General features: G+C 42.5%; 55 protein-coding genes (2 of these 55 only partly in view). 18 read left to right on the top strand and 37 right to left on the bottom strand.

Annotated features, from left to right (window positions below):
* The 15 genes from rpsK to PSH50_RS18480 form a co-directional block, all read right to left on the bottom strand.
* A protein-coding gene (gene rpsK, locus PSH50_RS18550; RefSeq protein ID WP_002959471.1) for a 30S ribosomal protein S11 crosses the window boundary here: on the bottom strand, positions 1-235 show its 5' portion. It extends 152 nt beyond the left edge of the window; the window shows 235 of its 387 coding nt (coding positions 1-235); the start codon lies at positions 233-235; its stop codon lies beyond the left edge, outside the window.
* A gap of 12 nt (positions 236-247) precedes the next feature.
* Positions 248-604 (bottom strand): 30S ribosomal protein S13, encoded by a 357-nt coding sequence (gene rpsM / locus PSH50_RS18545; RefSeq protein WP_004589200.1) that lies wholly within the window; start codon positions 602-604, stop codon positions 248-250.
* A gap of 125 nt (positions 605-729) precedes the next feature.
* Positions 730-843 (bottom strand): 50S ribosomal protein L36, encoded by a 114-nt coding sequence (gene rpmJ, locus PSH50_RS18540; protein WP_002959476.1) that lies wholly within the window; start codon positions 841-843, stop codon positions 730-732.
* A 22-nt stretch (positions 844-865) separates the two neighbouring features.
* Positions 866-2,194: a preprotein translocase subunit SecY gene (gene secY / locus PSH50_RS18535; protein WP_004589201.1), complete on the bottom strand. Its 1,329-nt coding sequence runs from the start codon at positions 2,192-2,194 to the stop codon at positions 866-868.
* A gap of 10 nt (positions 2,195-2,204) precedes the next feature.
* On the bottom strand, positions 2,205-2,639 hold the full coding sequence (rplO, locus tag PSH50_RS18530; RefSeq protein ID WP_004589202.1) for a 50S ribosomal protein L15: 435 nt from the start codon (positions 2,637-2,639) through the stop codon (positions 2,205-2,207).
* 4 nt (positions 2,640-2,643) lie between these two features.
* Positions 2,644-2,826: a 50S ribosomal protein L30 gene (rpmD, locus tag PSH50_RS18525; RefSeq protein WP_004589203.1), complete on the bottom strand. Its 183-nt coding sequence runs from the start codon at positions 2,824-2,826 to the stop codon at positions 2,644-2,646.
* Between the two features lie 2 nt (positions 2,827-2,828).
* Positions 2,829-3,335, bottom strand: coding sequence for a 30S ribosomal protein S5 (gene rpsE, locus PSH50_RS18520; protein ID WP_004589204.1), 507 nt, complete (start codon positions 3,333-3,335; stop codon positions 2,829-2,831).
* Between the two features lie 9 nt (positions 3,336-3,344).
* A complete protein-coding gene (gene rplR / locus PSH50_RS18515) occupies positions 3,345-3,695 on the bottom strand; it encodes a 50S ribosomal protein L18 (protein WP_004589205.1) in 351 nt (116 codons plus the stop codon).
* 9 nt (positions 3,696-3,704) lie between these two features.
* Positions 3,705-4,238, bottom strand: coding sequence for a 50S ribosomal protein L6 (gene rplF, locus PSH50_RS18510; protein WP_004589206.1), 534 nt, complete (start codon positions 4,236-4,238; stop codon positions 3,705-3,707).
* 13 nt (positions 4,239-4,251) lie between these two features.
* Positions 4,252-4,644 carry a 30S ribosomal protein S8 gene (gene rpsH / locus PSH50_RS18505; protein WP_004589207.1) on the bottom strand — a complete coding sequence of 131 codons (393 nt, stop codon included), beginning with the start codon at positions 4,642-4,644 and terminating at the stop codon, positions 4,252-4,254.
* A 21-nt stretch (positions 4,645-4,665) separates the two neighbouring features.
* Positions 4,666-4,971 (bottom strand): 30S ribosomal protein S14, encoded by a 306-nt coding sequence (gene rpsN / locus PSH50_RS18500; RefSeq protein ID WP_004589208.1) that lies wholly within the window; start codon positions 4,969-4,971, stop codon positions 4,666-4,668.
* Between the two features lie 10 nt (positions 4,972-4,981).
* Positions 4,982-5,521, bottom strand: coding sequence for a 50S ribosomal protein L5 (gene rplE, locus PSH50_RS18495; RefSeq protein WP_004589209.1), 540 nt, complete (start codon positions 5,519-5,521; stop codon positions 4,982-4,984).
* 16 nt (positions 5,522-5,537) lie between these two features.
* Entirely contained in the window at positions 5,538-5,852 is a 315-nt protein-coding gene (gene rplX / locus PSH50_RS18490) for a 50S ribosomal protein L24 (protein WP_004589210.1), read from the bottom strand.
* Between the two features lie 10 nt (positions 5,853-5,862).
* A complete protein-coding gene (gene rplN, locus PSH50_RS18485) occupies positions 5,863-6,231 on the bottom strand; it encodes a 50S ribosomal protein L14 (protein ID WP_004589211.1) in 369 nt (122 codons plus the stop codon).
* 276 nt (positions 6,232-6,507) lie between these two features.
* A complete protein-coding gene (locus PSH50_RS18480; RefSeq protein ID WP_248451843.1) occupies positions 6,508-8,478 on the bottom strand; it encodes an AsmA family protein in 1,971 nt (656 codons plus the stop codon).
* 311 nt (positions 8,479-8,789) lie between these two features.
* Here PSH50_RS18480 and PSH50_RS18475 point away from each other — a divergent pair, with 311 nt between their 5' ends.
* Both PSH50_RS18475 and PSH50_RS18470 read left to right on the top strand, forming a co-directional pair.
* On the top strand, positions 8,790-9,953 hold the full coding sequence (locus tag PSH50_RS18475) for a hypothetical protein (RefSeq protein WP_024033871.1): 1,164 nt from the start codon (positions 8,790-8,792) through the stop codon (positions 9,951-9,953).
* A gap of 277 nt (positions 9,954-10,230) precedes the next feature.
* Entirely contained in the window at positions 10,231-10,917 is a 687-nt protein-coding gene (locus tag PSH50_RS18470; RefSeq protein WP_004589216.1) for a TorF family putative porin, read from the top strand.
* Between the two features lie 264 nt (positions 10,918-11,181).
* Here PSH50_RS18470 and PSH50_RS18465 read toward each other — a convergent pair whose 3' ends face one another.
* Together PSH50_RS18465 and PSH50_RS18460 are read right to left on the bottom strand one after the other, a co-directional pair.
* Positions 11,182-14,760, bottom strand: a complete 3,579-nt coding sequence (locus PSH50_RS18465) for a M1 family aminopeptidase (RefSeq protein ID WP_273587856.1) — start codon at positions 14,758-14,760, stop codon at positions 11,182-11,184.
* A gap of 9 nt (positions 14,761-14,769) precedes the next feature.
* A complete protein-coding gene (locus PSH50_RS18460) occupies positions 14,770-15,651 on the bottom strand; it encodes an ABC transporter ATP-binding protein (protein ID WP_029773142.1) in 882 nt (293 codons plus the stop codon).
* Between the two features lie 185 nt (positions 15,652-15,836).
* Here PSH50_RS18460 and PSH50_RS18455 point away from each other — a divergent pair, with 185 nt between their 5' ends.
* Positions 15,837-16,514 (top strand): nitroreductase family protein, encoded by a 678-nt coding sequence (locus PSH50_RS18455; protein ID WP_273587854.1) that lies wholly within the window; start codon positions 15,837-15,839, stop codon positions 16,512-16,514.
* A 6-nt stretch (positions 16,515-16,520) separates the two neighbouring features.
* Here PSH50_RS18455 and PSH50_RS18450 read toward each other — a convergent pair whose 3' ends face one another.
* On the bottom strand, positions 16,521-16,829 hold the full coding sequence (locus PSH50_RS18450) for a helix-turn-helix transcriptional regulator (RefSeq protein ID WP_004589220.1): 309 nt from the start codon (positions 16,827-16,829) through the stop codon (positions 16,521-16,523).
* A 99-nt stretch (positions 16,830-16,928) separates the two neighbouring features.
* Here PSH50_RS18450 and PSH50_RS18445 point away from each other — a divergent pair, with 99 nt between their 5' ends.
* The 3 genes from PSH50_RS18445 (at position 16,929) to PSH50_RS18435 (ending at position 19,306) form a co-directional block, all read left to right on the top strand.
* The gene (locus PSH50_RS18445; protein ID WP_004589221.1) at positions 16,929-17,117 is read left to right on the top strand and encodes a DUF2892 domain-containing protein; all 189 of its coding nucleotides are present in this window, start codon (positions 16,929-16,931) and stop codon (positions 17,115-17,117) included.
* Positions 17,117-17,461 carry a rhodanese-like domain-containing protein gene (locus tag PSH50_RS18440; RefSeq protein ID WP_273587853.1) on the top strand — a complete coding sequence of 115 codons (345 nt, stop codon included), beginning with the start codon at positions 17,117-17,119 and terminating at the stop codon, positions 17,459-17,461. The genes PSH50_RS18445 and PSH50_RS18440 overlap by 1 nt, the downstream gene beginning before the upstream one ends.
* Positions 17,462-17,527: 66 nt before the next feature.
* Positions 17,528-19,306, top strand: coding sequence for an alkaline phosphatase (locus PSH50_RS18435; RefSeq protein WP_273587852.1), 1,779 nt, complete (start codon positions 17,528-17,530; stop codon positions 19,304-19,306).
* Here the strand turns inward: PSH50_RS18435 and PSH50_RS18430 are convergent.
* The gene (locus PSH50_RS18430) at positions 19,303-19,842 is read right to left on the bottom strand and encodes a PH domain-containing protein (RefSeq protein WP_256846399.1); all 540 of its coding nucleotides are present in this window, start codon (positions 19,840-19,842) and stop codon (positions 19,303-19,305) included. The genes PSH50_RS18435 and PSH50_RS18430 overlap by 4 nt on opposite strands.
* A gap of 248 nt (positions 19,843-20,090) precedes the next feature.
* On the opposite strand from PSH50_RS18430, the gene PSH50_RS18425 reads away from it, so the two are divergent.
* The 3 genes from PSH50_RS18425 (at position 20,091) to PSH50_RS18415 (ending at position 23,303) form a co-directional block, all read left to right on the top strand.
* On the top strand, positions 20,091-21,008 hold the full coding sequence (locus PSH50_RS18425; protein WP_273587851.1) for a homocysteine S-methyltransferase family protein: 918 nt from the start codon (positions 20,091-20,093) through the stop codon (positions 21,006-21,008).
* A gap of 32 nt (positions 21,009-21,040) precedes the next feature.
* Complete coding sequence (locus PSH50_RS18420) at positions 21,041-22,366, top strand: basic amino acid/polyamine antiporter (RefSeq protein WP_273587850.1); 1,326 nt, start codon at positions 21,041-21,043, stop codon at positions 22,364-22,366.
* A gap of 187 nt (positions 22,367-22,553) precedes the next feature.
* Complete coding sequence (locus tag PSH50_RS18415; protein WP_273587849.1) at positions 22,554-23,303, top strand: MipA/OmpV family protein; 750 nt, start codon at positions 22,554-22,556, stop codon at positions 23,301-23,303.
* A gap of 86 nt (positions 23,304-23,389) precedes the next feature.
* On the opposite strand, the gene PSH50_RS18410 is transcribed toward PSH50_RS18415, so the two are convergent.
* The 5 genes from PSH50_RS18410 to PSH50_RS18390 all read right to left on the bottom strand — a co-directional run bounded on the left by PSH50_RS18410 (position 23,390) and on the right by PSH50_RS18390 (position 32,136).
* The gene (locus PSH50_RS18410) at positions 23,390-27,694 is read right to left on the bottom strand and encodes an alpha-1,6-glucosidase domain-containing protein (protein ID WP_273587848.1); all 4,305 of its coding nucleotides are present in this window, start codon (positions 27,692-27,694) and stop codon (positions 23,390-23,392) included.
* Positions 27,695-27,716: 22 nt separating this feature from the next.
* Positions 27,717-30,590, bottom strand: a complete 2,874-nt coding sequence (locus PSH50_RS18405; protein WP_273587847.1) for a TonB-dependent receptor — start codon at positions 30,588-30,590, stop codon at positions 27,717-27,719.
* Between the two features lie 166 nt (positions 30,591-30,756).
* Positions 30,757-31,374, bottom strand: coding sequence for a LysE family translocator (locus PSH50_RS18400; RefSeq protein ID WP_004589230.1), 618 nt, complete (start codon positions 31,372-31,374; stop codon positions 30,757-30,759).
* Positions 31,375-31,557 (bottom strand): hypothetical protein, encoded by a 183-nt coding sequence (locus tag PSH50_RS18395; RefSeq protein WP_008168146.1) that lies wholly within the window; start codon positions 31,555-31,557, stop codon positions 31,375-31,377.
* A 180-nt stretch (positions 31,558-31,737) separates the two neighbouring features.
* Positions 31,738-32,136 (bottom strand): DUF3224 domain-containing protein, encoded by a 399-nt coding sequence (locus PSH50_RS18390; RefSeq protein WP_029773150.1) that lies wholly within the window; start codon positions 32,134-32,136, stop codon positions 31,738-31,740.
* Positions 32,137-32,227: 91 nt separating this feature from the next.
* On the opposite strand from PSH50_RS18390, the gene PSH50_RS18385 reads away from it, so the two are divergent.
* Positions 32,228-34,006 carry an ABC transporter transmembrane domain-containing protein gene (locus PSH50_RS18385; protein ID WP_273587846.1) on the top strand — a complete coding sequence of 593 codons (1,779 nt, stop codon included), beginning with the start codon at positions 32,228-32,230 and terminating at the stop codon, positions 34,004-34,006.
* On the opposite strand, the gene PSH50_RS18380 is transcribed toward PSH50_RS18385, so the two are convergent.
* A complete protein-coding gene (locus PSH50_RS18380) occupies positions 34,003-34,635 on the bottom strand; it encodes an OmpA family protein (protein WP_004587548.1) in 633 nt (210 codons plus the stop codon). The two genes, PSH50_RS18385 and PSH50_RS18380, sit on opposite strands and share 4 nt — an antisense overlap.
* A gap of 215 nt (positions 34,636-34,850) precedes the next feature.
* On the opposite strand from PSH50_RS18380, the gene chrA reads away from it, so the two are divergent.
* Complete coding sequence (gene chrA / locus PSH50_RS18375; RefSeq protein ID WP_273587860.1) at positions 34,851-36,005, top strand: chromate efflux transporter; 1,155 nt, start codon at positions 34,851-34,853, stop codon at positions 36,003-36,005.
* Here chrA and PSH50_RS18370 read toward each other — a convergent pair.
* The 4 genes from PSH50_RS18370 to speA all read right to left on the bottom strand — a co-directional run bounded on the left by PSH50_RS18370 (position 35,965) and on the right by speA (position 40,990).
* Entirely contained in the window at positions 35,965-37,221 is a 1,257-nt protein-coding gene (locus PSH50_RS18370) for a mechanosensitive ion channel family protein (protein ID WP_273587845.1), read from the bottom strand. The genes chrA and PSH50_RS18370 overlap by 41 nt on opposite strands.
* Positions 37,218-38,138, bottom strand: coding sequence for an acetyltransferase (locus PSH50_RS18365; RefSeq protein WP_029773671.1), 921 nt, complete (start codon positions 38,136-38,138; stop codon positions 37,218-37,220). Before PSH50_RS18365 ends, PSH50_RS18370 begins: the two co-directional genes overlap by 4 nt.
* A 28-nt stretch (positions 38,139-38,166) precedes the next feature.
* Entirely contained in the window at positions 38,167-39,045 is an 879-nt protein-coding gene (locus PSH50_RS18360) for an acyltransferase (RefSeq protein ID WP_273587844.1), read from the bottom strand.
* Positions 39,046-39,109: 64 nt separating this feature from the next.
* Positions 39,110-40,990 carry a biosynthetic arginine decarboxylase gene (speA, locus tag PSH50_RS18355; RefSeq protein WP_029773672.1) on the bottom strand — a complete coding sequence of 627 codons (1,881 nt, stop codon included), beginning with the start codon at positions 40,988-40,990 and terminating at the stop codon, positions 39,110-39,112.
* 197 nt (positions 40,991-41,187) lie between these two features.
* On the opposite strand from speA, the gene speE reads away from it, so the two are divergent.
* Entirely contained in the window at positions 41,188-42,051 is an 864-nt protein-coding gene (gene speE / locus PSH50_RS18350; protein WP_273587843.1) for a polyamine aminopropyltransferase, read from the top strand.
* 76 nt (positions 42,052-42,127) lie between these two features.
* On the opposite strand, the gene PSH50_RS18345 is transcribed toward speE, so the two are convergent.
* The gene (locus PSH50_RS18345) at positions 42,128-43,354 is read right to left on the bottom strand and encodes a hypothetical protein (protein ID WP_273587842.1); all 1,227 of its coding nucleotides are present in this window, start codon (positions 43,352-43,354) and stop codon (positions 42,128-42,130) included.
* Entirely contained in the window at positions 43,344-43,967 is a 624-nt protein-coding gene (locus PSH50_RS18340) for a methylamine utilization protein (protein ID WP_273587841.1), read from the bottom strand. Before PSH50_RS18340 ends, PSH50_RS18345 begins: the two co-directional genes overlap by 11 nt.
* A 159-nt stretch (positions 43,968-44,126) precedes the next feature.
* On the opposite strand from PSH50_RS18340, the gene PSH50_RS18335 reads away from it, so the two are divergent.
* A complete protein-coding gene (locus PSH50_RS18335) occupies positions 44,127-46,169 on the top strand; it encodes a glycoside hydrolase family 97 protein (RefSeq protein WP_273587840.1) in 2,043 nt (680 codons plus the stop codon).
* Between the two features lie 45 nt (positions 46,170-46,214).
* On the opposite strand, the gene envZ is transcribed toward PSH50_RS18335, so the two are convergent.
* Together envZ and ompR are read right to left on the bottom strand one after the other, a co-directional pair.
* Positions 46,215-47,531 carry a two-component system sensor histidine kinase EnvZ gene (gene envZ / locus PSH50_RS18330; RefSeq protein WP_004587538.1) on the bottom strand — a complete coding sequence of 439 codons (1,317 nt, stop codon included), beginning with the start codon at positions 47,529-47,531 and terminating at the stop codon, positions 46,215-46,217.
* A gap of 5 nt (positions 47,532-47,536) precedes the next feature.
* The gene (ompR, locus tag PSH50_RS18325; protein ID WP_004587537.1) at positions 47,537-48,256 is read right to left on the bottom strand and encodes a two-component system response regulator OmpR; all 720 of its coding nucleotides are present in this window, start codon (positions 48,254-48,256) and stop codon (positions 47,537-47,539) included.
* Positions 48,257-48,440: 184 nt separating this feature from the next.
* On the opposite strand from ompR, the gene greB reads away from it, so the two are divergent.
* The 4 genes from greB (at position 48,441) to PSH50_RS18305 (ending at position 52,529) form a co-directional block, all read left to right on the top strand.
* A complete protein-coding gene (gene greB, locus PSH50_RS18320; RefSeq protein ID WP_004588245.1) occupies positions 48,441-48,914 on the top strand; it encodes a transcription elongation factor GreB in 474 nt (157 codons plus the stop codon).
* Between the two features lie 132 nt (positions 48,915-49,046).
* Positions 49,047-49,358, top strand: coding sequence for a hypothetical protein (locus PSH50_RS18315; RefSeq protein ID WP_064384617.1), 312 nt, complete (start codon positions 49,047-49,049; stop codon positions 49,356-49,358).
* Positions 49,359-49,408: 50 nt separating this feature from the next.
* The gene (locus PSH50_RS18310) at positions 49,409-49,990 is read left to right on the top strand and encodes a CBS domain-containing protein (RefSeq protein ID WP_004588243.1); all 582 of its coding nucleotides are present in this window, start codon (positions 49,409-49,411) and stop codon (positions 49,988-49,990) included.
* Positions 49,991-50,201: 211 nt separating this feature from the next.
* Positions 50,202-52,529, top strand: coding sequence for a Tex family protein (locus PSH50_RS18305; protein WP_273587839.1), 2,328 nt, complete (start codon positions 50,202-50,204; stop codon positions 52,527-52,529).
* Positions 52,530-52,612: 83 nt separating this feature from the next.
* Here PSH50_RS18305 and PSH50_RS18300 read toward each other — a convergent pair whose 3' ends face one another.
* From PSH50_RS18300 to bioH, 3 genes are all read right to left on the bottom strand, one after another.
* The gene (locus tag PSH50_RS18300) at positions 52,613-53,473 is read right to left on the bottom strand and encodes a putative metalloprotease CJM1_0395 family protein (protein WP_154945414.1); all 861 of its coding nucleotides are present in this window, start codon (positions 53,471-53,473) and stop codon (positions 52,613-52,615) included.
* A gap of 5 nt (positions 53,474-53,478) precedes the next feature.
* Complete coding sequence (locus PSH50_RS18295; protein WP_004588240.1) at positions 53,479-53,787, bottom strand: hypothetical protein; 309 nt, start codon at positions 53,785-53,787, stop codon at positions 53,479-53,481.
* Positions 53,788-53,876: 89 nt separating this feature from the next.
* Positions 53,877-54,614 carry a pimeloyl-ACP methyl ester esterase BioH gene (bioH, locus tag PSH50_RS18290; RefSeq protein WP_273587838.1) on the bottom strand — a complete coding sequence of 246 codons (738 nt, stop codon included), beginning with the start codon at positions 54,612-54,614 and terminating at the stop codon, positions 53,877-53,879.
* A gap of 73 nt (positions 54,615-54,687) precedes the next feature.
* Between bioH and PSH50_RS18285 the strand changes: the two genes are divergently transcribed.
* On the top strand, positions 54,688-55,365 hold the full coding sequence (locus tag PSH50_RS18285; RefSeq protein WP_273587837.1) for a ComF family protein: 678 nt from the start codon (positions 54,688-54,690) through the stop codon (positions 55,363-55,365).
* An 8-nt stretch (positions 55,366-55,373) separates the two neighbouring features.
* On the opposite strand, the gene PSH50_RS18280 is transcribed toward PSH50_RS18285, so the two are convergent.
* On the bottom strand, positions 55,374-57,511 hold the 3' portion of the coding sequence (locus PSH50_RS18280; RefSeq protein WP_273587859.1) for a M14 metallopeptidase family protein. 418 nt of this gene lie beyond the right edge of the window; only the last 2,138 of its 2,556 coding nucleotides appear in the window; its start codon lies off the right edge, out of view; it ends in the stop codon at positions 55,374-55,376.

Below are 57,511 nucleotides of genomic sequence, written 5' to 3'. Positions count from 1 at the left end.
TTAAACCGTATTCTTGAGCAGCAGTACCTGCACGCTCTGCAGCAACCTGAGCAGCAAATGGTGTAGATTTACGTGAACCACGGAAACCTGAACCACCGGCAGTAGCCCATGATAGTGCATTACCTTGACGGTCGGTAATTGTTACAATAGTGTTGTTGAAAGACGCATGAACATGAGCCATACCATCAGCAACTTGCTTTTTAACCTTTTTACGACGAATTGGTGTCTTAGCCATAATACTATCCCCTTATCGCTTAATAGGCTTACGAGGACCCTTACGGGTACGCGCGTTAGTCTTTGTTCTTTGACCACGTAGTGGTAAAGAGCGACGGTGACGTAGGCCACGGAAACAACCAAGGTCCATAAGGCGCTTGATATTTAGAGTAACTTCACGACGAAGGTCACCTTCTACAGTGTACTTGCCAACTGCATCACGCAGTACGTCAAGAGTTTCGTCTGAAAGTTCACCGATTTTTGTGGTCTCGGCGATACCAGTCGCTTCTAAGATAGCCTTAGAGCGAGTCTTACCTATGCCATAAATAGCTGTTAAACCAATAACTGCATGTTTATGATCAGGGACGTTAATGCCAGCGATACGGGCCACTAACACATCTCCTATATTTGAATTTGGTAATCAAAAGTTTGAAAAGCCCGTAAGGATACTCAAACGAAGACCAAATCACAACTAAAAACACAGGCCGAGAAATCTCAGCCTGCACGACTGTTTACTTAGCCTTGCCTTTGCTTATGCTTAGGCTCACTGCAAATTACGCGTACTACACCAGCACGTTTAATAACTTTACAGTTACGGCATATTTTCTTAACGGAAGCACGTACTTTCATTGCTCAACTCCGTAAACTGACCTTATCGGCCGTAGCCTTTAAGGTTCGCTTTTTTCAGCACAGAATCATACTGATGTGACATCAGGTGAGTCTGTACTTGTGCCATAAAGTCCATGATTACTACAACGATAATCAAAATTGATGTACCGCCGAAATAGAATGGCGTTTGCCATGCCATAGTCATGAATTCGGGCACCAGACAGATAAAGGTTATATACAAAGCACCTGCCAATGTCAGGCGTGTCATCACTTTATCAATGTATTTAGATGTCTGCTCACCTGGACGAATACCTGGGATAAATGCGCCAGATTTCTTCAGGTTGTCTGCTGTCTCACGCGGGTTAAAAACCAACGCTGTGTAGAAAAAGCAGAAGAAGATGATAGCTGCTGCTAGCACCATCGCATACAAAGGCTGACCTGGAGTCAACGTTGTTGCAATAGCTTGTAGCACATCAGCGACCGGACCTTCACCCTGGCCGAACCAGCTTGCAATTGTACCAGGGAACAGAATTATACTGCTAGCGAAGATTGGTGGAATAACACCCGCCATGTTTACTTTTAGTGGTAAATGCGTGCTTTGAGCAGCAAATACTTGACGACCTTGTTGGCGTTTAGCGTAGTTAACAACGATACGACGTTGTCCACGTTCGAAAAACACTACAAGATAAGTAACAGCGAATACTATAACCGCAACCATCAACAGTACAAAAACATTCAAATCACCTTGGCGCGCCATTTCGGCTGTCGAACCAATAGCAGACGGCAGGTTAGCTACAATACCAACAAATATTAGAACTGAGATACCGTTACCGATACCGCGTTCTGTTATTTGTTCGCCCAACCACATTAGGAACATAGTACCAGTTACTAAACTCACCACTGCGGTGAAATAGAAACCGAGACCCGGGTTAACAACTAACCCTTCCATCATGCCCGGTAAGCTAGTTGCAATACCGATTGATTGGATAGTAGCAAGCACAAGCGTGCCGTAGCGTGTGTACTGGCTAATTTTTTTACGCCCTTGCTCACCTTCTTTCTTAAGCTCTATAAACGGAGGATACATATGCGTTAATAGTTGCGTAATAATCGAAGCCGAGATATACGGCATAATACCCAGTGCTAACACTGAAGCTCGCTCAAGCGCACCACCGCTAAACATGTTGAACATCTCAACAATGGTGCCCTTTTGTTGCTCGAAGAAATCGGCAAGTACAGCGGCGTCAATCCCAGGGATTGGCACAAATGAACCTAGACGGTAAATAATGATAGCACCTAAAACAAATAGTAATCGACGCTTCAATTCCGAAAGTCCACTTTGTGCACTTTGTGTATCTTGACCTGGTTTAGCCATTAGTACTTCCTTAGTCTTCTACCTTGCCTCCGGCAGCTTCAATAGCTTCGCGAGCACCTTTAGAAGCCTTAAGGCCTTTAACGGTAACAGCGCGTGAAACTTCGCCAGATTTAACAACTTTAACGAACAGAACGTTCTTTTTAACTAGACCAGCTGCTTGTAACGCGTTTAGGTCTACCACATCGCCTTCAACTTTAGCGATTTCAAAAAGGTTTACTTCTGCAGATACTAACGATTTGCGTGAAGTGAAACCAAATTTAGGTAGACGACGTTGCATAGGCATTTGACCGCCTTCAAAACCAACGCGTACTTTACCGCCAGAACGTGATTTTTGACCTTTGTGACCACGGCCACCAGTCTTACCAAGACCAGAACCGATACCACGACCAACACGTTTTGGAGCAGTTTTAGAACCTGCAGCAGGTGAAAGTGTATTCAAATGCATGAAATTAACCCTCTACCTTAACCATGTAAGAAACTCGGTTGATCATACCACGTACACATGCTGTGTCTTCTAACTCAACAGTGTGGTTGATACGACGTAAACCAAGACCGCGTAATGTAGCTTTATGCTTCGGTAAACGACCGATAGAGCTCTTTACTTGTGTTACTTTTACAGTTTTATTTGCCATGGTTACCCCAGAATTTCGTCTACGCGCAGACCACGTTTAGCAGCGATTGACTCAGGAGAATTCATGTTCTCTAGAGCTTGAATCGTTGCACGTACTACGTTGATCGGGTTGGTAGAACCGTAACATTTAGAAAGTACGTTCTGCACACCAGTAACTTCTAGTACTGCACGCATAGCACCACCTGCGATGATACCAGTACCTTCAGATGCTGGTTTCATGAACACTTGTGAGCCAGCATGACGTCCTTTAACAGGATGCTGTAATGTGTTGCCATTTAGGTCTACATTGATCATGTTGCGACGTGCTTTTTCCATTGCTTTTTGAATAGCAGCTGGAACTTCACGAGCTTTACCATAACCAAAACCTACTTTACCTGCGCCATCACCAACTACAGTTAGTGCAGTGAAGCTAAAGATACGACCACCTTTAACTACTTTAGACACACGGTTTACCGCGATTAGCTTTTCAGCTAAATCAGGCTGTTGTTGCTTTGCTTCTACGTTAGCCATTGTCTACTCCTAGAATTGCAAACCGGCTTCACGCGCAGCATCAGCTAGCGCCTTCACACGGCCGTGATATTTAAAGCCACTGCGATCAAAAGCAATCTTTTCGATGCCTTTGTCAGCCGCACGTTCTGCAACCGCTTTACCAACTGCTTGTGCAGCTGAAACGTTGCCTGTGCCTTTAACTGTTTCGCTAATAGCTTTCTCAACAGTAGAAGCAGCAGCCAGTACAGTACCCTCAGCATTAACTACTTGAGCGTAAATGTGACGTGGCGTGCGGTGGATAACAAGACGCGTTGTGCCTTGTTCAATATAATTTCTACGAGTGCGTTTAGCACGACGTAGACGAGCTGTTTTTTTATCCATCGTCTTACCTTACTTCTTCTTAGCCTCTTTACGGCGTACATTCTCATCTGAATAACGAACACCTTTACCTTTATAAGGCTCAGGTTTACGGTATGCACGAATGTTAGCAGCTGTTTGACCAACTAACTGCTTATCTACGCCCTTAACTAGAACTTCTGTTTGGCTTGGAGTTTCAATCGTAATTCCCTCAGGAACTTCGAAATTAACTGGGTGCGAGAAACCAAGTGTTAAGTCTAAAACTTTACCCTTAGCTGCAGCACGGTAACCAACACCTACTAACTGAAGTTTCTTCTCGTAACCTTCATGCGTACCAACAACCATGTTGTTGATTAGAGCGCGAGCAGTACCTGCTTGAGCCCATGCATTAGCTACGCCTTCACGAGGTAAAGTTGTAATAACGTTGTCGTTAACTTGTACTTCAACAGCGTTGTTGATAGTACGAGTAAGTTCACCGTTTTTGCCTTTAACTGTGATGTCCTGGCCTTTTAATGTAACTTCTACACCGGCAGGAACATTGATTGGTGCCTTTGCTATGCGAGACATAGTTCCCCTCCGATTAAGCTACAAAGCCAATGATTTCACCACCAACACCAGCACTACGTGCTGCGCGGTCTGTCATTAGGCCTTTAGAAGTTGATACGATAGCGATACCAAGACCACCCATTACCTTCGGTAATTCGTCACGTTTCTTATAGATACGTAGACCAGGGCGGCTAACACGCTGGATATTTTCAATTACAGCTTTGCCTTCGAAGTATTTCAACTCGATAGAAAGCTCAGGTTTCGCTTCGCTGTTTACAGCGAAATCTGCGATGTAACCTTCGTCTTTTAATACTTTAGCTACTGCTACTTTCAGCTTTGAAGTTGGCATCGTTACAGATACTTTCTTCGCTGATTGACCGTTACGGATACGTGTAAACAAATCCGCGATAGGATCTTGCAAGCTCATAGTCTTACTCCCGTGATACTATTACCAGCTAGCCTTTTTAAGGCCAGGAATTTCACCGCGCATAGCTGCTTCGCGAACTTTAATACGGCTCATGCCGAATTTGCGAAGGAAACCATGTGGGCGGCCCGTAATGTTACAACGATTACGTTGACGTGCAGGGCTAGAATCACGTGGTAAAGCTTGAAGCTTAAGTACCGCGTCCCAACGATCATCTTCAGATGCGTTAACATCGCTGATGATAGCTTTTAGTGCTGCACGCTTTTCAGCGTACTGAGCAACTAGTTTAGTGCGCTTTGCTTCGCGCGCTTTCATAGAATTCTTTGCCATAACCCTACCCTTATTTCTTGAATGGGAAGTTAAACGCTTCTAACAACGCACGGCCTTCCTCATCAGATTTCGCAGAAGTTGTGATTGTGATATCCATACCGCGTACACGGTCTACTTTATCGTAATCAATTTCTGGGAAGATGATTTGTTCACGTACGCCCATGCTGTAGTTACCACGTCCATCAAAAGACTTAGCACTCACACCACGGAAGTCACGGATACGTGGGATAGCGATTGATACCAAACGCTCAAAAAAGTCCCACATACGCTCGCCGCGTAAGGTTACTTTACAGCCTATTGGGTAGCCTTCACGCACTTTGAAGCCAGCAACAGATTTGCGTGCTTTAGTGATTAAAGGTTTCTGACCAGCGATAGCTTCTAGATCCGCAACAGCGTTATCTAAAATCTTCTTGTCAGCTAGGGCTTCGCCCACGCCCATATTTAATGTGATCTTTTCGATCTGAGGGACTTGCATGACAGAGCTGAAACCAAACTTCTCTTGAAGCTCAGCAACTACTTTGTCTTTATATACTTCATGCAGTTTCGCCATCATTCTACTCCAACTATTAGATAGTTTTACCAGTAGATTTAAAGATACGTAATTTCTTACCATCTTCAATCTTGAAACCTACACGATCTGCTTTACTCGTTTCCGAGTTGTAGATCGCAACGTTTGATACGTCGATAGACGCTTCTTTCTCAACAATGCCGCCAGCTTGGTTCAATTGTGGAACCGGCTTTTGGTGTTTCTTGATTAAGTTAATGCCTTCGACAAATACTCGACCAGACTCGGTAACAACTGAAAGCACTTTGCCGCGCTTACCTTTGTCTTTACCTGCTAGTACGATTACTTCGTCATCACGACGGATTTTTGCTGCCATGATAGACTCCTTACAGTACTTCTGGGGCTAGTGAAACAATTTTCATGAACTTATCATTACGAAGTTCACGAGTCACAGGGCCGAAGATACGAGTACCAATTGGCTGCAAGTTATCATTTAAGATAACAGCCGCATTGCTATCGAAACGGATCAGAGAACCGTCCGGACGACGAACGCCTTTTTTGGTACGCACAACTACCGCGTTTTTAACATCACCTTTCTTCACTTTACCGCGAGGAATAGCTTCTTTCACAGAAACTTTAATGATATCGCCAACTGCCGCATAGCGACGGTGTGAACCACCAAGGACTTTTATACACTGCACTTTGCGAGCGCCGCTGTTATCAGCAACTTCCAGCTGAGTTTGCATTTGGATCATGTTAATGACCTCCGGTGTAGTAATTACAACTTGCCTTAAATTTGTTTAAAATCAAGGCACTTCGATTAAATCCCACTCAAAAAACAACAGAGTTGTCTCTTAAGGGCGGGCAATTGTACCAGCATTGGCTAGTGAGTGGTAGGTTATTTTTTAATTAATTTAAGGGAAGGACAGATTAAAACTGAGTAAAAACCGCTATGTAGCTATTTTACAAGTGGTTATAAAACAATCAAGGCGCAAATAGCGCCTTAATTATTTATTAGTGGGGTTTAATAGTTAGCCAAATAAACCTTTTAGTTTATCTTTAACTTTGTCCTTGGCTTTTTCTTTTGCTTTCTCTTTGGCGTCATCGAGCTTTTGCTTTGCTTCATCTTTAAGCGCGTTGCTTACATCTAGCTTAAAGCCAACGTCATGAAATGGGCCTTCTATACGCAGTGGGATTTTAAAGCCTGTACTATCATCTGTAGTGCCTTGCCCTTCAATCGAATCAACAATGCCGGTCACTAAGCGATAATCAACATTGGTTTTAGGCAAATCTACATCGCCCTCACCTGTAATACGAATAAGTGGGCTCATCAGCGATAGGTCGTTATTATGGCCCACGCCATTAGTAAAGTTAAAGCTACCGGTGAGCGCAGAAAAATCTGTTTGCTCTGATTCTTCAAAGCCTGTATCAAGCCCTTCACTCACAGCACCAAGATTACCCGTAATAAGCTCTTTGCCTTTGCGAACCATCTCAGCCACGTTTGCGCCTTTAACAGCACCATCGGCAAATTCAAAGCTAACCTTGCCATTTAATGCATTAATGAAGGTTTTTTGACTTTGCCCAGTTGTGGTTAAATTCCAATTTAATGACCCTTTACCCATAAGCTTATCAAAGCCAGCTGCATCAGTGAGTAACGGTTGTGCGTCTATGTCGGCTAAATCAAAATTTGTGCTTATTTTATACGGCGTTTGCTGCGCATTTATGTTGATAACCCCTTTACCAGTGCCCTCATATGCTTTAAAGCTATCTAAGCTTAATTTAGCAACGCTGTTATTTAAATCGACTGTAAATTGATTAGCACCTAGCTCAATATCGTTAGCTTTTAAACCGCTTGAGCGAATAACTACATTAGCATTAAGTGCATTTAATGCGCTTAAATCAATTTTAGTATCGTCCCAAACAATCGGCTGCGCGGCTTTAGGTTCTTCGCTTTGCGGCGCTTGCTGCTTAGCGACTACCTCCGGTAAGTAGGGATTCAAATCAAGCATACCTAGGTCTATATCAGCATTAACCGCTAGTTTATTTCCTAAGTTTACTTCACTTTTTCCTTTAATCTCTAATTCATCTAGGGTAGCAATCAGCTCTTCTAAGTTAAACGTATCATCTATAAGATGCATTTTACCGTTTACACTAAACGCATTAAATGCATTTTCTTTAGCGTTTAAGTCTACCCCTTGCCAAGTTGCTAGCTCCTTAACAGAGTCGCCACTTAGCGCTAACTCGCCTTTTATATCTTTACCTTGGCGAGCAATACTGCCGTTAAAAGTAAGATCGACCAAGCGAGAGTCTACGCTTTGAGTAACCTCAAATGTCGCCCCTTCAATTGCCTTTGCCGGCGTATCAAGTTTTACATCAAGCTCAAAGCGCTCTTGCATATATGTAATGCCGCCTTTGATCTCTAGTGTTTTACGTAGTGAAGGAAGTAAAATAGCTAATTCCAAGTCACTAATTTGTTGTTTAGCGCCTGTTTGCCCATCTAGGTAAGTAAACGTACCACCGTAAATAGCCACTTCACCTAACTCTATATCAAAGTTCTCTGGTAGTTTAACAGCCTCACCTGATTGAGTTTGCTCTTGCGGCTGCTCTGCTACAGCATCAAACAACTGCCAGTTAGCTTTACCGTTTTTATCAGTTTCTAATAAAATATTGGGCTCGTTAATAACAAACTTATCAAGTTTGAATTCGCCGCCAAATAACGATAACCATGGTATATGTACAGCTAATTGCTCCATACTTGCCATGTCGTCGCGCGAGCCTGTCTGCATGTTTGCAAAGTGCACATCGTTAAGCTCTAACTTTAATGCAGGAAATACACTAAGCGTTTTATCACCTTTAATAGTAAGTGTGCGCCCTGTTGTTTTTTCAACCTGCTCAGATACTTTATTAAAAATAGTATCGGTTGGGATTAAAAACGGAGCGGCAATAATTAACGCAATACAAAGTAAGAGTATTACACCAACAATTTTGAGTAAGGTCTTCATGATCATCCTTTCAAACGTGCAAATAATGTTCTTATCATAGCGAGTGTTAGCTTTAAAATCATTGTCGTTGTGACAAAAAACCACTTTATTGTAATTTATTTAATTTGAAATGAATTTATGCTTAAAAGTAAACGTTGCGAAATTGGTGACTAAAAGTAAAGCTCATCAAGTTTAAATCTAACCAAGTATTAAACCCTACAACATTGCATCCCTTGAATTGTTAGGTATGATGCACGGCCCTGTTGCTATTGGCGTATTTGCGCTAAAATAAAGCAGCTAAAAAATGTATCTACTCGGAGACTCTACAAGGCATGAAAAAACTGCTAATTTCACCGTCAAAAATGGCGCTAGGCGAACAAGAAAGTCAAATTTACCAAAACATCTTGAAGCAAGCTTCAGAACTAAGCCTAAACCTAATGGCCGTGAAAGTAGAAAACCACCCAGAGGATTTCTTAGGCTGGTGTTATGAGCTGCTAAGTGCAAGTAAAGACCGTATAAATTACGATTTACTAGAGCCACAACAACTGCCAGTTTTAAAAAAGCTGCACGACCAGCTAACCTCAGCAATTAGCTTTTTACAGCTTAAAACACTACGTGTAGCACCTTGGCCTGTTATTAGTATGTTTGTAGAGCAACATAAAAAACTTATTGCACTGGACGAACAGCTTCGCCTTACCACGTATTTGCACAGCATTCGTGAGCAAGCACTAAAAGATATGATCCCAGAGGATTTACTGGCATTTAGTGGTAAACACACTGCCACGCTCGACCCAAGCACCTATAACTTTGATGTTGAATGGTTCGCATCAACAAAAAGTGCAAAGGGTTTTCATCAAATGCTAGCCGACTTGCCTGGCGCGTTTGACGATGCACTTGCTAACATCCCGCTTGAAGGTGATGTGAGCGAAGCTGATTACCAACAGTTTGTTGTTGCTTATTTACTTGCCTTTAACGGTAGCGATGAAAAACCAACCCTTGCCCCTGCTACACGTTTATTAGCAATGCGCCGCCCAGATGTATTTACGCCAATTAGTAATAGCCGTCTTGATGCATTATGCGCAGCTTTAGGTATTACAAAATTAAACAATCGCGACTTTGAGCGCTACTGGCAAGATATAGTACAAAGCATTCATGCTATGTCGTGGTTTAAAATGGCTAATGGCAGCAATGAACTAGAAGAGCAACTAGTTAGTATAAAAGCATTATTACCATGCTTTTTTTACTATGCAGATGCCAGTACGGCCGACAACTCAAATTATATTAAGCTATTAAATAAACCTAAACGCAGCACAACAAGTGCAGGAAAACCACAGCGTAGAGGTAAAGAGTCAGCCGAAATACTTGTAGACCGTGCACTTGCAGCCGATGACATTCCCGAGCATATTCGTAGCAAACGCGACTCTATTATTAGCGAAGTACAAAAAGGCCGCGGAGTAAACGAAACAATTAGTCTTATGCGCACTATATTTGGCTAAATTTACCTAACCTAACTGTATTTTTCTGGTGCAGTTAGGTTAATTTATGCACCAGCAGTGTGCGTTTTTTAATTAACCTCCTCAATCATTCCCTCTTCTAAAACTTCTCAACATATTGTTTTATAAAAGTAAAAAAACAGTTTTATAGAAATTATTTTAAGCTGGCACATACAGTGCAATTGCATTCCCAGTTAAACAATAAAACACCGCCAGTCAAAGGGTTGCCAATAAGAGAATAAAAGCCTAGGCGATAAAAATCATATAACGGGAAATGGACATGCTAAAACTAAAAAAAACCATCGCAATTAGCGCAATAGCTTTATTAGGTGCTACATCTTTAACATCAACAGCCGTACATGCAGAAGTAACAGCAAACGCAGCGGCTACGTCTAACTACTTATGGCGTGGTCAAGAGCAAACTGGGGGCGATGCTGCTATTTCTGGCGGTATTGATTACGCTGACGAGTCAGGCTTTTATGTAGGTACTTGGGCATCAAATGCTTCATGGGCCGATGAAATGACTTACGAGCTTGATGTTTACGCGGGTTTTGGTGGCGATATTAACGACACATTTAGCTACGATGTAGGTTACATTTATTACGCTTACCCAGATGCAGCTTCTGAGGCAGATGCTGATTTCTCTGAAATTTACGGTAGCATCAGCGCAGAAGGTTTCACCTTTGGCGCTGCAATCCTTGCCACTTCAGCGGCAGATGGCGATGGCACCGACTTTGGCGATTCATTATACCTAAATGCCGATTACAGCTTTGCTGTTGGCAGCAATGGTACTGAGGTTGCGCTACACTTAGGTCACTACTCTGGCGACTTTATAGGCGATGATAATATTATTGATTACGGTATCTCTGTATCAAAAGATGGTTTTACTTTTGGCGTATCTGACACCGACATGGATGAGTCAGATGTTAAAGTTTACGTAGGCTACGCTGTAGACTTTACGCTTTAAAACAAAATGTGTTACTTGCTGCAACACTAAGGGCCTTTTGGCCCTTTTCTCGTTTAGGGCACCTAAATACTCACAGCGCCTTTTAATTTTAGCGACTAAAGCACCTTACTATAAAACCCACTTCAGTTAACCGCCGAGCTCCTCGCTGCTATTACCTCTTATTACCAATATGCTAATTCGCTTTATTAAGCTTTATTGCGCATTGATATTAGTAATTCGCTAAAACAAAAAAGGCCGCATTAAATGCGGCCTTTAAGCTAATCGTTAAAACTTAGCTAGGTTGTTTTTACTGTCTTTATCTACAAGCTTAATGTACGGGTCTACCCCCGCGTACACTGGCTTTTCTTTTACTTTTAGCTCAATAGTATTAGTACCAGAGACTATTTGATGCTTTTGCGAGTAAATCACAAAGTCTTCAGCGAGAAGGTTTTCAGGATCATCGCTAAATAATGCAATATCAATTAGCTCATCGAGTGGTTGCTCGGTTTCTTCACCTTGTCCATCGGCATGCTGCTTAGTTGCTTCAACGCTCAATGTTACGGTGTAAAAACCTTCGCTATCAACATCATCTGTAACCGACACTGCTTTCATTTCAAGCTCATAAAGCGTTATATATTTAAACTGATCATCAATAAAACGTTGCTCCGCTTGCGTTGCGTCTTGTTTTAAATAGCTAAGTAAATCAAGCGTAGTTGGGTATGGGGTTGATTGGTATTTAAACTCATTCAAAAACGCTTTAAGTGCTGCATTTAAGCGCTCTTCCCCTAATCGGTCATAAATCGCCATCATCGCAACTGAGCCTTTATTGTAATGAAGATATTGTTGAGACTGCGTTTTATACAGCGGCATTTCTTCAAAAGCTTCGCCTGTGCGGCCCATTAAGTATCTATCTAACTCGTACTTTAAAAATTTACGTAGCTTCTCGGCGCCAAAGCGTTTTTTTAGCACCATAAGCGCACTGTATTGGGAGAGCGATTCAGAAATAACGGCACTGCCCTCTACATTAGCCCCAGATACTTGATGCCCCCACCATTGGTGTGCAACTTCATGTGCGGTTACATAGTAAGGTAGGTCAACTTTACTCTCATCTCTTAAGTCTGTAATAAAGCCAATACTTTCTGAGTAAGGTACCGTATTGGCAAAACTTTGCGCAAATGAGCGATACTTAGGAAACTCAATAATACGTAACTGCTTATGCTGATATGGCCCAAAGGCTTGCGTGTAGTAATCTATTGAGTCTTGTACCGACTCAATCATACGGTCAACATTCCATGCATGATCTTTGTGGTAGTACACCTCAATATTTACACCGTTGTGCTCAACCTTTTTACTTTCAAGCTCTGCCGAAAGCACAGAATAAAAGTTTAAAATAGGGGCATCCATTTTATAAACAAAAGTACGTCTTCCGTCTTTTACACTTTCACTTTTTAAATAACCGGGTGTAATAGCAAATTGTGACTCATCGGTGGTTACTGTTGCCTTGTAGTTTATAAAGCCATTAGCAGGCCCAAACTCATTTTGCGTATAATAGCGGCTGTCTTCTAGTTTATGTGCACGTTCAAGCTCGGGTAAATCGTGCTTACGGCGCTCATACTTATCCGCAATTTGAAAATACTTTTGATAACCAAAATTTGGTAATAATTCTCTATTATTTACAAATGTACCGTTATGCACGAGTTGAGTATCAGAGCCTCTATCAACAAAACCGTCGTGTTCACGAGAAACTGAAAGCTCACCTTCGCGTACTTCATTAGGCATTAGCGGTTGTTCAAACTCAAACCATACCATGCCAAAATCGGTTAAACGCTCAACTATTTTTCCGCCCGCCATTTTTACATCCCAGCTTTTAGATTGGCTAGGCTCGTTAATTAACACACGGGTTATTGGCTCGTTTGCGGTATTGGTAAACTTAATTTTAGCCACGGCATTTAAAGCACGTTTTTTAGGATAAATATCAATGTGTAAATCAACATCAGTTATTATAGGCAGTGGCAAGTCTTTGTATTGTGAGAACTCTTGCTCATACCTTACTTGTAGCGCTTCGTTATCATCACTTGTTACAAACTCATTGATTACACGGGTGTTGTAATAAATGTTATAACCCGCGCCCACAAATACCAATAAACTTATAACGGCTGCAATCTGGCCTTTTAAAGACATGTTGTAACGCACTAAAGATAAACGCGTACGCAATGTTTGCGATGGACCACGATGCCATAAAGCAAACCCTACAATAGCTAAAAACACACTCAATGCGCCCCAATATAGGGTATACCAATGCGCGCCTTGTAAAAAATGCCCGTAACCGTTTATGTCTGAATACGGTACGCTGCTGCTTTGTGAAAAATGATACATATGATGCTCAAACCCGTAAGCACTCATTACCATTTGAGCAATGTAATACAGAATAAACAAACCCATACCTATGTATTTATTAGGGCTAATTATTTGTAAAAAGAACGCCAAAATAGCCATCATAATTAAAGGCAATAATGTAAGGTAACCCAACCTAAATAAGTACTGGCCAAGCTCTAAGTTAAATTGCCCCTTAAATAGTTGCACCGCAATGGTAAACATCATACCTACTAAATAAAGGCCACAAACCGCAGTGATTAGCGCAATAATTTTAGATACCCAAAATACACTGTTATGCACCGGGTAGCTGTCAACAATATCGCCCATACCACTGTGGCGTTCTCGCCAAACCAGCTCTGCGCTGTAATAAGCAATAATAATAAACATAAATATAGCGGAGGCGTTTTGAATAATGCCCACCATGTTTTGTGTGAGCGGCCAATCTGTTGTGCCATATGCGCCAATAGGCGCAAAAAGTGGTGCGAGTAACGTAATAATACTGACACCCGCTAAAATCATAAAAGGAGCACTTAATATAACCTGCTTAAGCTCAAATAAGCTGCGCATTACTAATTGCGATTGCGTATTGACCCCTTTTGACTTGTAATTTTTAGCGCTGCTAATAAGTGCTGCTTGTTTATTTTTTACAAACGTAGAGACAGCAAATTGCTTTTTCTGTTTTTTAGTGACTACGCGGTTAGCTAACTTTCCGAGGCCAAAAAACATCGCTAAACTTAGTGCTACCCATAAAATACGGTTAATTAAAAAATCGCCCGAAAGCGTTAACACTTCAGTATTTTTATCACTTACAGTCCAGTAACGGGTTAAGTCAATTAATGAACCAGTGCCAAATGGGTCTGCGTAAACAACAATATTTCTAAACGCTAAATCGTCAAAATAGATACTCGCCAATTGGTAACTTATATAGATCACCACGGCCGTTACATATACCGCCATTATGGTTTTAAAATAAACCGCCACACTATTAAAAATAGCACTGAGCACCAATAAGCTTGGCACCGCTAAATATAAAAAAGGTGCAGCGTAATATATAAACTTATTAGGGCCTACTAGCTCACTATCAAGCCAGCCAACCAACAAGCCAAACTGAGACCCCAAAAATACGCCTAGTGGCACAGTTAAAAAAACAACGAGCACAACCAAGTAAGCACCAAAAAAACGCCCTGATTGATAAGCAAGCGGGTTAACGGGCTTACTAAACACCAGCTCATCCATTTTGGTCTCGCTGTTGCGAATCGCTGAGCTTGCAACAAAGTTAACCACTAAAAACATAGCAAGCGTACAAAAGGTAACCGTTAAAACCATAATGGTATAAGGCGAGTTCATATGAACATTAGCCCCACCTAGCGGAAACTTACTACTGGAGCTTATAAAAAACGCCATAAAAAAGAAGATTAATGAGGTCACATAAAACGAAGGCTGGCGCACAAAATAGCGCAGCTCAAACGCGAGCATATTAAAAAACATAGCGCCCCCTTATGCTACTTGGCTGTTACGATGATTAAGCAACGTAGAAAAATACACATCTTCTAGGTTTGCACTGCTGAGCTCAAAACCTTCAGGGGCTTCATTGGCTAATACATGTAATATGGTTTGCCCAGCAAATAAGCGTTTTGAAATAACAGGCAGTTGCGGCTCAAGCTCTAGTGCTTCTTCTTGGCTCATGGCTTTGCGCCAAATTTGGCCTTGGAGTTTATCGGTAAGGGCAATGGGGTTACCCTCTAATAATATTTTTCCGCCTGCCAGTACGGCCATGTTTGGGCACAGCTCTGCCACATCTTCAACAATGTGGGTCGATAATATAACGACTTTTTGCTCGCCTAAGCTTACTAGCAAGTTATGAAAACGATTTCGCTCTTCAGGATCTAACCCTGCTGTTGGTTCATCAACAATTAGTAAATCAGGGTCACCTAGTAAGGCTTGTGCAATACCAAAACGCTGGCGCATACCGCCCGAAAAGCCACTTACCGCTTTTGAGCGATGTTGATATAAATTAGTATGTGCAAGCAAGCCTTCTACCGACTCTTTACGCTCGCCTTTATTATGAATGCCCTTTAAAACAGCCATATGGTCTAGCAAGTCGTAAGCACTAACACGTGGGTATACACCAAAATCTTGCGGTAGGTAACCTAAACGTTGGCGCAGAGCCTGTGGGTCTTTAAAAACATCAATACCATCAAAAGTAATTGAACCCGAATCGGCAGATTGCAACGTAGAAATAGTACGCATTAGTGATGATTTACCCGCCCCATTTGGCCCAAGCAGCCCAAACATTCCTTTTCCTATAGATAAATCAACACCTTGTAGTGCATGTACGCCATTATCGTAGGTTTTAGATAACCCTGTTATTGATAGCATTTTTACTTCCTTGAATTTTAATAGTTTTTTTATTGCGCTTTTTATATCACATTAAAAAAAGGAACATAAGTTACGCAGCGGTTAATTTTGTAACAATAAATAAACACGATAGGTAATAATACTTGCCTCGCATTTATTCAGTCGGTATAAAAACCACACACACACTTTATAAGAAGCGTAAAGCCATGCAAAAACATCAAAGCCAACCACTAAACGACTTTATAGAATACCCTCACGATGAAATGCTAAAACGCGCAACCGAATTTTTACATACCAGCCAGCGCCGCCATAGTATTCGCAGCTTTAGCGACCGACCTGTGCCTAAAAATATAATTGAAGCCTGTATAAAAGCAGCAGGTACCGCGCCAAGTGGAGCGAATCATCAACCGTGGCATTTTGTAGCTATAAACAGTAGCGATGTAAAAAAACAAATAAGAGAGGCCGCTGAAAAACTAGAGCGCTCTTTTTATGAAGGCAGAGCAGGTGAAGAGTGGCTTGATGCGCTAAAACCATTAGGTACCGACGCCAATAAACCCTATTTAGAGCATGCGCCTTGGCTTATTGCAGTGTTTAGCCAAAAAAAAGGCGGTGTGAATACAGATGATAAAAACACCAATTATTATGTGCACGAATCAGTAGGGCTAGCTACTGGGTTTTTAATACAAGCCCTGCACCGCTGTGGCTTAGCTACGCTTACCCATACACCTAAACCAATGAGTTTTTTAACCGACATTTGTAAGCGCAACAAAGACAACGAACGTCCTTACATGTTACTTATTGCGGGCTACCCAAGTGACGATGCAACTGTACCTGCCCATGCACTTGATAAAAAGTCGCTTGATGAGATTGCCACTTTTATTTAAAGCAAATTACTCAGCGGTACTTTGCTTACAAAACCATTCGTATAGTAACGTAATAATCGACTCAACCTTTGGGTCGATTAACGAATAATAAATTGTGTGTCCCTCACGGCGAGTTGCCACTAGCTGGGCGTTACGTAAACTCGCCAAATGCTGAGACAAAGCAGACTGCGCCAACGGAACATTTTGATTTAACTCACCTACACTTTGTTCACCTTGCAATAAACTACATAAAATCATTAAACGGTTTTTATTTGCCATTAATTTTAAAAATTGCTCTGCCTGCTGAGCGTTTTCTGCAAGTTGTTCAATATTCATTGTGATACTTAATTATTTTGCGTGTTTTAATTATAGACTTTTACATTAGTAAGTTCTAATATAATTAACATTAGAAAAAACTAATATTAAGGTCAATTCATGAAAATAAGTGACGCCATACTCTTAATTGGCGGAAGTGCCGTTACAATTTCTGTGCTTTTAAGCTACTTTGTTGATAGTAACTTTCAATTTTTAACGTTATTTATTGGTATTAACTTAGTGCAATCCGCCTACACTAAATGGTGCCCATTAATGACTTTTTTGCGCAAAAGAGGATTTACAGACTAATGCTTACTTCAATTCCTGATTTACTAAAAATTATCACACCTAACCAACGCCGTATTGATGCAGCGCAAGCAAAGCAAGAGCTAGAACAAAATAAAGGTTTACTTATTGATGTACGCGAACCCGCTGAGCATGCCAATGTAGCTGCGGTAGGGGCAATAAATATTCCACGCGGATTACTCGAAATGAAGCTAATGGAAATAGAAAAAGACGCTGCACGCCCTATTTACTTACATTGTGCCAGCGGTGCCCGCGCCACCTTAGGTGCAGAAGCGCTAACCCGCGTAGGGTACGAAAACGTTACCGTTATTACGTGTAATGCAATGCAAGTAAGTGAAGTTTTTTAATTGCTTCACAAAAAAGTAACCTAAATTGCCTACACTTTGCTTTTTACACTTTACAGGTACAAAGCAATGGCATTTACACGGAGAAGTTTTTTAAAAGCATCGGCAGCAGGATTTGGCGCTGCCGTATTATCACTTGGTTTAACAGGTTGTCGTTTTGACGATGATGACGACACACCCGTTAGCTTTGACCACGGCGTTGCCAGCGGCGACCCGCTAAGCGATAGCTTAATTATTTGGACCCGTGTAACCCCACTCGATGTAACAACTAAATCGCTAAAAGTACAATGGCAAGCCGCCACCGACCAAAGCTTTACAAATATTGTTCACGATGGTGAAACACATATCAGTGATACCACCGACTTTACTCTTAAAGTTGATTTACAAGGGCTTGATGCCAACACCGTTTATTACTATCGCTTTAATGCACACGGAAAAACCTCCCCCATCGGACAAGGTAAAACGCTTCCTGTCGGTGCGGTTGATCAGGTGAAATTAGCCGTTGTATCGTGCGCAAATTACCCTGCCGGGTATTTTCATGTGTATGGCGAAATTGCTAAGCAAAGCGATTTAGATGCGGTACTGCACTTAGGTGATTACATATACGAATACAGCAATACGGGTTATGCAACCGAAGACGCCGCACAGTTAGACCGACTGCTACCCTTAGATAACAGCAGCGAAATTATCGCACTGACCGATTATAGAAAACGCTATGCAAATTATCGCCTCGATGCCGACTTACAAGCAGCCCATAGCCACTGTGCATTTATAACAGTGTGGGACGACCACGAAATCACCAACGACACATGGCGCGAAGGCGCAGAAAATCATAACGAAGGTGAAGGCGAATTTAGCCAACGTAAGCTTAATGCGCTACAAGCCTACTTTGAGTGGATGCCAATTCGTAATGTAGCCGACAAAGAACGTATTTACCGACGCTTTGAATTTGGTAATTTAGTCTCTTTATACATGCTAGATACCCGTGTATTAGCGCGTGATGAGCAGCTTAACTATAGTGATTTTGATCTTACCTCCCCTGCCGGGCAAAGCGCATTTGCTGCAGCAATAGGCGCAACAGACCGTGCATTATTAGGCAGCGAACAACTTACCTGGCTTAGCGATGCCATCACTACCTCAAGCACACAGTGGCAAGTGCTAGGGCAACAAGTACTAATGACAAAAATGCACTTACCAGTAGAGGTCATGTTACTACTTGCTAGCTTACAAAGTGCTCAGGCAAACGGAGGCGATCCAAGTGAATTGCTCGCACAGGCCAATGTATTATTTGCAGAGCTGGCGCAAATTAAAGGCCGTGTATTAGCGGGCGACCCAAGTTTAACCGAGGCAGAGCTTGCCCGTGTTCAAACCACCATACCGTATAACCTTGATGCGTGGGATGGCTATGCCTACGAGCGAGAAGTATTATTAGGTACCGCTATTGCAGCACAAAAAAACTTAGTAGTTTTAGCCGGAGATACTCATAACGGCTGGGCGGGACAGCTTAAAACTGATGCCAGTAACCCTATTGCAGCCTCACAAAATGCTGGGGTGGAATTTGCAACGGCATCGGTTTCATCACCTGGGCTTGAAGAATATTTAGCGCTAAACACACAAGATGCGCAAACCGTAGCGCAAATAGAGCAAGTAATTGCCTTATTAGTTGATGACCTTGCTTATAATAATTTAGTAGAGCGCGGCTATTTAACCGTTACATTTACACCTGCAAAAGCCAGTGCTAAGTGGAATTATATAAGCACAATTAAAGCGCGCGAATATCAGGTTGTTGAAAGCCGTACCAAAGAGCTAAGTATGCTGGCAGGTCAGGCTCAATTACAAAACGCTTAACGCTTCGCCTCTAAAGCTGCCAAACGCGTATCTATGCGCTCTACTACCTCAACTAAGCGAGCAAGTAATGCTTGGTTGAGGTGATCTTCAGCAAGCTCCTGTGTTTTAGGGGTTTGCGCAGCTAAGTTATCTTTTTGCTCAAGTATGGCTTCTCTAAACTCACTGGCATTTTCAACACCAAGTAATGACACCAATGCACCATGACCCGACTGCCCTGCAGTTTCAAAGCTTAAGCGGTATAATCCAAAAAAGCGCATAAGCGGCCCTTGGTTGAGCCCCACATCGGTTATTTTTTCAAGTGGTATAGATTTTTCTTCTTTAAATAAAATGCCGCGTTTAACAACCAGCTTTTGCGTGAGTAATTGCGCCGACATAGCAGCCAATATTTTACCTGCCACCAGCCATACAACAAATAACACCACAGGTATAAGTGGAATGGTCACTAATGCAACGGCACTAAAAAAGCATGCCATGGTCATCCAGTATTGCTTCACTTTGGGATCAAAGCTGGCACTTTTTAAAATAGAGTTGCTCATTGGTTTATCCTTAATCTACTCAAACACAGCGCTTTACTGCTAGTAAAATACACTGCTTGTTTAAGTTACGTGATCAATTACTTCAATGCAATTTAACGAGGTTGTTAAGCAATGATAACGCTTAGTTAATACGCCCATTATTTTAATTTATAGGGTTGTTTAACCTAATTGTGTGCTTTATATTCTGGCAACAGCTTTATAGACGTCTAAACATCCAAAGTGAAATTATCTCATACAAAGGGAACATAATGACAACTCATACTCTAACTTTACTCGATGGCGGCATGAGCAGAGAGCTCACTCGTATTGGTGCGCCATTTCAGCAACCTGAGTGGTCAGCATTGGCAGTAATAGAAGCCCCTGACAAAGTAACGCAGGCTCATAGTAACTTTATACAAAGTGGTGCCACTGTTATTACCACAAATAGCTATGCATTAGTGCCTTTTCATATTGGCGAAGAACGCTTTAACCAATCTGCTAAATCACTGGCTGCAACCGCCGGACTAGCGGCTAAAAAAGCGGTCGAGCAACACAATAAAGGCACAAAAATAGCGGCAAGTTTACCTCCTATGTTTGGCTCATATCGCCCAGATTTATACCAAGCAGAGCAACTAACACGTATTGCCACGCCTTTAATAGAAGGCTTAGCACCTTATGCCGACCTGTGGTTAATAGAAACCCAAAGCCTCATTCAAGAAGCGCTCGATATTAAAGTACTAATCAGTAAAGTAAGTGATAGTCAAAAACCTGTGTGGGTTGCCTTTACCCTTGACGATGAAAACCCTAATGAGCAAGCCACGTTACGCTCGGGCGAGTCGGTGCAAGATGCGGTCACTGCAATGCTAAAAGAAAATGTAAAAGGCATTTTATTTAATTGCTGCCAGCCTGAGGTAATAGAGCAAGCTTTAGTTGTAACTCAAAAGGAATTAAAAGCACAAAAAGCAGAGCATGTTCAAGTGGGTGCTTACGCAAATGCATTTGCGCCACAAACTAAAGAAGCCACAGCTAACGAAGGGTTAGATGAAGTTCGCAAAGACTTAACCCCGCTTTCTTACTTGCACTGGGCTAAGCAATGGCAACAACAAGGTGCCAGCATAATTGGTGGCTGCTGCGGCATAGGCCCTGAACACATTGCAACGTTAAATCAGCACTTTGCCTCTTTATAACGCTAATTATTAGCTTACATGTAAGTAGTAAAATGAAAGAAAATAAAATTGGATTAATCGCACTTACCGCGCTGGTATTTAGTGCAATGGTAGGGGCTGGGATATTTAGTCTGCCACAAAATATGGCCGAAGTGGCTGGTGTAAATGCTGTTTTAGTAGGCTGGCTTATCACCGGTGTAGGTATTTTATTACTTGCAGGGTGTTTTTTACAATTATCACGCGCTAAGTCAGAGCTCGACGGCGGCATTTATATTTATGCTAGAGAAGGCTTTGGCGAACTAGCAGGCTTTTTATCTGCATGGGGCTATTGGCTTTGCGCCACCATTGGGGTGGTGGGTTATTTAGTCGTGGCTTTTGCTGCTTTAGGCGCATTTGTAGATACGCCAACATTCACTCTATTTGGCCAGGGTAATACCCTTATGGCGTTTATTTGCGAATCTATTATTTTATGGGCTGTGCATTTAATTATTGTTAAAGGCATTAAACAGGCCTCTTTCATTAACCTGCTTGGCACTATCGCTAAAGTGATCCCGCTGTTGCTATTTATCGGCTTTGCTTATGCTTATTTTGACCCTAACGTATTTAAGGCAAATCAAAGCCATGTGAGTGTGCAAACAGACTTTATTGATCAAGTAAAAAATACCATGCTTATTACTTTATGGGTATTTACCGGTATTGAAGGGGCTGCCGTGCTCTCTGCACGTGCCAAAAACCGTAAAGATATAGGCCTAGCCACGGTGATAGGCGTTGTTGCAGCGCTTATTTTATATATTGCTATTACCATGCTGTCATTTGGAATAATGAACCAAAGCACTATTGCCCAGCTTAGTAACCCTTCAATGGCGGGCATTATGGCCATGATGAGTGGCACTACAGGCAAAGTTATTATAAGTGCGGGGCTTATTGTGTCGGTACTGGCTTCTTACTTAAGTTGGATTATTTACGCCGCCGAAGTGCCTAACAGCGCGGCTAAATACGGCGCATTTCCTAACGTTTTTAAAAAGCAAAATCATAACGGAACCTCTATAGCGTCATTAACTTTAACCAGCCTTACAGTGCAACTTTGCTTAGTGCTTATTTTATTTACTGGCGAGAGTTATAACACCTTAGTGCTTGTATCAACGTCTATGATATTGGTGCCGTACTTTTTAGTTGCCGCCTATATGGTAAAAGTCGCCTTTGCACAAAAGCTCTCAATACCCATTAAGATAATGGGGTTAGGCGCAAGTGTGTATGGTCTATGGCTTGTTTATGCTGCGGGGCTAAACACATTAGCGCTTTCACTTATTTTATATATTCCAGGCACGCTATTATTTATGTATAGCCGTAAACAATTTAAATTAAATCAACACGCTTAAAGCATCCATACTCAGGTTTTATCTTTATTAAAAGCCTGAGTATTAACCCACTTACATTCAGATAAACTTTCATACACTCTCTTACAAACGCCAATCGAAAATATAGCTACACTAAAGCCTAATAGCGTTGCGGCACACTTCACTTATCGCAAACAATTTTCACTTTTTACTTAACACCAAGGCTCCTATGAACACTTATATACAAAACTCACTACGGTTATTAGTTGGCACACTTGCACTTTGCAGTATTACTGCTCAAGCTGAGTCGCAGTTTTCATTAGGGGGCGGTGTCATTTCTACCAGCTCACCTTATGCAGGTACCGACGGTGAAACGCTATTTTTACCTATCATTACTTACGAAGGCGAAAGGCTTAGTTTTAAAGGTTTGTCGCTTGATTATAAGTTAGTGGAGCAGCAAGGTTTTAACTGGTCATTAGTTTTAGAGCCAGGTGATAACTTTGATACCTCAGATTCAGACCTTGCAGCCATAAAAGCCTTAGACGATAGAAAGCTATCACTCTACGCAGGCACGCAGGTTAGCTACACTGCAAGCTTTGGTAAAATAAGCGCCAGTGCTACTCATGATGTAATAGGCCACGGCGATGGCGCTAAATTTAAAACCAATTACAGTTACCCTATTAAGTTATCTAAACAACTAATGCTCGTTCCTTCTGTAGGCGTTGAGCTAAATAGCAGTGATGTATCTAACTATTATTATGGTGTAGCACAGGGCGAATCTACCACCTATGCGCCTTACGAACTTAGTTCTACGGTTAACTACAATGCGGGTTTATTTTTAATGTATTACATTAATAAAAACTGGAACGTAAATGCCATGGTTAACTATAAGCAGCTCGATTCTGATATTGAAGACTCACCCATTATTGATACCGATAACACCACAACTGTGATGATGTCGGTTAACTATCGTTTTTAATGCCCCTTTTGTTAGGCATTAATTAAGCATTAAAAAAGCCGAGCATACAGGGCTATGCTCGGCTTAGGTTTGGGAAAATATAACTGCTACTGCTTGTTGATAAGTATGCTTACATTTTCTCTATCTGGGCCTATTACATTAAACGTGTAGGTACCTTGTTCGGTAATATTCAGTGTTATGTTGGCACCTACCGCTTCAAGTGGTGTTAGTTCATCAATTACCACTACCGGCGTATCGCCTGCTCCACCGTAATCCACTGTGCTCCAATCTTCAGACGCTACTTTAAATTCGTAGTCGCCTACCTCTAATTCAATAGAAGCAGAGTAAATTGCATCACCCTCGTACATAAGTGGGTTATCAGTACTCCAGTCATTTAAGCTACCGCGAATAAACACCGGTGTTTGTGCAAACATTTCGCCGTTGAGCACTTTTAGCGTTACGTTGTTTAAATCACTGGCGTCAAATATAAATTGGTATTCACCTTGCTCAGCAATGTCTATGGTCATATTTGCCCCCGCAACCGACAACTGCTCGGCGGTGCCAACCATTACACTGGCATCTCCCTCAGCCGAGCCATAATCAACCGTGCTCCAATCTTCTGACGCGATTTTAAATTCATAGCTTGCAGCGCTCAGTGTTTTAGTAAAGGTGTAAATGCCTTTACCTTTATAACTTAGCTCATCGGTTACTCCCCAGTCATTAAGCGTACCGCGCACATAAATAGCAGTGCCTACAAATGGCTCTTCGTTGTATAAAGTAAGCGTTGGATTTTCAGGGTTTGAAGCATCAAGCGAAAATACATAGGTTGCGTCAATGGCAGCGCTAAAGGTCATGTTTGCACCTGAGCGCGTTAATGGCTCACTTTGATTTTCAACTACATCTTTATCAGCGTCAGTAAGCGCACCAAAATCAACTGTAGACCAATCTTCTGAGGCAATTTTAAATTCGTAGTCGCCAGCGCTTAGCGCAATTGCTATACGGTATTCTCCCTCGCCAATATATTCAAATGCATCACGTGTGCCCCAGTCGTTTAAAGTTCCGCGTACAAACACAGCGGTGCTGCCATAAGGTACTACATCAGGTGCGCCTACGGTTGCATTTGCACTTAAACCAGTACCTTGGCTCTCACCTTGGTTTTTAGTAAAAACAGCTAACGTATAAGGAGGTACTGTGAATGTGCCTTCGTTATCGCCTTGGGCAAAATTGGCGCTGGCCATGCTTGCATCAACACTGTTTTTTAATACGTCGTGTAATTCAAAACCCGCTGCAGTGGCAATGGTATGGCTAAGAGTTTGCTCGGTTGCGTTAATCACCACTACAAGCGCATCAAATGCTGGGTCTAAGTCTGTGAGTTCTTCACCATCATCAATGCTCATTACAATTAGGCCATGTTGCTGCGCTTTACCTACGTTATGAAAACCCACTCGCTCAATGACATCTTGCTCTGTGGTTAATCTAAATAGTGGGCTGCTGCTACGTATTTGTAAAAACTCGTTAAATACATCGCCCGCATAGGCTATGTCTTGCGGCATTGCCTGTGCATCTGGATTAGCAGAGATAGGCATAATTTCAGACCACTTTTCTTGGTTCTTCTCTGCGTTTGGTAAACCAATGTTCCAGTTATTATTCTCTTTGGTTAAATCAACAGCATTAAACCAATCACCGGCATTATAGCTATCACGATCCATTGACTTTGAACGCAGTAAATCAGCGCCCAATTGCATAAAAGGAATGCCTTGGCTCATAAGTGGTATAGACAATGCCATGTTGTGCGCGCGCACACGTTGCTCAATACTCATGCTTGATGCATGTTTGTATTGCAACTGATCCCACAGTGTTTCGTTATCGTGTTTTGATACGTAATGAATGCTATCCGCTGGGTCTAGTGCATACGCCGTTGGCTGAGTATTCCAAGTAAAGCTATTACCTTTAGATGAATTACCTTTAAAGTCTTTTAAAATGTAATTTTGTAAGTTGCCCGCCAGCGATAACCGCAACGTATCTTGTTCGGCTAGGTTGCCATCTGTCGGGTTATTGCTAAACATTGCACCACCACGCACGGCTTCACGAATACGGTCGTTAAATGTACCCACCTCTGAGCCTGCCATATCAGCCTGTTTAGCTTGTGTGAATAAACGATTGTTAGCTACTTCACCAAAATCCCAGCCTTCACCGTAAAAATAGTTATCAGGGTCAACTGCCTGCACGGCTTCACGCGCAGCTAATATTGATGATTTAGGCATATGCCCCATAACATCAAACCTAAAACTGTCGTAGCCAAATTCACGCGCTAAAATAACCAATGAATCAGTAACAAACTTATCCATCATTACATGCTCTGTAGCTGTATTTTCACAACACGTTGAGCGCTCTATTTCACCACTTACTTCGTTATAGCGATGGTAGTAACCCGGTACTAGCTTATCAAATACCGACTTATCCCAAATACCCGATGATGTTGTGTGGTTATAAACCACATCCAGTACAACACGAAGTCCTACTTCTTGCAGTGATTGCACCATAGCGCGGGTTTCTTTAACGCGGGCAATGCCCTCTGGGCTTGAGGCATACGAGCCTTCAGGCGCTATAAAGTAATGCGGATCGTAACCCCAGTTAAAGCCGTCTAAATCACGCATCGCACTGGCTAATGCTTGTGCATCATCTGAGCCAGGGAGGTAACTTTGCATAATATCGACAATGGTGCTGTTTTTATCTTCGATTTTACATGCATCAGCTTCATCGTTAATACGCTCACATAATTTACCTAAGGTGTCTGTAATTTCCACACGCTGTGAGGCATCCTCTTCAATGGTGCCAATATCAGTCACTGGCAGTAAATGAAAGTGTGTTAAGCCTTTATCTGCTAATTGCTTAAGGTGCTGCATTGGCACGCTTTCAAGTTCAGTGAATGCAAGGTATTTACCGCGGTTTGCTTCGCTTACAGACTGATCACGCACACTAAAATCACGTACGTGGCCTTCATAAATAACCGCATCTTCTGGGTTAGTAATAGTGGGCACGATACGTTCATCCCAGCCTTCTGGTTTAGTGTCATCATCGGCTAAATTAATCAGCTGGCTGTATAAACCATTGGTAGATACATTGAGTGAGTAAGGGTCTGTACTCCAAAGCGACTCTATTTGCTGAGTCAGTGGGTGGTAAACATCAAAATTAAAGCGGTAGTAGTGGCGGTCGTATTGCATATCTAAACTTGCCTGCCAAATACCCGTCTGTGTATTTAATGTCATTGGTATAGAGTGTACTTGTGTTTTTGCATCATCAAACACGTTTAGCACCATGTTATTAGCGGTGGGTGCCCACACAGTTACATCAATCGCGTTATTGCCATAAGTTACGCCAAGTACAGCTTCGTTAGCATCGTCTTCGCCTTGTGTGTAAAGGGCATCGAGTGCTTTAGCGGTTTGCACATAGCTTGCTTCTAGCAGCTTACCTTCACTATCGTAACCGGCAATAACAAGCTGCGATTTTATAAGCGCTTTAGCCGTGTTTGTATCCCAACTTCCTTCGTATGCGTTCCAAGTGGTTAAATGCGGTACTTTTGCCGCTTGCTCATCAGTTAAACTGCTTGATTGCAGCGTAACAGTATCGCCGTTTAAACCAGTATCTATATCCACTTCCAGCTCAGCCGTAGCTGATGAATGCAACTTAATTAGGCTTGTAAGCTCGTTACTTGGTTTATACAAAATAGTATTTAAATCAATCCAATGCGCTGAAGCACCTGCTATAGCAACTGCGCGTTCGCCCAAACTTAAAATAGGATATTCAAACACCGAAGGCTCACCATGAATGGTAAAGTTCATACGTTGAAAGGTTTCATCGTCTTGCATCAGCGGCATAGTTAAATCCACATCACCAAACGCTTTACCTGACCCTTCTGTACCAATATGAATAATAAAATTGGCACATTCGTTATAACCCTCTTTAAGGTTAATTATCCAATACGCACCGTAGTTAGGGTCAATACCATCGTATTCATGGCCGTTAGCCCAATCGCTGGTATCAAATGGCGGTGCATAAGCATCGCATACTTCGTTATTCCACGAATGTAATCGGTAGCCTTCGTAGTTATCATCGGCTAAGCGGTTGTAAAATAAAACCGCCTCTCCTTCCCCTGCAAATACCACAGGGTCTGGCAGGGTTGGGTCGGCGCCAACCACACAGCTTTCGTTATTTTCATCAGGTACTGTCGGTGCAGGGCACGATATAGGTTCAGGATCGACACATTGTGTCCCCGCTTCATTAGGGACTTGTGGCACATTACAGGTAAGTAATGGTTCACCAGATTCAACATCATCTGTTCCACCACACGCTGCTAATAGCATTAAAGCTAACGTTATTAGCAAATATTTAGGCATAGTTATAATTTTCATTTTTAAACGCTCCGTTTGCTAATTAATGACTGTATGTAAAACCAAGGTAGAACTGACGACCAAAGTACTGAGTTGTCCCTGTTCGTTGCTCTGAGCCAAAGTAACTTTGGGTTGGTTCATCGGTTAAGTTATTAACTTGCAAAAGCATTGTTAGCGAGTCGCTAAAGCGATAAGAGGTTTGAAAGTCGACTACGGTTTCGGCATCAAAATTAACTACTTGCTCGTTAATGGCAACCTGCTCCGATACAAACTCATCGCGGTAACGCACATTAAGGCGGGTTTCAAAATCATCCATTGAGTAAAACACTGTGGCATTAAGCACGTTATTAGACAGCCCAGGTAAAGATTGCGCTAATGTATCGCCCCCTAAGCTGGTAATCGATTCAATTTCACTTTCTGTGTATGAGTAACTTGCGTTAGCGCCTAAGCCATTAAATGGCGAAGGTAAAAAGGTAAACACTTGCGTATACGCAAGCTCTAGCCCTCTAATGTAGCCACCTTCACCGTTATTAACTGCCGTGGTGTAAATACCGTTAGTTGTGGCAACTTGCTCGCCACTAACGGGGTCTTCTATAAAATCAGGAACGTTAAAGCCGTTGCCTTTAAAGTCGAAGTTTTCGATTGATAAGGTTTCAACAAACGAGTCTATATTTTTATAAAATAACGCCGCAGCGATAGTGCCGTTACCTTCTTCAAAATAATATTCGTAAGATAAGTCGTATTGGTCGGCATAAAAGGGTTTTAAAAATGGGTTATTAGTACTTGAACCATTAATAATCCCATCATCACTCACATTTGCACTGGCATCGCCCGCTAAGCGGTTAATTGGCGCACGCGACATTACTTTAGCCGCAGCAAAGCGTACAAGTGAATTGTCGTTAAGTTGCAGGTTTAAATTTAATGATGGTAAGTAGTCGGTGTATTTAGTGCCTAATACATTAGGTGCGTATAAATTATTTACAATACCGTTCTCATCAACAATATTTTGCGCACCTAAGCGCACATCGCCTGCTACGTTCTCTAGTACCGTTGCTGATTGGTCGGTTTCAACGCGGCGTACACCCACATTACCCGATAAGTCGAGCCCGGCAATTTGCGTGTTAATGTTTACCATAACGTACGCAGCTAGCACATCTTCAAACACCGAGCCGCTTTGCAGCACTGACCACGAATAGTTAGTTGTGTAACCTTGCGCGTCGTCTACGCCATCGGCATTACCCCATGTTTGAACAGGCTCTGGCGTACCATCTGGAAACCATGCATTAAGTGCTTTGTCTAAATCAATGGCTAAATACGAAGGGAAGTAACTAAACTCACCCTGCCAGTCAACCACTGACGCCATATCGTCGGTTAAACGCAAAGGGGGTTGCGTTGCTGAAAACGCCCCGTCGTTACCGTACTCAAATACCGAGCGTTTACGGCTGTACTCTCTATCTGAGTAGCGCGCACCAAACTCTACTGAGCTAAATATGTCGCTTTCTAGCTCGTATTTAAAGTCGAGCCTAAATGCAGTTACTTCATCTTCTGTTTGATCTGGGTAAATACCGTATTTACTGACCATTACACGGTCTATATCACTAAAGGCGGCAGCCTGATTAAACCCAACGTCAGGTAAATTTAAGCCGTTTAATTGATAGTTAATTGCTACGTTGTTATCAAATACTGGCGTTTCTGCATTGGCATCTTCTGCTACTAAGCTCCACAGTAAGCCATTTCTAAAATTACTTTTTGCGCGAGAAAGCGACACATCGGCATTTACGTTTAGTCTATCGGTTACCTGCCAATCGGCATTAACGCCAAAGCTGTCTACTTCGTCAAAGTCTTGGTTATCGTCGTTCACTATTTCAACACGGGTATAGCTTTGCGAAGTACGGTTAACCGCGGCGCCTATTACGGCATTACCATCGAGCTTAGCGTTAGCATATGCAGCTGTTGGCCCGCCTAATTTAACCCTCAGGCCGCGAGCAAACGACTCTTTATCAAAGCGCGATAAAAACGCATCACCTTTTAATTTAAAGTTATCTACCGGCGCCCACTCTATAGCTGCTAAGTAACCATTACGGGTTTCTTCGCCGCCTAAATGCTGTAGCTCAAAACCTTCGCTAATGTATTCGTTTTCTGGGTTAGCTAAAGGGCCATTGGTATCGTTAGCTGCGCCATCAACGTCTTTTGTGTCGTTGTACGCAAGGCCAATAAACTGCGTTGCTACACTTGGCTGAAACAAACGCGCATAGCCCAGCGCTACGCCTAATGTGTCGTCTAGGTATTTGCCTTGATACGAAAAACTAATTCGGTCGCCAAATTCAGTGGCATCCGATACCTCTGAGGCGCGGTCGTTATACATACCGCGCACATTAGCTACAAATTTATGCGTTTGATCATTATTAAGTGGACTGGCGGTTTCAAGCTCTACCGTACCGGCCACGCCACCTTCAATAAGCGATGCCTTTGGCGATTTGTATACCGCCGCAGAGCTAATTAATTCTGACGGATATTGGTCAAACTCAATACTGCGGCTGCCACTTGTAGATACTTGCTCGCGGCCATTAAGTGTTGAAAATACAAACCCGCCCGACAGCCCGCGTATATTAATTTGCGCCGCTTGCCCACCCGTTCGTACCGCTGAAATACCGGGTAATCGTGTCAGTGCATCGGCCATTGAAATATCAGGCAGTGCCCCTAAATCATCGGCAGAAATTTGTTCTGACACCGTATCGCTAAAACGCTTTTGATTTAAAGATTGAATTAAACTGCGACTAAAGCCTCGCACTTCAATAATTTCTAAATCTTCAGCTTGTGTGCTGGGTGATTGATTTGTTGAGTCTTCGTTTGCAGCCAATGCACTATTAGCGGCAAATAAAGCCAGCATAAGTGCACTTAGTTTAAACTTGTCCATGTGTGTGAACCTTTGAGTTATTGTTGTCAGGTGTTGCTGTGTTGTTTAAAACACAACCAACAAATTGTAACTAAAAGGTAAAATTAATGTGATGAATACGTATGCAGGGCATGAGGGTTAGGCTGCAGGGGCATATAGGCACGCGCCCCTGTATCGGGAACGCAATTTAAAGGCTTAGTACCACTTTTATCGCAAGGGCAATAAATACGACTCCCAGTATTTTATCAAGCCACGGACTTTGCTTGGTAAAACCAAAGCGATTTTTTGAAACCTCTGTCAGCAACGCCACCAGCAAATACCAGCCGGTATCAATTACAAACACGGTTAAACACATAATTATGCCCACGCTTAAAGTAAGTAGCTGAGGATCAATAAACTGCGAGAACAAGGCTAAAAAGAAAATAGCGAGCTTGGGGTTCAAAAAGGCAATAGCAAAGCCATCTTGTAAAGCTTGGCCAGCACTTACTTCACTTTTTTGTACTTCAAGTTCGTTATTGCTCGGTTTTGCTAGCAATATTTTTATACCTAAATACGCCAAATAAGCTGCGCCTAAATACACCAGTATTTGATAAACAGTCGGAAACTGCATCATTAAAGCGCCTAGCCCTAATAACGATGCACCTGCGTATAACCCAACACCAGTACCATGGCTGAGCGCGGCAAGCATTCCGTTTTTCATACTGCCGTTAAGTGAGTGCTTTAAAACCACCGCTAAACTTGGCCCTGGCGACATTGCCCCCATCATACAAATAGCCGCTAGGCTTAACCATACTGTAAATGTCATTTAAAGCTCGTCAATTTCAATAAGTAATGTATAACCGTGCACTTGGCCATAAAAACCTGTCAATGGCACTGCGTTTATTACTTTCCAGCCATCTTGATTTAATTCCTGTATGCGGTCATTCAATGCAGCTATATCTACGCCACCCAAAAAACGGGTCTTTCTAAATTCGATTACTTTTTGCATTTTAATCCTTGTGTATCTTATACCAATTCGCTTATTTAAGTGATCTTTTTTGAGGACGGAAAAACGTGTTGATAGCTAGGCAAAAAATTCGCTATTTAGTTGTTCTAAATTAGAATTTTTTAACGCAGGTAGCGACACGTTTAGGCCCGCAAAATGATTAAGTAATATTGCGGATTGGTATTATAAGGTGTATTCAAAATCATAGTAGTGAATCCCTTGCTCAATACGTATTTTCATACTGCCCGTTAACCCTTCTAGCTCATGAGTGCCTGAATCGGGAATTACATTTAAAATTAGGCTGTCTTGGCCTTTATCCATAGTACCAAAATGCTGTAATACAAAGCTGCCTTGTTTACCTTCAAGCTCGCCTATTACTTGCTCTATGGCAACATAACCGGCACTGCCTTGTGTAGGAGTCATGGCGCTTAGCATTTCGCCTTGGCTGGTGGCATTTAAGCTACCTTTAAATGTTTTATCTATCGACATACGCCCTAAATTAACGCCGTTTTGGCCGCTTGCGTAGCCTTCTATTGGGGCCAAATTTACATTAAATTCTCCACTTACGGTTGCAGTAGTCATAACGTTTCCTTATTGATGCTAATGTTTAAAAGTATTGATTTTTATTATCTTAGTGCCATATCTATACCTTAACCTTTAAAAAGAATCCACTATGTCAAAAACAAGCCCTAAGCCCGAAAAAGCCGCTTTTAGTAGTTTATTACCTATTTTTGCGTTTATTAAACCGTATAAATGGATGGTAGTGGCCGCACTTGGCGCCCTTTTAGTCACCGCTGGTGTTAACTTATCATTAGGCCAAGGGGTTAAGTTTGTCATAGATCATGGCTTTATTGCTGGCTCCCAAGCGCAGCTACAACAAGCTGTATTAGTGCTTATTGGTTTAATTAGTTTATTGGCCGTGGGCACCTTTAGCCGCTTTTATTTAATGTCGTGGATTGGCGAACGAGTCAGTAACGATATTCGCAAAGCGGTGTTTAATCGCATTGTTACCTTGCACCCAAGTTACTTTGAAGAAAACCGCAGTGGCGAGCTTATGTCGCGCTTAACAACCGACACCACCTTGCTGCAATCGATTATTGGCTCTTCCTTTTCTATGGCGCTGCGCAGTGCATTAATGTTAGTGGGTGGCTTGGTAATGCTATTAGTGACTAACTTAAAGCTTACGCTCGTAGTGGTTGCGTGTGTGCCGCTAGTATTAGTGCCGATGATGGTATTTGGCAAAAAGGTTCGCAAACTTGCAAGTTCTAGCCAAGATGCAATAGCCGATATAAGCACCTATGCCGGCGAGATCATTCAAAATATTAAAGTAGTACAAAGCTATAGCCACGAACAGCGTGAACAACACGCCTTTGCACTTGAAACAGAAAAAGCCTTTAACGTTGCCAAAAGCCGTATTAAACAGCGCTCTTTTTTAATTGCTGCGGTAATATTTTTAACCTTTAGTGCGATTAGCGTAATGCTCTGGGTAGGCGGTAGTGATGTACTGGCAGGCACCATGACAGGTGGCGAGCTAGGTGCATTTGTGTTTTACGCCATTATGGTGGCCATGTCGGTGGCTACCGTAGCCGAGGTTTACGGCGAGCTACAACGAGCTGCTGGGGCGGCAGCGCGCCTACTTGAATTACTGGCCGTTAAAAGTGAAATAGAAAACCCTGTCACTCCACAAGACGAAAAGCTATTAATAAAGACTTACAGCCCCGCCATTGCACTTGAAAATATTAGCTTTAATTACCCATCTCTCCCCGATGTAAGCGCACTTAACAAAATAAGTTTAACTATAGAGCAAGGTAAAACAGTGGCTATTGTAGGCCCCTCTGGCGCAGGTAAAACGACGTTATTTGAATTACTACAGCGCTTTTACGACCCTGCTCACGGCGCGATTAAATTTCATGATGTAAATATTAAAGACATATCGCTTACCACCCTGAGGGACAAAATGGGCATGGTGGCACAAAACCCTATTTTATTTAGCTCAGACGTAATGCATAACATTCGTTACGGCAACCCAAACGCCACTGACGAGCAAGTATATACGGCCGCAAAACATGCTCATGCCGATGAATTTATTAAGCAATTACCGCAAGGTTATAACAGCTTTTTAGGTGAGCAAGGCGTAAGGCTATCGGGTGGTCAAAAGCAGCGTATTGTATTGGCACGCGCTATTTTAAAAGACCCAGAAATACTGCTTTTAGATGAAGCCACCAGTGCACTCGATGCGCAAAGTGAGCACCACGTACAAGCCGCGCTTGAGCATTTAATGCAAAATAGAACAACGTTAATTATTGCCCATAGGCTGGCAACGGTTAAACATGCCGATGTGATTGTAGTAATGGAAAATGGGGAAATAAGAGCAACAGGGAGCCACCAGCAATTGCTAGCAAGCTCCCCTTTGTATCAGCGTCTTTGTGAATTGCAGTTCAACAAAAACTAACCTTCTGTGTTTGGCACTATTTGAATTTCTACACGGCGGTTTTGAGCTCGGCCGTTAGCGCTATCGTTAGTGGCTATTGGGCGGGTTTCGCCGTAGCCTGTAGTGCTAATACGTGCAGCCATAATTTGCTGGTTCACTAAGTAATTTTTAACGCTTTGTGCGCGCTCGCGCGACAGGTTCATATTGTAGCTGTCTTTACCTGTGCTATCTGTGTGACCTTCCACGCTTAGGTAGGTTTTTTCGTATTTGTTCATTACTTTAGCAATGGCGTTTAGAGTATCGTTAAAACCTGATGAAATATAAGATTGGTCTGTCGCAAAGGTAATATTAGATGGCATAACTAAACGTAAGTTATCGCCCTCACGTACTACTTCAACCCCTGAGCCTGCTAGTTCATCACGAAACGCTTCTTCTTGCTTATCCATGTAATCACCTACAGCAGCACCAGCTAGTGCGCCAATAGCAGCACCAATAAAGATACGCTTGTCTTTATGATTACCCGTTGCTTTACCTAATACGCCACCTGCGGCTGCACCAATTGCGGCGCCCTTGCCTGTGTTGTTCATTTCGCAACCACTTAGCAATACAGCTACTACGGTTACGCTTAAAAGTGATTTAGTTAAAGTCATGTGATGTCCTATTCATTAAGAATTATAAAGCGAGTATGCAAATACATGTATGAACAAACTATGAAGAGCATGTTAAAAGCAGTTCGCTTTATACCAATCCTCTTAATTAAGTGGATTGGTATTATTTGTAGATTACGAATTAATGTATGCATTTAACAAAAGTGTCATACTCCTTTGTGACAATTTAATGAACTTTAAAAAAGGATATGAGCTCAATGTTAGTCGCTATTTTTAGACAGTTTTTTTTACTTGGCTGCATGAGCTTTGGTGGCCCTGCTGCCCATTTAGGCTATTTTAAACGCCACTTTGTAGACACATTAAACTGGTTGAGCGATACCCGCTACGCGCAGCTCATTAGTTTAAGCCAAGCGCTGCCCGGGCCGGGTTCAAGCCAAGTGGGCTTTGCAATTGGTGTGGAGCGGGCGGGGGTTATTGGTGGCATTACCGCATTTATCGCTTTTACCTTACCGTCTTTTTTAATCATGTTGTTACTAGCGGTAAGCGCGCATCAATTTGATGCTGTTTACTTTGCTATTATTGCAGGCTTAAAGTTGTTTGCGGTTGTTATTGTGGCCGATGCAACACTCACTATGGCAAAAAGCTTTTGTACCAGCGCTGCGCTCAAGCTTATCGCAGTAATGAGTACCTTGGCTTTATTACTATTTCCTTTACTTGGCACGCAAATAGCTATTTTAGTGAGTGCCGCTGCTATAGGCGCAATTTGGCCTCTGTTACAACTCAACACCCATACTGAGCCTAAAGCAGATACTAAAAGCGCGTTTAGGTGGCTCCCTTTAGGCTTATTTGTATTACTACTCGCTATTAGCTTTATACCTTTAGGTGATGACCTTGCTTTGTTTGCTCCTTTTTACCAAGCGGGCGCTATGGTATTTGGGGGCGGGCACGTGGTATTGCCTGTATTGCAAGCTGGCGTACCGGCACTAAGTAACGATCAATTTTTAAGTGCGTATGCCAGTGCTCAAGCTATCCCTGGCCCCATGTTTACAATAGCTACTTACTTAGGCGCGCAACTCACTTCAGAGCAACCCTTAATAGGGGCCATAGCTGCAACCCTACTTATTTTTACACCGGGTTTTTTATTAATGCTGGCGTTTCAAAAAAGCTGGTTAAACCTGGCAAGTAAACCTCGCTTTGCAAGCTCTATTGCGGCGCTTAACGCTGCCGTAGTGGGCTTTTTAGCGGCGGCTTTGTACTCACCTATTTGGACATCGGCCGTTCACAACCTATGGCAGGTTGCACTGGTTATTGCTGTTTTTGCATGGCTAAGAATGAAAAAGCCACCTATTTGGTGGCTATTAGCTTTATTTATTAGTGTGGGTCTTGTTCAGCACTATTTGCCATTACTTTAAAGGTCGGCTTATCGGTTTGCTCTGCATTAGGCGGGCTTAATTGTCCGCTAACACTTTGATACGCTCTAAGGCCAAATACTGGCAACACTGCCAATAAGTGATCCATAATTTCGGCTTGTAAATGCTCGTAAGATATCCAGCGTTTGTCTTCACTAAAGCAATAAAACTCAATCGGTAATCCGTGGTTCATTGGTTGTAGCTCACGCACCATAAGCGTCAGTGAGGTATTTATTCTGTTATGCTGCTTTAAATAGCCCTCAGCGTAGCGGCGAAACAAGCCTAAGTTAGAGACCGGATCAGGCAACGAGGCAACACGTATATATTCATGCAGTGGTATAGCTGCATCTATTTGTTTTCTAAATTCGTCACTTACTAAGCATATGCTGTGCATATCAATATTAAGCGAGCGCTTAATACGTCGGCCGCCAGACTCTTGCATTCCTCGCCAGTTTTTGAACGACCCTGCTACCAGCATATAAGTAGGAATAGTCGTAATGGTGTTATCCCAGTTACGCACTTTTACGGTGTTTAGCCCCAAGTCTATTACTTCACCGTCGGCGCCGTAGTTTTCTACTTGAATCCAATCGCCGTAAGTAACTAATCGGTTTGCCGCAATTTGAATACTGGCTACAAAGCCTAAAATAGTGTCTTTAAAAACCAATAAAGTAACAGCGGCTATCGCACCAAAACCCGACAAAATATAGGTAGGCGATTTTTCAAGCACAATGCTGACTATTAAAATTGCACACACAATAAAGGTGATCAGCTTAACAACTTGTAATAAGCCCTGAATTGGCACTTCGCGGGCAAAATCTAGCTGGTTATAAATAGCGCCGGCAATGCTTACAATGCTGCTAAAAATAAAGCCTACATGAATAATTAATATACCTTGGCCAATGGTTTTTAGTATTTCGGCACTAAGCTCATTAACAGGGTAAACGCTGTCGAAGGTTGCTAAAAAAAGCACGCTACATAACATACCGGCTATGCGCTTATTAAGTTTTGTGAGCAACGGAGAAAGTAACCCTATGCGCTCTGGAGATAACTTAGTCACCACTTTTTGAATGCCTGGCAGCATTAATCGGCGTGTAAATAAATACACTACTAACAACGAAAACACACCAATAGAGGCTGCAGTAATTGCACTTAAAAAATCAGCGTCGGGTACTTTTTCAAACCAAGGAGCGATTAGCTCCTGCAGGTGGGTATTGGTCATAGTGTTTCTATTTCCTTACAAATGGGTGGCTCAGGTAAATCGTGTTGGGCATAAATGCTGGCAAGTTGCGCGTCTTTAGCAACCCATAGCTCATTAACGTACTTTTGAAAGTGGCTTCTAAATGCTTTGTCGTGTTGGTAACTACCTAACATTTGCTGGTTTATAGCAACCACGTCAATAGAAACATAAATTGAATCAAGCTCGCCCTTTAAAATATTACGACAAACATGGCTTGTGCTGCCGCTGTACACCACACTGGTATTTAGCATGGCGTCAAATTGCTCGCCAAGTACCTCAAGTGCAAAAGCAATGCCGCCCGCTTTGGGCTTGAGTAAATGTTTAAACGGGCTTTGCTGGCTTGCATGCTTTGCGTGCGTGTAGCGGGTGCCTTCAACAAAATTAATTATGGTGGTGGGATTATTCCTAAAATTACGACAGCTTTGCTTGGTACGCTCAACATCTAGCCCTTTAAGCTTGGGGTTTTTAGCAAGCTGCGCTTTAGTTACGCGCTTCATAAAAGGCATGCCCATAGCCCATGCGCCAGAGCCAATAAATGGCACATACTTTAATTCGTCTTTTAAAAAAAACTTTGGCGCAGGTAAAACATTAATTGAGCTAAGTACCACAATATCTAACCAGCTCATGTGGTTACAAATTAGTAAGTACCAACTTTTTGAATTTACATCGCCGTTTATGTTTACTTTTATGTTGGCGCAGCCCAGCCACAAGCCAAACCGATTGCCGTTACACCAGCCTCGGTACACGCTATGCAGTATGGTGTTAATTATAGAAAAAGGCAGGGCAAGCTTTATTAACCCTAGCAGTAATACTAAGGTGCCAAAAATGATTACATTTGAAAAAATCACGCAGCCTACAATTAAGCCGCTGAGCCAATTTGGTAACCACTTTTTTAGCATAATTGTAAGCCCATTTTTTATTACCTTATTATTTATGGTTTTGTTCGAGCTGCAAAAGCGTGTGCTCTTTTTCTTCCCATAAACGGTTTAATTCACTTTGAAAGCCGACTCTAAACTCAGAGTCGCCAGTGTAATCACCAATCAACTCCTCGCTTACTGGGCGAATGTCTACATGCACATTAATTTGCTTCACTTTGCCGCCGGCAAAGTCCATAAACGTAGGGATGCCATCGGGGTAATGAATGGTCACATTAACCACTTTAGATATCTGCTCACCCATGGCTTGCATTACAAATGCGATCCCGCCTGCTTTTGGCTTTAATAAATGCGGAAAAGGGCTATTTTGGCGAGCATGTTTTTGTGTTGTAAAACGCGTACCTTCTACAAAGTTAACAATGCTTACTGGCATTTCTTTAAATTTTTCACAGGCTTTGCGGGTTGTTTCTATGTCTTTACCACGTAGCTTTGGGTTCTTTTTTAGCTGCGCTTTGCTGGTGCGGGTCATAAACGGAAAGTCGAGCGCCCACCAGCACAGACCTAAAATTGGCACGTAAATTAGCTCTTTTTTCAAAAAGAAATTTAAAAAAGGTATTTTACGATTAAATACACGTTGCAGTACTAATATATCTACCCAGCTTTGGTGATTAGCAATCACTAAGTACCAGTCTTTTAATTTGGTTTCTTCAAGGCCGGTAACGTTAATTTTGGTTGGCGTGAATAAGCGTTGGTTAATGCTATTAACCGACACCCAAATAGTGGCGCACTGTTTAGCAACCCAGCTTAAAAGCTTTTGCATAGGCTTGATAGGGATTAATTTTGATAGCCCACAAACAAAAATAGGCACAAACCAAATAAGTGTGTTTATTGTATAAAGCATAATACTTAATACACTGCGGATTACTGACATTTATTTACTTTCCTTTAAACAATGTGCGCCAAACAGCGACGCTTTTAATTCTGAGAGTGAACGGTTAATCTTCAAAGTAAGTATAACCTTCAAGCCCGGCATTAAGCTCGGCTAAATACCCTGCTTTACACTGCTCAGACACTGCTAGCTTGTTGACCAATAATTCAAAGTTTTGTGCCAAAATGGCGCTATCATAGTCAACAAACTTTAATACATCCTTAACGCTATCACCTTTAATAGCATTGGTTAATACATAACCGTCGTCGTTAAGCTCTACATGCACTGAGTCGGTGTCGCCAAATAAGTTATGTAAATCACCTAAAATTTCTTGGTAAGCCCCTACCATAAACATGGCTATATGGTATTGCTCGCCATGCTGGTACTCAGGTATAGGTAAACTGGTTTCTATGCCCGCGCCTTCTACGTACTCACGAATTTGTCCATCTGAGTCACAGGTAATATCTTGAATAATAGCGCGCTGGGTAAGCGGTTTATCTAAATTTTCGATAGGCATAACCGGAAACAACTGCTCAATGCCCCATACATCAGGTAGCGACTGAAACAGTGAAAAGTTAACAAATAGCTTATCGGCTAGCTTTTCGTGTAAATCGTCAAGTACCTCACGGTGCGCACGCGCGTTATTGCTAAGTGATGCGCGTACTCGGTGCAAAATAGTAAAATATAATTGCTCTATTTTCGCCCACTCTAGCATGCTTACTAACCCATGCACGTATTGGTCGTGCGCTTCGCTAAATAAGTGCATCGCATCATGGTAAATCTCTAGCGCCATACGCGGGTTTAAACGCTGTAAACACTGCCACATTTCATCAAGCACTAGCGCACTGTTTTTAAGTGGCGGTTCTGGATTTGGATGATTTGGCGCTTTTTCTACGTCTATTACATCGGTAATTAACACCGCGTGGTGCGCTGTTAAAGCACGCCCTGATTCGGTGATAATGGCTGGGTGCGTAAGTTGATGTTGGTCACACACCTCAGCAAAAGCATTAACCACATTACGTGCGTATTCTTCAACGGTATAGTTCATCGAGCAAGCACTGCGTGAGCCTGAGCCTTCGTAGTCAACCCCTAAGCCACCGCCTACATCAACGGTATTAAGCGGCACTCCTAGCTGGGTAAGTTCAGCAAAGTGGCGCGCGCATTCTCGCAGGGCGCGGTGTATGTCGCGTATGTTGGCAATTTGAGAGCCAATATGAAAATGCACCATTTGCATTAAATGTAATTTATTATGCTTTTTAAGCACCTCAACAGCACTAAGTACTTGGCCTGCGGTTAAGCCAAATTTGCCTTTTTCGCCGCCGGTATTTTGCCACTTACCTTTGCCTACTGAGTTTAAGCGAATACGTATACCAATGGCAGGCTCTATGCCTAGGTTATCTATTTCTTCAAGTAAGGTCGTCAGCTCTGAGAGTTTTTCGACGACTATTTTAACGCTGTGCCCCATGGCTTGACCAATACAGGCTAAACGTAAAAATTCACTGTCTTTATAGCCATTGCACACAATAGTAATGGGTTTATCGGCTACCCCTAAAATTGCCATAAGCTCAGGCTTTGAACCGGCCTCTAGGCCAACTAAACCACTTGGGTGCGCCAATAGTTTACTGACCACCGAGCGCTGCTGATTTACTTTTATAGGGTATACACACGTGTACTTGCCTTGGTACTCGCGGCTGCTGCGCGCTAAGGTAAATGCATGGGTGAGTGTATCTACTCTATTTTTTAAAATATCGGTAAAGCGCACCAATACCGGCAATGTTAAACCTTGCTGCTTAAATTGCTCTGTGAGCTGCGTTAAAGAAATCGCATTTTTAGATTGGTCACCATCTGGGTAGGCAACCAGCTCGCCTTGTGCGTTAATATCAAAATAGCCATCGCTCCAATGAGCAACATTATATGTAGCGCGTGCTGTTTCTAAACCCCAAGTCATGGCAACTCTTCTTTAATCAATTAGCTATAAAGGCGCATTTTAATACGTCACTACCCCCTACGCTAACAAAAATTGAACTTTAACTCGATACTGGCTAACTTTATTGGCAAAGCAGTTAAAATTTCATTGAGCAAAACGCGAAGCACTGGCAGAATTGCCCCTTTTTCATACTCAACTTAAAAAGTGTAAAAGCAACTATGGCAAATTTAGATCAAAGTAAGTGGTTTACAGAAATTAGCGACCGCGATGGCAGCGCATTTTCATTACGTATTAACAAAAAGTTGGATGAAAAACAGTCTCCTTTTCAAAAGGTAGAAATGTTCGAAACCACAGACTTTGGTAATTTAATGATCATCGATGGCTGTACTATGGTAACTACCCGCGAAAACTTTTTTTACCATGAGATGATTAGCCACCCTGCACTTTTAGCGCACCCAAATCCTAAAAACGTGGTAATTATTGGCGGCGGCGATTGCGGTACATTACGTGAAGTTTTAAAACACCCAGGTGTAGAAACCGTAACGCAAATAGATATAGACGAAGTAGTCACGCAAATGTCGTTAAAATACTTCCCAGAGCTTTGTGACTCTAACAACGATGCACGCGCAACGGTTATGTTTGATGATGGTATTAAATACATGCGTGACGCTGCGGGCGAGTCTATTGATGTTGTTATTGTTGATGGTACAGACCCAGTAGGCCCAGGCGAGGGATTATTTAACCACGCGTTTTACACTAGCTGCCTAAATGCATTACGCCCTGGTGGTATTTTAGTGCAGCAAAGCGAATCGCCATTAATGCATATGCCACTGCTAGTAGAAATGCGCGAGGCCATGCTAAGTGTGGGCTTTAACGACTTACAAACACTGCCATTTCCACAGCCAATTTACCCAAGCGGTTTATGGTCAGTAACGCTTGCTCGTAAATCACAAGCATTTAATGGCTTTAGAGAAGCCGATGCTGAGCAAGTTGCACAGCAAAGCGAATACTACAACAGCGGTATTCATCACGGCGCACTTGCTACACCAAACTTTATGAAACGCGCATTTGATAAAAAATAATTCACACTTTTTTTGAAACTAAAAGGGAGCTTTAAAAGCTCCCTTTTTTAAAATCTATTTTTTTAAAGCACCACAGTTAAAAGCGCCATTGTGCGTTAGCCATAAGCTGCTGCTGCGATATTCGCTGAGCAAACCCACTACCCGGCCTATTTTGTACAAAGCTATGCAGCGCCGAGCCTTCAACACCTATTTGTAGCGTATCGGTTAATTGGTAACGCCACGTAGCTGTTAAGCCTTCGCCATGGCTAGCGTTAGGGTCAAATGCGGTGGTGTCATCGTCATCTACTTTAAAATAATCATACCTAAGCGATAACCTATGCTTACCCGCTTTATGGCTGAGCATTAAATAATGGCTATAAAAACGGTTATAAATAAGCTTATTAGCCCCCATTTCGGTTTTACCATCGAGTAGCTGGGCAATCAAACGGGTTTTACCTGTAAATTTATATAACCACGCTAAGCTGCTAAAGCGAGTATGCCAAGCATACTGCCCTGTTGTGCGATTAAAAATGCTGGGATCGGCGTTATTATCGTAATAATAAAACCTAAACTGCGAGCGTTTTAAATAATCCCAATGCACACCGGCATAATAACCAAAGCGGCCATCTACTTCTTCAAAAGGCAGTACTTGGTTAGCTTGCCAACGTAATTCGTCACTATCTAATGCCGCAATAGGTGCAAATTGTACACTTTCGTTAAATGTTGTTTGCCTGTCGTGCAGCGCAAAGCCGCGCCAAGAAAGCAACGTCCCTGTTGGGTCGTTCCCTTTATAAATAGCAGCGCTCACACTAAAGCTATGCTTAGAATTAAAACGTTTACCTGGGCGCTTAATGCTAAGCTCACCACCTATGGTGCGAAGCTCTTCGCCAAGCCAACTGTTTATGGCCGAATTAGTATAATTGTAAGGCGAGGTCCAGCCTATATCGGGGTTTTCTAGCGACATACTAGGATAAAACCCACCAAGCTTTACATGCCATTTATAACGGCTGTTTACTAACGGCTGATACTGGAAATACGCTTGGCTTAAACCTAATGTGGTTTTCGGCTCTTGATTAGCATTAACAACGGCATGTGCGCTCCAGGCACTACTTAAATCGGCCTTAAAGTCTATAATTCCTTGCGATAACAAAATGCTATCACTGCTATCTCCATGGCGATATAAACCAATACCGCCATCTTGAAAGCTTTGTGTGTCGTCGCTTGCAACCGCACGTACCTGAATAAGCCCTTTAACTTGCGAAAAAGCCGGTAGGCTCATAAAAAGTAAGCCAAGTAATACTGTATTTTTGCGCTTAATAGTCATCAAATTCATCCGTAGCAAAGTCTATTTGCTCGGCTATGGCCTGCTTTACGGTGTAGTGTATAGGTGAATCGCTTACATTAACGCTGTGGGTTTCTACGTTGCTTATATCGCTAAAGCCAGAATGCCATACACTCATGCTGTATTGCCCGTTAGGGGCAGTTAAATTAACCATACCGTTGTCGTCGGTAATTGCAAAAACGGTGCTATCAACCACCACAATATAGCCCAGCATCCAGTCATGAATATTACAGCCAAGCTCAACCACCCCTGTTTGATCAAACGTTATGGGCGCTTTAGGCTGCTCTTTGTAAAGTTTCAACTCAAAGGTTTTAGCTTTAGAAAACGAATAAACGTGGTGCATGATAGAGTCGGCATTAGGAAACTCTACCTTTGCATTTTGCGGAACAACTAACGTACGCGGCGTAAACTCGCGGTTTTGTTGGCTCATTGCGTAGGTTTTACTTGCTTGATTGCCGGCCTGAATTGATGCCCCGCTTAGCCACACCACCGCATTTGCTAAAGGCTGATTATTGGCATTTTTTATAGTTATTGTTGTTGCTGCTACGCAAGTACTCATACTTAGCAGTAACACACTTAGTAAGGGTTTTATCATAGGGCTAATCGCTATTATCAATTTGTTTACATTATAGACCGATTAAACCGTTAAATTCTTTCTATTTTTTAAAACATTGAATACGTATGTAGACAGTCGTATTAACAACTCAGTGCCATTATCCTTAAAGGTCACCACCGACTCATCAAAGGACACACAATGAGAACATCCGCACTTTTACTACTGGCGTTTGCTGGCAATAGCTTTGCACAAACCGCTGTAGTTGAATCACCAAACTCACAAATAAAAGTGACTATTTCAGATGAAAATAGCACACCCAGCTACGCTATTAGCTTTAAAAACAAACCAGCTATAAACGCATCGCGCCTGGGTTTTGAATTTAAAACCCAAGCCGCATTTAGCGATGGTTTTAAAATTACCCATGTTAAGCAGCAAAGCGTAAATACCCAGTGGCAACAACCTTGGGGCGAGCGACAAACGGTTACTGATAAACACAACGAAGTTGCGGTTACGTTTACAAAAAACGAGCCTAATGGTGCAACCTACACAGTGCGCTTTAGAGCTTTTGATAGTGGCGTTGGGTTTAGATACGAAGTACCAAAACAAGCAGGCTTTGAGCAAACACACATTACCAAAGAGCTCACCGAATTTGCCATTAACAATAACAACAATGCCACCGCCTGGTGGATACCCGCCCGCGGCTGGAACCGATACGAATACGTTTACAACACCACTGCATTAAATGACGTCCCCCTTGCACACACGCCGTTTACCTTAAAAACCAATGACGGTACCCATATAAGCATTCATGAAGCAGCCTTAGTTGATTACGCAGGCATGGTGCTTAATCAACGCCGCCCAGGCACTTTTAATGCCGATTTAACACCGTGGTCAGACGGCATTGCCGTTAAAAAACAAGGTGCGTTTAATACCCCTTGGCGCACCATTCAAATTGCCGACAGTGCGGTCGGCTTAGTCAATTCAGACATAATATTAAATTTAAACGAGCCTAATAAACTAGGCGATGTGTCGTGGGTAAAACCTGGCAAATACGTGGGTATTTGGTGGGGAATGCATATAAACACACAAACCTGGGGCAGCGGCGAAAAACACGGTGCCACTACACAAACCACTAAGTACTACATGGATTTTGCCGCAGAATATGGCTTTGATGGTGTACTAGTAGAAGGCTGGAACATAGGCTGGGACGGTGACTGGTTTTTTAATGGCGATGTATTTAGTTTTACACAACCCTACGACGACTTTGATATAGCGGCCCTTACTCAATACGGCAAACAAAAAGGTGTGCAGTTAATTGGCCACCACGAAACATCGGGTAATGTAAGTAACTATCGCGACCAAATGGACGAGGCCTTTGCCCTTTACGAAAAATCAAACGTAAGCCAAGTTAAAACGGGCTATGTAGCGGATGGCGGTAACATAAAACGCATAGACGAAAACGGCATTGCCCGTCATGAGTGGCACGACGGCCAATTTATGGTTAACGAGTACCTTTACAACGTAAAGCTGGCTGCTAAACATAAAATTAGTATTAACACCCACGAGCCAATAAAAGACACAGGCCTGCGCCGTACCTACCCAAACTGGATTGCCCGCGAAGGGGCACGCGGCCAAGAGTTTAATGCATGGGGCACGCCGCCCAACCCACCAGAGCACATTCCTATGCTGGCGTTTACCCGTATGCTGGCAGGGCCTATGGACTTTACCCCTGGCATTTTCGATATGGGCTTTAATGGCTTAGGCGATGATACAAACCGCCCACAAACAACGCTTGCCAAGCAGCTTGCACTTTATGTTGTGCTGTATAGCCCAATTCAAATGGCCGCCGACTTACCTAAAAACTATTTAGCCAAGCCTGATGCATTTCAATTTATTCAAGACGTACCAACCGATTGGCAGCAAAGTATTGCGCTTGATGGCGAAGTGGGCGACTTTATTGTCTTTGCCCGTAAAGAGCGCAAACGCGATAAATACTCAGGAAACGATTGGTACTTAGGCGCCGTAACCGACGAAAAAGCCCGAACTATTGAGGTAAAACTCGACTTTTTAGAAAAGGGTAAAAAGTTTGAAGCGCACATATACCAAGACGGTAAAAACGCTGAATGGAAAAACAATCCGTACGATTTAGATATAGAAAAGCGCGTAGTTAGCGCAAACGATAAGCTAACTTTAAAACTAGCAACAAGTGGTGGTACAGCAATCCGCTTTAAAGCACTTTAAGTTTTAATACTATTAACGTTATGGAAATAGCCAACTCTGCACAGCTTACTGTGCAGAGTTTTGTATTTTTATAGGTAAATAAATTTGTGCACTTAGGCCGCCTTCTGGGCGGTTTTCTAGCTTAACTTTACCATCGTGCATATCAATAATACGCTTAATAATGGCAAGGCCTAAACCACTCCCCTCACTACCACGCGCAGTGTCACCTTGTTTAAAAGGCTCAAACACCGATTCTAGTTCGCTTTCTGGTATACCGGGGCCGTTATCGTTTACCGCTATCACAACGTATTTTTTGTTTGAATTAAAGTAGCTTAATACTTCTATATCGCCATCGGAATAGCGCAGCGCGTTTTCAATCATGTTAGTAATTACACGCTTAATAGCCACACTACTTAACGGAACAAGCCCTACGCTGGGGTTGCCTTTAAAGGTAATAACGCGTTGCTGTTTAAGCTCACAATTAACCACTTCAGTCACTAGCGCGTTTATATCTTCGCAAACAAGCTCATCTGTTTTGTGGTGGCGTAAATACTCAATAAATTGATCGATAATGCCGTTCATATCTTCAATATCGTAAATGATGCCTTCGCGAAGGTAGTCATCTTCATCGTTCATCATTTCGGTGGCAAGGCGGATACGAGTAAGCGGAGTGCGTAAATCGTGAGAAACACCGGCCATGAGTAAACGGCGATCGTTTTCAAGAGCAGCAATACCGCGCGACATTTGGTTAAATGCACGGGTAACTTCTATTACTTCACTGGAGCCTTCTTCTTCAAGCTTACTACTAAAATCGCCCTTACCCACTTTCACGGCTGCTTGCTGCAACGCCTTTAATGGACGGTTTAAGTGCCGAGCAAATAGCCAGCCACCTAACACACTTAAAAAACCAATACTTGATAAGTAAAACGTTAAAAATTCAAGGTTATTTTCTTGATACCCGCTAAGCGGTACTTTTACCCAGTAACCGGGTGCTTGCGGCGCTTCTACCCAATAAATCAGCGGGTCGGTTTGACTAATACGCACCCGAGCAGAACCATTTAATTGCTCAGACATACTACGCGACAGCATCGAGTATTCTCGGGTTTGACCCAGCCCTTGGCGCATTGCCTCGCGCTGCGTCATCACTTCTATACCTGTAATTTCAAAAAACTTTTCAGACACTTCGTCGTTGATTTCTACGCCGTCTTCCCAGTCTATAAATACCGTTTTAATTTGCTTAGCGAGCATTAAATTTACTTGCTCTATGGTTGGTTTTACAACGTAAAAGCTCACCGTTACATACGACACTATTTGGTTAATTAGCAGTAAAGCGGCCACTAAAAATACAGTTTGTCCAAACGCACTACGCGGAAAAAATCCCATATAAACTACTTATCACCGTCAGGAACAAACACATAACCCAAACCCCATACAGTTTGAATATAGCGCGGGTTGGCGGCATCTACTTCTATCATGCGGCGCAGTCGCGATACTTGCACATCAATACTGCGCTCAAGCGCACTGTAATCTCGCCCACGGGCAAGGTTCATTAGTTTATCGCGGCTCAGTGGCTCGCGCGGGTGTGATACAAGCGCTTTAAGTACGGCAAATTCACCACTGGTGAGCGAAATGGTTTTATCGCCCTCGCTCATTTCGCGCGTGGCTAAATTAAGCGTAAATTGCCCAAAGGCTATTAAGTTTTCTTCTGCTGCGGGTGCGCCCGGTACTTCTTTGGCGCGGCGGCGTAAAATAGCTTTTATGCGAGCCAGTAATTCGCGCGGGTTAAACGGTTTCGGGATGTAGTCGTCTGCGCCTAGTTCAAGGCCTATAATACGGTCGACCTCATCGCCTTTTGCTGTCAGCATCACAATAGGGATTTCGTTTTCTTTTTGGCGTAGCCGACGGCAAATAGATAAACCATCTTCGCCTGGTAGCATTAAATCAAGCACCATTAAGTGAAAGTTTTCTCGCTCAATGAGTCTATCCATTTGCTCTGAGTTTGCGGCGGTTCTAACAATAAAGCCTTGCTCTACTAAATAACGCTCTAGTAAGCTGCGCAGGCGCATATCGTCATCTACAACTAATACTTTTGTGGTTTCGTGTCCCATTGCGTGTTTCTTATTTTTATTTCCAATTAATAGTTAATATAAATGAAAAACTTAATAATCAAAATCTAATTGCGCGCTTAGATTGTTACTGAACATTTCAAAGTTATAATATTAAAGTTTACACTCGACAAATTTTAGCAATTTTAATAACGTGCATAGCATTAGAGTTAATGAATAAAAGCCCATGAAAACAAATTTAATAACCCGCGAAGGTTACTTACAATTACAGCAAGAGCACGACCATTTATGGAACGTTAAACGCCCTGAAGTCACTAAAATAGTGAGCTGGGCAGCAAGCCTTGGCGATCGCTCAGAAAACGCAGACTATCAATATAATAAACGCTTACTGCGCCAAATTGATCGTCGTGTTCGGTATTTGCGCAAACGCCTACCCGATTTAAAAGTTATTGATTACTCGCCGCAGCAAGACGGTAAAGTATTTTTTGGCGCATGGGTAGAAATAGAAAACGAGCAAGGCGAGGTTAAAAAATTTAGAATTGTAGGGCCTGATGAAATATACGACCGTAAAGACTACATATCAATTGACTCACCTATGGCGCGCGCCCTGATAAAAAAACAAGTAGACGATGATTTTGAGGTACCTACACCGCAAGGTAAAAAAGAATGGTATGTAAATAGTATTGAATATCAAAAATAGTCCCCCATAACATTATTAATAGATAACTACTTTGATTCAGATCAGGTAAATTTTTTATTGTGTAATATATCTCATTAGGATATATATTGGTTTAGCAGGTTTATCTTTAACCTGATTTTTAAGGTAGTGGCTATGTCAAACTTAGTACAGCGCATATGTAGTAATGCCGTATTGTTTGCACTTTTAATGAGTGTGAGTTTGACTCTGCATGCCAATACCACCGAAGTAAGTATAGATAACGCCAGTATATCTAATCATTTTATCGCTTGTGAATTTCCTGACCAAGCAACCCCCGACATTGACTTAGATTCTCATGTTAATGCATTTGCTATTAGGTTGTTTCAACCGCTACCTAATGCTGTTTCATCTTTTTACCAAAGTACAAACCTAAACCGTCCTTTTAGTACGGCATATCAACGTGGTCCACCTAGCTATTTAATTTAATTCACAATTTTACTTTTTGATTAAATTTTATAACTAATAAGGTGACTACTATGTCTAACTTTAAAGAATTACGTACCCAAAATATTTCTCATGGCGTTATTGCAAGCACGTTTGAAGATCAACAAGCCACTATTGATTTAACATCTCCGGCTTTAACCGTAATCAATAACTTTACCCAAAAAACGCCAATTCGGGCTCAATACGACACTCCTATTAGCGAGGCGCTTAAACAAGTACTAGCAGAGCACTCTGACTATGTATTGGTGACTGATGATGCGCAAAAATTAATTGGTATTGTTTCAAGTGCCGACCTACAAAGCGCTAAAATTACGGCCATTGCACAGCGTTTAAATACCAGCCGCAATGAAGTGAGCTTACGCTACATTATGACACCTATTAGCCAACTTAATGGCGTAAGTATGCAAAGCCTAAGCTATGCAAGTATTGGCGATGCACTACAAACAATGGAGCATCAAGGCAGCATGTTTTTATTAGCAACAACCACTAATAACGAAATATGCGGGTTAATCTCGGCGCGTCAAATAGCTAAAACGTTACACATTCCAGTGCATATTACCCCTATTGCTCACACGTTTAGTGATGTTTTAGAAAGCGTAGAGCACCCTCACTAAAGCGCGCTTTTACGCTTTGTAAGCTCAGCCAAGCCAACCATCTTAAAGCAAGCAAAATTGCTTGCTTTAAGAGCTTTTTATTACAACCTGCTGTGATATTATTCAACTAATAAATACCTACCAAACTCATTAAATAGCAACTTTAATAAGCTGGGTATAACAGTACCAGAGGGATTTTCTGGTTTTATTTTTTGTATTAAAAGGTTTATGCATGAGCGATATCTCTGCACGTTTAGCCACTGAGCTAAATGCACAACAGCAACAAGTTGTTGCTGCTACAAAATTACTTGATGAAGGCGCAACGGTTCCTTTTATTGCGCGTTACCGTAAAGAAATTACCGGTGGATTAGACGACACGCAATTACGCCTTTTAGAGCAACGTTTGTCGTACTTGCGCGAGCTTGAAGAGCGCCGCAGCTTTATTTTATCAACCATCGAATCACAAAATAAATTAACGCCAGCACTTAGTGCCGATATTACCAGCGCACAAAGTAAAACTGAGCTTGAAGATTTATACCTTCCTTATAAAGCTAAGCGTCGTACCAAAGGGCAAATAGCCATCGAAGCAGGCCTTGAGCCACTTGCCAATGCGCTATTTAACGATGCAAACTTAGAGCCAGAGCAACAAGCGCAGCAGTTTATAAATGCCGACAAAGGCATTGCTGATACCAAAGCAGCCCTTGATGGCGCTAAATTTATTTTAATGGAACGCTTTGCAGAAGATGCCAAGTTATTAGCTAAATTTAGAAGCCACATTAGCCAACACGGCGCTATACAAAGCACACTTATTGACGGCCAAGAGCAAGCCGGTAGCAAATACCGCGACTACTTTGACCATCAAGAACCTCTTAAAAAGGTCCCTTCTCACCGCGCACTTGCTATGTTGCGCGCGCGTAACGAAGGTATTTTGCAGCTGAGTATTAACCCAGAGCCAAGCAGCGAAAATGCAGCCCAGCTATGCGCGCAAATGATTGCTGATCACTACCGTTTAGATGTGAAATATAAAGCAGCTAGCGCATGGCTATTAAGTGTTGTGCAGTGGGCATGGAAAATAAAGCTTGGCCTACACCTAGAAAATGAATTTTTAGCAGCCATGCGAGAAAAAGCCGAAACCGGCGCTATAGATGTATTTGCTAAAAACTTAAAAGACTTACTTATGGCCGCCCCTGCTGGGCCGCGTACCACGCTTGGTCTAGATCCTGGTTTGCGAACTGGCTGTAAAATTGCCGTAGTTGATGGCACAGGTAAGTTGCTTACAACCCAAACTATTTTCCCCCACGCACCACAAAATCACTGGGAAAAATCGTTACGTACATTAGAGCAACTATGTCGCCAGCATAAAGTAGAACTTATTGCGATTGGTAACGGCACCGCATCACGCGAGTCTGACAAGCTAGTAGGCGAACTTATTAAGGCCAATGCTGAGCTTAAATTAAACAAAATTATGGTAAGCGAAGCCGGCGCGTCTGTTTACTCTGCGTCTGAATTTGCAGCAAATGAATTTCCTAACTTAGATGTGTCTTTACGTGGCGCGGTATCTATTGCGCGTCGCCTGCAGGACCCACTTGCCGAGCTTGTTAAAATTGAGCCAAAATCAATTGGTGTAGGCCAATACCAGCACGACGTATCGCAAAGCCAATTAGGCCAAACACTAACCGCAGTGGTAGAAGACTGTGTAAACTCAGTGGGTGTTGATTTAAATATGGCCTCGGTGCCGCTTCTTACTCGCGTATCGGGGTTAAATAAAACCTTAGCGCAAAATATAGTAAATTACCGCGACACTAACGGTACGTTTACTAAGCGTAGCGAACTTAAAAAAGTTGAGCGTTTAGGACCAAAGGCGTTTGAACAAGCAGCAGGCTTTTTGCGTATTAATCAGGGTAAAGACCCACTTGATAACTCATCAGTTCACCCTGAAGCTTATCCTGTTGTTAAACTTATTTGTGAGCGTAACAACCTTGATGTAAATAGCTTAATAGGCAATAGCGAGTTTTTAAATAAGCTGGTTGCTAATGACTACACCGACGAGAAGTTTGGTTTACCTACCGTTACCGACATCATTAAAGAGCTAGATAAGCCTGGGCGCGATCCTCGTCCTGAGTTTAAAACTGCTGAATTTAAAGCTGGTGTAGAAAAAATCACAGACCTAAAACCCGGTATGATTTTAGAAGGTGTGGTTTCTAACGTTGCTAACTTTGGTGCGTTTGTTGATGTAGGTGTTCACCAAGATGGCCTAGTACATATTTCGGCAATTACTAATAAGTTTATCTCTGATCCGCGCGAAGTAGTAAAAGCCGGTGACATTGTAAAAGTAAAAGTGGTTGAGGTAGATGCCCCACGTAAACGCATTAGCTTTACTATGCGCTTAGATGATGAAATAGACACAAGCAATAAACCCGCTGCCGCGCCGCAAAAGCAACGCAGTAATCAGGGCCAGCAACCGCGTGCAGCAAAACCAAAGCGCGATAACGGTAACGCCATGATGGGTAATGCCTTTGCCGATGCATTTGCTAATGCAAAAGTAAAAGTAAAAAAATAATACTCTTTAGCTTCATTAAGTGATCTCTCCTCAAACTAAAAAGCCGCTCATTGAGCGGCTTTTTTAATTATGCTTAGCTGGTGTTAACCAAACGCAGAAAAACCACTCTCGTTTTGGGGTGAGCTAGTCATTTGATAAAAATTAGCTATACGGCCAGCTCGTGCGTCTACTTCAGGGTCGCGTGCTTGCTCGGTATTAGTATCGCTTTGAGACTCAGCGGTACTGGTTTCGTTTATTGATAACGCACTTTGTGGCTCTTGTGCTTGCGCTTCATCGTCAGCAGGGGCTGATAATTCAGCTTGCGCTGCGGCCATTTTTTGGGTTGCATCAGCGGCAATGGCTCTATCGGCACTAGAAGGTTCAGCAGGGGCAAGTGCGGCTGCTCGTACCGTTTGCATTTTATCTATAGTGGCTTGCGGATCGCCAGGGATTTCAGATACATCAATTTGTACCTCACCGCCAACAGCGTAATTAGTGCCATCTGGTCCACGTTGGTATTCATAACTTGGTGAGCCTGCATACTGCCCACCCACCGATGCATGAGCTTGTTCGTGCACACGCACTTCAGTATCGCGCGCTTTAAGCTCTTCAATTTGCTGTTGTTCTAATTCTAGCTGCTGCTGATCTTGCTCTTCTTCGGGGGTGTCTTCGCTTGCTTGTTGGTTTTGTTGCTGTTCGCTATCTGAATCTTCGCTGCCTTGCTGGCGCTGCTCAACAGCTTGCTCATCACTGAGTTTACCGGTTGCATCATAGGTGGCGGCTTCTGCACTGCTTGGCAGTTTTGCTTTATCAGCATCGCTTTGTGCTTTGGTTTCGGTATTACTGGCGCTATTGGGCGCAGGGGCAGGAATAACTTCGCGCAGTTGGTTGTCACGCCGAGCGGTTTCCGTATAAACATTGGCGGTGTTTATATTGATAGACGGAAATGGCGTGACAATATTCATAACGTTTAAACTTTAATATCGATTAGCGTACCAAGCACTTCATCTGCAGTTTGAATAGATTGCGTGTTTGCCTTGGCATTAAACTCTTCAACTTTTAAATTAACAAGCGCTTCGTCAACCCGAGCTGGTTGTGCAACAGGCGCTGTTACAGCCTCTTCAGGTCGCGCAGCTGTTAACTGGCGCTGTTGGGCTAGTTGCGTATCGTCTTGCTCTTCAATGGTGGCACGGTTTATCTCTGCGCTTGCTCGTTCTATACCTTGGCTTGCACGATTAAACCCTTCTACACCACTATTAAATACTGAACCAATAGCCATGCTGTACCTCCAAAAAATAAATATTGTTTAATTATCGCTCACTTCATGGGCAAAATAAAGCTTTAAACAGTACCTTTCTTTAGGCTATTTTAAAGCATTGATTTAACGGCAGATAAAAACTCTTTTTTATGAGAAATAAACGGTGCATGGGAGGCTTTGTCTAGTACTTCGTATTCAAACTCAGTATTTAGTGCTGCCATTTTATTAATTGCTTTGTAAGGTACCAGCGCATCTAAACGGCCAAATATCGCTTTTACAGGCACTGGGCAATGCGCAAATACGTTGCGTAAATCATCATTTTGTAAAATATTTAAGCCCACACTTAATGCCTCACTTTTAGGCGCGCTGTACTGATTTAGCAAGTGCTTTAGCTGCTTTATATCATCGCGTGCCGACTCGCTACCCATGGCCTGAATAGCTAAAAAGCGCTCTATGGTTTTTTCTCGGTGATTAACTAATTGCTCTTTAAATTGCTCAAGCACGCTGGCTTTTATTCCAGGCCAATCATCTGCCTCGGCAAAAAAAGGGCTTGAGGCAACTAAAATTACTTTTGATACTTTATTTGGCCAATGTTTAGCAATATAAAGTGCAAACAATCCTCCTAGCGACCAGCCCATTAATATAGAGCCAGGGCTAAGTTGCTCGCTTACGATTTCAGCTGCATCGTGTAAATTATAAGGACTTGGGCAGCTATTGCTGTTGCCAAAGCCAGGCAGGTCAATACTGCGCACCGAGCCACTGTATAAAAACGTCAACTCTGGCTGCACTAATTGCCATACGCCTTGGTTCATGCCCCAACCATGTAATAAAACTAACTCGCTTTGCATATTTGCCTAACCTTAACCAAACTTAGCCACATAATAACGTTTACATTGACGAAAGCAACGCAAGGAGCAGCCAATGCAACACTCATTTTTTAATTGGTTATTTCCCTCTTATTGCGTGCAATGTCAGGGAGTTATTAGTGCTCAAGAGGGATTATGCGACTATTGCTTAACGGATTTAAGCGTGTTTGATTTAAATAAACACAGTAATTTATTGCACCGCCCGGATATTGTAGAAATGTTTCCGCATTGCGAATTTGATAAGCTCTTTGCCTGTGCTTTTTATCAGCCCCCTTTTGAGCATTGGCTTAAACGGCTCAAATTTAATAATCAAATTCACTATAAAAAAGCACTGCAACAAGTAATTAAACGCCAGCTAACGGTGTTTTTTGAAAATTTAACTACCCAGCCCGACATAGCTATTATTTTACCTTTGCACCGAGGGCGCTTTTTAACGCGCGGGTTTAATCAGGTAAGCCAAGTGTGGCAACCGTGTTTGGCAAAACATATTTGTATAAGTAATGCGCTAATACGCAATAAAACCACGCAAGCACAGTCACAATTATCTAGATCCAAGCGGATTAAAAATGTAAAAAATGCCTTTGTATGTACACAAGATATGAGCGGTAAAACGGTGGTTATTGTAGATGATGTAATGACCACAGGCGCCACGCTCAACGCGGCTACCCGGGTATTAAAGCAAGCGGGCGCTAAACAAGTCTGGGCTTTTGCTACGTGTTTAACGCCACTTTAAAGGTGTAGTTAATCACCTCTTACTCTAAATGTGTGGCCAAAAAATAAAGCATTACTGAGTAATCGGCTTGTGCCGTACCAGTATCCTCTAAATACAGGGTTATCTGTCATCGCAATAACACTGCCACGCCCGTATGAGTGGGCCATCATGGCTGCTGCACCGGCAATTTGCTGCTCATTTACGCCATCGGTAAACCCTGCTAATAGTGGTTTTTGCGGGTAAGTGAGTATGTTTACAAACGGGGCGGATGATTTTTCTAATAACCAGGTACTATTTTTAAATACAGGCAGCGTTTCACGATTAAGCGAAAACGTTAGTGGATGCGTGGTGTCTACATCGGTATTAAAAATAGCGCCGGCTATACGTTGTCGCCCAGCTAAATGATCTTTATCTGCGTAATTTAGCCCTTGAGTATTAAAAGCGCTGGCTACATCTTGCCTAGATAAATAATTAGCCTTAAGTAATTGCTGATCAGCTAAAAATTTAGCGCCGCCTTTGTGGCCCCAAATTACGCCGCCTTTTCTTACCCAGCTTTTAATGGCAACTTTATCACTATCGGGTAAGCCCGAATAATTACCATTAGCTAGTACAATGTGGCTGTAATTATTTAAATCTAGGCTACCTAAACGCTCCATTTCTACAATGGTCGGAGAAGTACCGACAAAGCGGTCAAGGTAATACCATACTTCACCCGCTTCGTATTGGCTTACGCCTTTACCGCCCACAAGCAGTACTTTTGGCTCGTTTAATACAGCCATAGTGCGCGACCCTAAATCGGCGCCTTTCCCTGTAAGGCCCGTGGTAATAGGCTTTATCGCAATACCAAATTGCGTTTGAGCATCGTTTAAAATAGCCACCCAATCAGGGTTTGTTTGCAGCCCTGCGGGGACAATAATGCTGCCAGGTGCAAAGTCTATTTCGGTGGTGCTGCTTTTAGCTGTTAAGGTGCTTAACGCGACACGCGCTTTAATGCCTTGCTTTAGCAAGCTATTTAACATTTTAGGCGCTAAGTAATCGTCCCAGGCAAAGCCAAATGCATAGCTTTGCTTTAACGCAGCAAATGATGGTTTAACTGCTTTTTGCCACGCAGTGCTGGCTACATCTAAGCCCCAACTACTTTTTACTTGTGCAAACTCTAAATTAAAAGCGTGGGCGAGTGTCCAGCCCGACACATCATAAAATGTGTTATCGGCAAAACTTTTTTGCTCACTAAAAATAGCTTTTACTAAACGAAACTGTGGCTGAGCTAACGGCACAAAATAGCTCTGAGTGCTAAAGTTTTTGCCATTGGCTTTTAGCGCTTTTGTAAGTGGATAGGCGTTAATTTGATGCTGCTTTAACAGGTTTAAAAATAGTTTAATCCGGGTGTTGTCTTTAGCGCCCTCAACCACATAGCCTTCAAAACTTTCATCATGTGCTAAATCAATTGCTTGGTTATAAAATTTTGCCTGATAGGTTAATAGCGCCTCGCGGTTATCTACCGCTGCTTTAAAGGTTGATAGGCTTGTTAATAACTGATTTTTAATAGTAAAAGGAAACGTAAGCGTACCATTTATGGTTTCTTGTACATGCCCACGTGAGCTGGCTTGCTCAAATAAAACACCTATACCGCCGTTTACATCGGGGTAGGTTGAACCCTTGCCGTAATAAAAGTCGTCAAAGCTTTCTTCGGTAAAATAAAGGGCATTATTTTTATCTAAAGTTTTAGCATGGTAATTGGCTATAGCTTTAGTAAGTGTTACGTTTTCATCTGGGGTAATTGGGTGCTTGCGACTGGCAATGCCAGGTTGAAAAAAGTAGCTGCTGTTTGGGCCCATTTCATGAAAGTCGGTAAGAATATTTGGCTTCCATTGATGAAATTTAGCAATGCGTGCACGCGACTCTGGGTGTTGTAGTAATAACCAATCGCGGTTTAAATCAAACCAATAGTGATTTGTACGGCTACTTGGCCAGCTTTCTACGTGTTCACGCGTTTTAGGGTCGCTTGATAAGTTCATCCCCCGATTACTATTAGCCCAATTGGCAAAGCGAGCCAAGCCATCGGGATTGAGTGAAGGGTCGAGAAAAATAACGGTATTATTTAATAGTTTTTCTATTTCTGGGCCTTGCGCTGCAGCAAGGTAATACGCAACCAATAAAGCGGCAT

The organism is Pseudoalteromonas sp. Angola-7 (genome assembly GCF_028599255.1).
GTDB classification, from domain to species: domain Bacteria; phylum Pseudomonadota; class Gammaproteobacteria; order Enterobacterales; family Alteromonadaceae; genus Pseudoalteromonas; species Pseudoalteromonas atlantica.
Note: the sequence above shows the minus strand (reverse complement) of the source record. Positions and strands in the feature narration are given on the sequence as shown.

Excerpts from the sequence above, each read along its gene's own strand:
- rpmJ (WP_002959476.1), bottom strand. The coding sequence starts at position 843 with ATGAAAGTACGTGCTTCCGTTAAGAAAATATGCCGTAACTGTAAAGTT.
- secY (WP_004589201.1), bottom strand. The coding sequence starts at position 2,194 with ATGGCTAAACCAGGTCAAGATACACAAAGTGCACAAAGTGGACTTTCG.
- rplO (WP_004589202.1), bottom strand. The coding sequence starts at position 2,639 with ATGCATTTGAATACACTTTCACCTGCTGCAGGTTCTAAAACTGCTCCA.
- rpmD (WP_004589203.1), bottom strand. The coding sequence starts at position 2,826 with ATGGCAAATAAAACTGTAAAAGTAACACAAGTAAAGAGCTCTATCGGT.
- rpsE (WP_004589204.1), bottom strand. The coding sequence starts at position 3,335 with ATGGCTAACGTAGAAGCAAAGCAACAACAGCCTGATTTAGCTGAAAAG.
- rplR (WP_004589205.1), bottom strand. The coding sequence starts at position 3,695 with ATGGATAAAAAAACAGCTCGTCTACGTCGTGCTAAACGCACTCGTAGA.
- rplF (WP_004589206.1), bottom strand. The coding sequence starts at position 4,238 with ATGTCTCGCATAGCAAAGGCACCAATCAATGTTCCTGCCGGTGTAGAA.
- rpsH (WP_004589207.1), bottom strand. The coding sequence starts at position 4,644 with ATGAGCTTGCAAGATCCTATCGCGGATTTGTTTACACGTATCCGTAAC.
- rpsN (WP_004589208.1), bottom strand. The coding sequence starts at position 4,971 with ATGGCAAAGAATTCTATGAAAGCGCGCGAAGCAAAGCGCACTAAACTA.
- rplE (WP_004589209.1), bottom strand. The coding sequence starts at position 5,521 with ATGGCGAAACTGCATGAAGTATATAAAGACAAAGTAGTTGCTGAGCTT.
- rplX (WP_004589210.1), bottom strand. The coding sequence starts at position 5,852 with ATGGCAGCAAAAATCCGTCGTGATGACGAAGTAATCGTACTAGCAGGT.
- rplN (WP_004589211.1), bottom strand. The coding sequence starts at position 6,231 with ATGATCCAAATGCAAACTCAGCTGGAAGTTGCTGATAACAGCGGCGCT.
- PSH50_RS18480 (WP_248451843.1), bottom strand. The coding sequence starts at position 8,478 with ATGAAGACCTTACTCAAAATTGTTGGTGTAATACTCTTACTTTGTATT.
- PSH50_RS18475 (WP_024033871.1), top strand. The coding sequence starts at position 8,790 with ATGAAAAAACTGCTAATTTCACCGTCAAAAATGGCGCTAGGCGAACAA.
- PSH50_RS18470 (WP_004589216.1), top strand. The coding sequence starts at position 10,231 with ATGCTAAAACTAAAAAAAACCATCGCAATTAGCGCAATAGCTTTATTA.
- PSH50_RS18465 (WP_273587856.1), bottom strand. The coding sequence starts at position 14,760 with ATGTTTTTTAATATGCTCGCGTTTGAGCTGCGCTATTTTGTGCGCCAG.
- PSH50_RS18460 (WP_029773142.1), bottom strand. The coding sequence starts at position 15,651 with ATGCTATCAATAACAGGGTTATCTAAAACCTACGATAATGGCGTACAT.
- PSH50_RS18455 (WP_273587854.1), top strand. The coding sequence starts at position 15,837 with ATGCAAAAACATCAAAGCCAACCACTAAACGACTTTATAGAATACCCT.
- PSH50_RS18450 (WP_004589220.1), bottom strand. The coding sequence starts at position 16,829 with ATGAATATTGAACAACTTGCAGAAAACGCTCAGCAGGCAGAGCAATTT.
- PSH50_RS18445 (WP_004589221.1), top strand. The coding sequence starts at position 16,929 with ATGAAAATAAGTGACGCCATACTCTTAATTGGCGGAAGTGCCGTTACA.
- PSH50_RS18440 (WP_273587853.1), top strand. The coding sequence starts at position 17,117 with ATGCTTACTTCAATTCCTGATTTACTAAAAATTATCACACCTAACCAA.
- PSH50_RS18435 (WP_273587852.1), top strand. The coding sequence starts at position 17,528 with ATGGCATTTACACGGAGAAGTTTTTTAAAAGCATCGGCAGCAGGATTT.
- PSH50_RS18430 (WP_256846399.1), bottom strand. The coding sequence starts at position 19,842 with ATGAGCAACTCTATTTTAAAAAGTGCCAGCTTTGATCCCAAAGTGAAG.
- PSH50_RS18425 (WP_273587851.1), top strand. The coding sequence starts at position 20,091 with ATGACAACTCATACTCTAACTTTACTCGATGGCGGCATGAGCAGAGAG.
- PSH50_RS18420 (WP_273587850.1), top strand. The coding sequence starts at position 21,041 with ATGAAAGAAAATAAAATTGGATTAATCGCACTTACCGCGCTGGTATTT.
- PSH50_RS18415 (WP_273587849.1), top strand. The coding sequence starts at position 22,554 with ATGAACACTTATATACAAAACTCACTACGGTTATTAGTTGGCACACTT.
- PSH50_RS18410 (WP_273587848.1), bottom strand. The coding sequence starts at position 27,694 with ATGAAAATTATAACTATGCCTAAATATTTGCTAATAACGTTAGCTTTA.
- PSH50_RS18405 (WP_273587847.1), bottom strand. The coding sequence starts at position 30,590 with ATGGACAAGTTTAAACTAAGTGCACTTATGCTGGCTTTATTTGCCGCT.
- PSH50_RS18400 (WP_004589230.1), bottom strand. The coding sequence starts at position 31,374 with ATGACATTTACAGTATGGTTAAGCCTAGCGGCTATTTGTATGATGGGG.
- PSH50_RS18395 (WP_008168146.1), bottom strand. The coding sequence starts at position 31,557 with ATGCAAAAAGTAATCGAATTTAGAAAGACCCGTTTTTTGGGTGGCGTA.
- PSH50_RS18390 (WP_029773150.1), bottom strand. The coding sequence starts at position 32,136 with ATGACTACTGCAACCGTAAGTGGAGAATTTAATGTAAATTTGGCCCCA.
- PSH50_RS18385 (WP_273587846.1), top strand. The coding sequence starts at position 32,228 with ATGTCAAAAACAAGCCCTAAGCCCGAAAAAGCCGCTTTTAGTAGTTTA.
- PSH50_RS18380 (WP_004587548.1), bottom strand. The coding sequence starts at position 34,635 with ATGACTTTAACTAAATCACTTTTAAGCGTAACCGTAGTAGCTGTATTG.
- chrA (WP_273587860.1), top strand. The coding sequence starts at position 34,851 with ATGTTAGTCGCTATTTTTAGACAGTTTTTTTTACTTGGCTGCATGAGC.
- PSH50_RS18370 (WP_273587845.1), bottom strand. The coding sequence starts at position 37,221 with ATGACCAATACCCACCTGCAGGAGCTAATCGCTCCTTGGTTTGAAAAA.
- PSH50_RS18365 (WP_029773671.1), bottom strand. The coding sequence starts at position 38,138 with ATGCTAAAAAAGTGGTTACCAAATTGGCTCAGCGGCTTAATTGTAGGC.
- PSH50_RS18360 (WP_273587844.1), bottom strand. The coding sequence starts at position 39,045 with ATGTCAGTAATCCGCAGTGTATTAAGTATTATGCTTTATACAATAAAC.
- speA (WP_029773672.1), bottom strand. The coding sequence starts at position 40,990 with ATGACTTGGGGTTTAGAAACAGCACGCGCTACATATAATGTTGCTCAT.
- speE (WP_273587843.1), top strand. The coding sequence starts at position 41,188 with ATGGCAAATTTAGATCAAAGTAAGTGGTTTACAGAAATTAGCGACCGC.
- PSH50_RS18345 (WP_273587842.1), bottom strand. The coding sequence starts at position 43,354 with ATGACTATTAAGCGCAAAAATACAGTATTACTTGGCTTACTTTTTATG.
- PSH50_RS18340 (WP_273587841.1), bottom strand. The coding sequence starts at position 43,967 with ATGATAAAACCCTTACTAAGTGTGTTACTGCTAAGTATGAGTACTTGC.
- PSH50_RS18335 (WP_273587840.1), top strand. The coding sequence starts at position 44,127 with ATGAGAACATCCGCACTTTTACTACTGGCGTTTGCTGGCAATAGCTTT.
- envZ (WP_004587538.1), bottom strand. The coding sequence starts at position 47,531 with ATGGGATTTTTTCCGCGTAGTGCGTTTGGACAAACTGTATTTTTAGTG.
- ompR (WP_004587537.1), bottom strand. The coding sequence starts at position 48,256 with ATGGGACACGAAACCACAAAAGTATTAGTTGTAGATGACGATATGCGC.
- greB (WP_004588245.1), top strand. The coding sequence starts at position 48,441 with ATGAAAACAAATTTAATAACCCGCGAAGGTTACTTACAATTACAGCAA.
- PSH50_RS18315 (WP_064384617.1), top strand. The coding sequence starts at position 49,047 with ATGTCAAACTTAGTACAGCGCATATGTAGTAATGCCGTATTGTTTGCA.
- PSH50_RS18310 (WP_004588243.1), top strand. The coding sequence starts at position 49,409 with ATGTCTAACTTTAAAGAATTACGTACCCAAAATATTTCTCATGGCGTT.
- PSH50_RS18305 (WP_273587839.1), top strand. The coding sequence starts at position 50,202 with ATGAGCGATATCTCTGCACGTTTAGCCACTGAGCTAAATGCACAACAG.
- PSH50_RS18300 (WP_154945414.1), bottom strand. The coding sequence starts at position 53,473 with ATGAATATTGTCACGCCATTTCCGTCTATCAATATAAACACCGCCAAT.
- PSH50_RS18295 (WP_004588240.1), bottom strand. The coding sequence starts at position 53,787 with ATGGCTATTGGTTCAGTATTTAATAGTGGTGTAGAAGGGTTTAATCGT.
- bioH (WP_273587838.1), bottom strand. The coding sequence starts at position 54,614 with ATGCAAAGCGAGTTAGTTTTATTACATGGTTGGGGCATGAACCAAGGC.
- PSH50_RS18285 (WP_273587837.1), top strand. The coding sequence starts at position 54,688 with ATGCAACACTCATTTTTTAATTGGTTATTTCCCTCTTATTGCGTGCAA.